The sequence below is a fragment of the Caballeronia sp. GAWG1-5s-s genome (assembly GCF_023631445.1).
Lineage (GTDB): Bacteria > Pseudomonadota > Gammaproteobacteria > Burkholderiales > Burkholderiaceae > Caballeronia.
In genome coordinates this window covers 230,687-285,239 of the sequence record NZ_JALQDC010000022.1, presented here as the reverse complement: position 1 = coordinate 285,239, position 54,553 = coordinate 230,687, and the positions used below count along the sequence as shown (strand labels likewise).

Sequence of the window (54,553 nt, the reverse complement as noted above, 5' to 3'; positions counted from 1 at the left end):
CACCCACGCGCAATGCCAGATGGCGAGCCGCGTGACGTGCAGGTCCATCTCGTTGTCCGCCAGCATGAAGCCGACGCCTTCGTGCTCGCCTAGCGCCTTGCCGAACGCCTGACGTTGGCGCGCATAATCGCTCGCGACGTCATGCGCGCGGCGGGCCGCGCCGAGCCAGCGCATGCAGTGCGTGAGACGCGCGGGCGACAAACGCACCTGCGCATAACGGAAGCCTTCGCCCGGTTCGCCCAGCACGTTCGACGCCGGCACGCGCAGGCCGTCGAAACGCACGACGCCGTGGCCGCCGGGAAAGCACGTGTCGAGCGAATCCATCGCCCGTTCGATGACGATGCCGGGACTCGACATGTCCGCGAGAAACATCGTGGCCGGGCCGTCCGCGAACTTCGCCATGATGATCGCGACTGCCGCGCCCTCGGCGCCCGTGATGAACCACTTGCGGCCGTGAATCACGTACTCGTCGCCGTCGCGCGTGGCGGTGGTCTGGAGCATGGCCGGGTCCGCGCCCGCGCCGGGCGACGGCTCGGTCATGCAGAAGCACGAGCGGATCTCGCCCGCCGCGAGCGGACGCAGCCAGCGTTCCTTCTGCTCGGGCGTCGCGATGGCTTCGAGCAGATGCATGTTCCCCTCGTCGGGCGCGGCGATATTCAGCGCTACAGGGCCGAGCGGCGAATACCCCGCCTCCTCGAACAGAATCGCCTTCGCGACATGACCGAGCCCGAGCCCGCCGAACTCCGGCGAGATATGGCTCGACAGCAAGCCCGCCTTGCGGCCCTTCGCGATCAGTTCGGCGCGTAACGCTTCGTTCGGGCCGTGCGGCGTGCAGCGCGGATCGCGCTCCATCGGCACGATTTCATCGGCGATGAACGCGCGCACCCGCGCCTGTAATTCGGTCAACTCCGGCGAAAGCGAAAAATCCATCGGCATCCTCGGTCGTTAGTGGATCATGCGAGCTTAATCGTGTGCGCCACTCTCGTCATTCATCGTATTCGCTGTATTTGCGCGCGTCGCCGCGCACCTTGTGCGCCGGATACTTCGCGCGATTCAGCGCCATCTTCTCCAGCAACGCCTGATGCAGATCCACATCGAGCGCGTCGGCCAGCATCACGAGATAAGCGAGCACGTCAGCCATCTCATGACGAATGGCGCAAAGCTTCGCGTCGTCGAGCTCGGCCTTGTCGCCCGTCTGAAGCCACGTGAACGGCTCCAGCAACTCGCTCGCCTCCACGCTCAGCGCCGCCGCGAGATTCTTCGGCGCATGGAATCGGCGCCAGTCGCGCTCGCGCACGAACTCGCGCAGCATGTCGCGCATCGCGACGAGTTCGCTCGGTGATTCTTTCATCAGGTCCTCGACTCGCTACTCATTACTCATTACTCATCGCTCATTGCGGCGGATAAAGGCCCAGCGTGCGCGCATGCAGACGCGCGAGGCCGAGCAGCGCGTCGGTGAATGGCGTCGGCACGCCGGTCATCGCGCCGAGTTCGCGCACCGACGCGACGAGCGCATCCAGTTCGACGGCCTTGCCCGCTTCGACGTCCTGCAGCATCGACGTCTTCATCGCGCCCAGTTTTGCCGTGACGGCATGCCGGTCCGCTGGCTCCTGTTCGATGGGAATGCCGAAGCGCGCGCCGATTTCCTTCGCCTCCAGCATGATGCGCGTGACGAAGCCGCGCACGAGGTCGTCGCCGAGGATGCGGTCCGTGGTCGCGCCGGTGATGGCGCTGATCGGGTTCATCGTCATGTTGCCCCACAGCTTGAACCACACGTCGCGCTGAATCTGCGGCGAAGCGGAAGCGTCGAAGCCCGCCTGCGCAAAGAGCGATACGAGCGAATCGACGCGCGCGCTCGGCTTGCCGGTCGCCTCGCCCAGAATCAGCCCGTTTCCCTGATGATGCCGGATCACGCCCGGCGCTTCCACGAAACAACTCGCGTGAACGACGCAGCCGACGGTCTGCGCGCTCGGTATCGCGGCGGCGATCGTGCCGTGCGGATCGACCGAGGCGAGTCGCTTGCCGGCGAACGCATCGCCTAAGCCGTCGCAGAACCACCACGGCACGCCGTTCATCGCAGTGAGCACCGTGGTCCGCTCGCTGAGCAGCGGCGCGATGTGCGCGGCCACGGATGCCATTGCCGGCGCTTTGACGGCGACCACCACGAGGTCTTGTTGCCCCAGTGCGTCGGGCGCGGCGCTCGCGCGAACCTGCGCCGTATGCGTCGCGTCCTTCTCCACGAGCTGCAGGCCGCGCGTGGTGAGCGCATCCAGCGTCGCGCCGCGCGCGACCACGCTGACATCGCAGCCTGCCTGCGCGAGCCGCACGCCCATCCATCCGCCGATTGCGCCCGCGCCGTAAATGCACACGTTCATCTTGTCGTCCCCGCCACTGGTTGGATCGCCCATTGTAAGAGCGGATTGAATTCGTTAGCGGCTAACGCTCAAACGGTCCAATCTATGAGTCGCAAAACGCATTTCAAGAGTCGCCGAACGAATAAAAAATGCGCTGGAAAATGCATTCCGGCTTATTGAAATGGGAGTCTCCGCACCTATTTTTCGATCCGAGGGCAGTGAGCTCGAACGCGCTGCCCACAAGGATCAACGCACTGTGCCGGCCTTCATGCGGCCGCATTTTCGGAGACTGGATCATGAGTGACTTCTACTTTGGCGGCGACGTGTTCGCGGAGCTGGATCGCATGCAGCGGCAAATGTCGACGCTGTTCGGCAACCTGCCATCGAGCATCCGGACCAGCCGCGCGGATGTCTTTCCGCAATTGAATATCGGCAGCACGGACGAGGCGGTCGAGATCGTCGCGTTCGCGCCGGGCGTGGATCCCGCATCGCTCGATGTGACCGTGGACAAAGGCACGCTCACGATTAGCGGCGAGCGCAAGGCCGAAACGCTGACCGAAGGCGCGCGCACTTATGCCAAAGAGCGCTTCACCGGCAGCTTCCGCCGCGTGATCGAACTGCCGCAGAACGCGGACATCGACAAGGTGCAGGCGCGCTATGAAAACGGCACGCTGTCCATCACCGTCGGCAAGCGCGAAGCGTCCAAGCCCCGCGCCATCACCATTCAGTAATTCAGCATTCGGGAGCTCACGATGAACGACACCACTCAACTGGCGCAGCGCAACGAAGGCGACGTGACGCGCAAGAATGAAGACAACGCGCGCCGCGCGAGCATCACGCCCGCGGTCGATATCGTCGAAGACAGCCACGGCATCACGCTGTGGGCCGACCTGCCCGGCGTGCCGCGCGAAAAGCTGGACGTGAAAGTGCATGACGCGCGGCTCTATATCGAAGCCGAAGCGGTGGTCACCGCGCAAGCCGGCTTGCGCGTGCATCACGCCGAAGTGCGCGCGCCGCGCTTCGCCCGCGCCTTCACCGTCAGCGACGACTTCGACACCACGAAGATCGACGCGAACCTGACGAACGGCGTGCTCAAGCTCACGATTCCGCGCCGTGAAGAAGCGCGTCCGCGTCGCATCGAAGTACGCGCGAGCTAAGAGAACCGCTGGCAGCACCACAATGCTTCAACCGAATGGCCGCGAATTTCGCGGCCATTTTTTTAGCGCATGCTTAACGCCTCTATAATCTTCCGCGGCAGTCCGAGAACTATTCCAACTTATCGCTAGGAAGAGACGAACGTGAAGACGCTGTTGACGGTGTTGTTGAGTTCCATGCTGGCCGTGTCTATCGGCGCGCATGCGAAAGATTGGTCCACGATCCGGTTCGGCGTCGATGCCAGTTATCCGCCCTTCGAATCGAAAGCACCGGACGGCCAGCTCGTCGGCTTCGATATCGATGTCGGCAACGAACTGTGCCGCCGTCTCGACGCAAAGTGCGTATGGGTCGAAAACGCCTTCGACGGCATGATTCCCGGCCTGAAGGCGCGCAAATTCGACGGCGTGCTCTCCACCATGTCGATGACGCCGGCGCGCGTCAAGCAGATCGCGTTCTCCAGCAAGCTCTTTCATGTGCCCACGCGGCTCGTCGCGAAGCGCGACTCGAAGATCCAGCCGACGGCGGAATCGCTCGCGGGCAAATCGGTCGGCGTCGAACAAGGGTCGATGCAGGAGAGCTATGCGAAGGCGCATTGGGGCGCCAAAGGCGTGACGGTCGTATCGTATGCGGATCAGGATCAGGTCTATGCCGACCTGCTCGCCGGACGACTCGACGCATCGCTGCAAAACGCGGTGCAGGCCGAACGCGGCTTTCTCGACACGCCGCGCGGCAAGCCGTTCGCTTTCGCCGGCCCGGCTCTCGAAGACAGCGCGATCTTCGGCCCCGGCACCGCGATCGGTCTTCGCAAGGAAGACACCGACCTGAAAGAGAAGCTCGACGGCGCAATCGCCGCGATGATCAAGGACGGCACGTACAAGCGCATCGAGCAGAAGTACTTCGACTTTGATATCTACGGCGAATAAGCATAAGAAAGCAGACGGCGCGAGCGCGCTGTAGGGCTCGCGCCAACACATGCGTTGGCGCGCCGATGGCTTTTTTTCACGCACGTCATGCTGAAAATTACACGTCGCCGCGCTGGCCGGCGGGAAAGCTCCGTAATCGATGCATCGGCATAGTGTTTGCATGCCCGGCAATGCACAGAGAGACTGTTTTCGGGGGCATCATGCATCATTCGATCGAACCTCACGAGCTCGGCAAGGTTGATCTCGAGCACTTTCAGATCGTGCAAGTGTCGGACGGCACGCATACCGTCGTGCTCTGGGAAGCGCCGGAGCCCGACACGCTCGTGCCGCTGCACGCACGAGCCGCCACGCTCACCATTCGTCTGTGCGATCCGCTCAATCCGGTGCGCAGAAAAGACGTGTGCGAGCGCTTGCAGGCGCACCTCGCGGCATCGCGTGGTCGCAAGAGCGCAGCGCGGCCGCGCACGCATCTGCATCGCCTGAGCGCGAGTCCGCGCGCCGCTGCCTAGCGGTCAAAGCGACTTGCCGAGAAAAGTCCACAGCGCGTCGTCGAGCGAATACGGCACGTTGAAGCGAAAGCACGCGCTCGGCGCATCGCCCGGCCGGAAATACGAGCCCGGCGCGAGCCAGATGCCGTGTTCGAGCGCGCGCGTCGCGACATCGCTCGCATGCAACGGATCGATCGGCAACTCCGCCCATACGAAAAGACCCGCGCGCGGACGGCGGAACAGTGTCGCGCCGAGCGCATCCATGCGCTGCTCGACGACCGCATGCGCGTCCTTCAGCTTGTCGATCACGAATTCGACGTGCCGCGCATAGCGCCCTTCCGTCAGCACCTTCTCGACGATGCGCTCCGTCGCCTCCGACGACGTGAGTCCCACCGCCATCTTCGTGCGCGCCAGTTCGCGCAGCACGTCGCGCTCGGCGACGACATAGCCGCAGCGCAGCGACGGCGTGATGGTCTTGGCGAAGCCGCCGACATACACGACGCGGCTCAGCCCTTCCAGCGCCGCGAGCAACGGCGCGCCGGGCGGCGCGAGCTCGCGGTTCACATCGTCTTCCACGACCCACAGGCCATGCCGCTCGGCGATCTGCATCAGGCGGAACGCCGACGCCATGCTGAACGTCGCGCCGGTCGGATTCTGCAGCGTCGTGTTGAGAAAGACGGCTTTCGGACGATGCTCCGTCACGATGCGCTCGAACACGTCCGTGTCGATGCCCGCGACCGTGCGCGGCACGCCATGCACGTTCAAGCCGGCAAGCCTGAGAATCTGCAGCAGATTGCAGTAGCCGGGATCTTCGACGACCACGGCATCGCCCGGACGCAGCAAGGTGCGCACGATCAGGTCGAGCGCCTGCGTCGCGCCGCTCGTCAAGAGCACGTTGGAAGCGGCATCGACCGGCAAGCCGTGACGGTCCAGTTGCTCGGCGATGCGCTCGCGCAGCGGAGCGAAGCCGTACGGATGCCCGTAATCCGCGATGCGCGCGGCCGGCACGCGGCTCACCGCGCGCAACGCGTGGTGGAGCCCGCTTTCGTTGACCCATTCGTTCGGCAGCCAGCCGCAGCCGGATTTGATCGGCACCGAATGGTCCGCGAAGACATCGGAAAGCAGCCATGTCGCCGTGAGGCTCGGCGGCTGCCATTCGACCGAGCGCGTCGGCGCGCGCCGCCCGCGCACGGCCACGCGATACCCCGAGCCGCGCCGCGCGGTGACGAGGCCCATCGACACGAGCCTGCCGTACGCTTCCGTCACGGTGAACGTGCTCAGGCGCTCGCTTTCGGCCAGACGCCGCACTGAAGGCAACAGCGCGCCCGCACGCAACGTGTCCGACTCGATGGCGGACGAAAACGCGCGCACGAGTTGCTCGACGAGCGTCGGCGCCTGCCGCGAGCCGCGTTCCAGGTTGAGTTCGATCATCGGTTCAATCGGCCAAGGTTTGCCAGCACAGTTCGCCCCATTTTGCCAGCACAGTTGGCAGCGCGGTGAAGCAACTGTCTATGCCGCGCAAAATTGCGTCGACATACAGTGACCGTTCTTTAGAGGAGAGACCAAGCCATGAACGCCCGCCCCGTCATCGACGACCTGTCGTCTTTCTGGATGCCCTTCACCGCGAATCGCCAGTTCAAGGCCGCGCCGCGGCTGCTGGAAAGCGCCAAAGGCATGTACTACCGGTCGACGGATGGCCGCGAAGTGCTCGACGCCTGCGCGGGGCTGTGGTGCGTGAACGCGGGTCATTGCCGCGAGGAAATCGTCGAGGCGGTGCAGAAGGCGCTCGGCACGCTGGATTTCGCGCCGACGTTCCAGATGGCGCACCCGCTCGCGTTCGAAGCCGCGACGAAAGTGGCCGAACTGATGCCCGACGGCCTCGACCGGATCTTCTTCACGAACTCGGGCTCGGAGTCGGTCGACACGGCGCTCAAGATCGCCATCGCCTACCATCGCGCGCGCGGCGAAGGCCAGCGCACGCGGCTGATCGGCCGCGAGCGCGGCTATCACGGCGTGGGCTTCGGCGGCATTTCGGTCGGCGGCATCGCGCCGAACCGCAAGACGTTCTCGGGCGCGCTGCTGCCCTCGGTCGATCATCTTCCGCATACGCACGATCTCGCCCACAACGCGTTCTCGAAGGGCCAGCCGGCGTGGGGCGCGCATCTCGCGGACGAACTGGAGCGCATCGTCGCGCTGCACGATGCATCGACGATCGCGGCCGTCATCGTCGAACCGGTAGCGGGCTCAACGGGCGTGCTGATTCCGCCGCAGGGCTACTTGCAGAAGTTGCGCGAAATCTGCACGAAACACGGCATTCTGCTGATTTTCGATGAGGTCATCACCGGCTTCGGACGTCTCGGCAAGGCGACCGCCAGCGAGTTCTTCGGCGTGACGCCGGACCTCATCACCATGGCCAAGGCGATCAACAACGCGTCCATTCCGATGGGCGCGGTCGCGGCGCAGCGCAAGGTGCATGACACGATCATCGATGCGGGCGCGGCGAACGCCATCGAACTTTTTCACGGCTACACGTACTCGGCGCATCCGGCCGCGACTGCCGCGGCCATCGCGACGCTCGACCTCTATGTGCGCGACAAGCTGTTCGACCGCGCGGCATCCAAGTCTCCGGCGTTCGAAAGCGCGGCGCATGCGCTGCGCGACGCGCCGCACGTCAAGGACATTCGCAATCTCGGGCTCGTCGCGGGCATCGAGCTCGAACCGCGCGACGGCGCGCCCGGCGCGCGCGCCTACGAAGCGTTCGTCAAGTGCTTCGAGGCGGGCGTGCTCGTGCGCTATACCGGCGACACGCTCGCGTTCTCGCCGCCGCTCATCATCGAAGACGATCAGATCGAGCGCATCTTCAAGACGGTAAGAGAAGTGCTCGGGACGGTGCAATAGAAGATGAGACGATCGCGCGTTTCGTTGAGACGCGCGCGCATTCACAGCCGCCCTGCTCCGGCCTACAGTTGACTCACGCCATTCAGATGGCTCACCAACGAACCGGAGCACACCATGTCACGTCTTTCCCAAGTCAACGTCAACGAAGCCACCGGCAAGACCGCGGAACTCTTCAGCGCCATCAAGAAGGCCGCTGGCCGCGTGCCGAACGCGTATGCGACCATCGGCACGCATAGCCCGGCGGCGCTCGGCGCGGCGCTATCCAACGATGCCGTGCTCGCGAAGAGCAGTCTCGACAAGGCCGATGCCGAAGCCATCAAGCTCGCCGTCAGCGAACTGGCGGGCTGCGATTACTGTGCCGCTGCGCATACGGTCGTCGGCAAGATGGCCGGACTCACGCAAGACGAAACGCAGCAGATTCGCGCAGGCGACGCGACCGGCAATGCGAAGCGCGATGCGCTTGTGCGCTTCGTGCGGCACGTGGCGGATTCGCGCGGCACGGTGGACGCCCGCGTGCTCGCGGATGTGCGCGAAGCCGGCTATAGCGAGGCGCAAGTCATCGACGCGCTGTTCGCGATGAGCGTCATCAACTTCACGAACCTCGTGAACCGTGTGAACGATACGACGCTCGACTTTCCCGCGCTCGTCTAAGGGTTCGAGGACTTCGTGAACCGGTCGATCACCGCGCTGACCAGATCGACCGGGACCGGAAACACGATCGTCGAGTTCTTGTCGCCGGCGATCGTCGTCAGCGTTTGCAGATAGCGCAGTTGCATCGCCTGCGGCGCCTGGGCGAGCATCTGCGCGGCCTGCAGCAGCTTCTCCGATGCCTGCAATTCGCCTTCCGCATGAATGATCTTCGCGCGACGCTCGCGCTCGGCTTCGGCCTGGCGGGCGATCGCGCGAATCATCGTCTCGTTGATATCGACGTCCTTGATCTCGACGTTCGACACCTTGATGCCCCACACGTCCGTCTGCGCGTCGAGCACGCGCTGGATGTCGCTGTTCAGGCGCTCCCGCTCGGACAGCAGTTCGTCGAGTTCGTGCTTGCCGAGAATCGCGCGCAGCGTCGTCTGCGAGAGCTGGCTGGTCGCGTCGAAATAGCGCGCGACCTGAATCACGGCTTTCTCCGGATCGACCACGCGAAAGTAGACGACCGCGTTCACCTTCACCGAGACGTTGTCGCGCGTGATGACGTCCTGCGGCGGCACGTCGAAGACGACGGTGCGCAGGTCCATGCGCACGACCTGCTGCACGACCGGAATGATGAGCACGAGCCCCGGCCCTTTCACCTTCCAGAAGCGCCCGAGCAGGAACACGACGCCGCGCTCGTACTCGCGAAAAATGCGCACCGCCGACGCGAGCAAAAAAATGACGAGCGCGAGGACGATGCCGCCGAAACCGAAAGTCAGCCCCATGTTTTTAGCCTCGTTCAAGCTGCATTGTGATGTGATTCGTCGAACGGCTCGACGGTCAGCGTGAGTCCGTCGCGCGCGGTCACGCGCACCCGCGCGCCCTGCCCCGGCAACGCAGCGGGCGATGCCGGCCGCACGCGCCAGCGTTCGCCCTGCACGCGCGCCCAGCCGACGCCCTCGCCGCCCTCCAGCATCACGCCGATGCTGCCGAGCATGGCCTCGCCGCCGCTGACGACGGGCCGCCTGCGCGCTTTCAATGAGAGCCCCGACACCGCGAACACGAAGACCGCCGAGAACAGCGCGAGCGTGGCGACGAGTCCGGGCGGAACGCCGAAGCCGGGCACGTCGGTATCCACGAGCATCAGCGCGCCGATGGCGAACGCGACGATGCCGCCGATGCCGAGCGTGCCGAACGTCGGCAAGAACGCCTCGGCCACGAGACAGCCGATGCCCAGCATCAGCAAGCCGAGGCCCACGTAGCTCACCGGCAGCAATTGCAGCGCGAACAGGCCGACGAGCAGGCAAATCGCGCCCGCGACGCCCGGCAACGCATAGCCGGGATTCGCGAACTCGAAGAAGAGGCCGTACATGCCGATCATCATCAGTATGAGCGCGACGCTCGGGTCCGTGATCGCCGCGAGAAAGCGGTTGCGCCAGTCGGGCTGGAACGCGACGACGCTCGCCTCGCGCGTCGTCAGCACGCGCTCGCCCTGCGCCGTGCGCACGCGGCGGCCGTCGAGTCTGGCGAGCAGATCGGGAATGTCGGTCGCGGTGAGGTCGATCACCTTCTGCGCGAGCGCCTCGTTGGCCGAGAGCGCGACGGCCTCGCGCACCGCGCGTTCGGCCCACTGCGCGTTGCGCCCGCGCAATTGCGCGAGGCCGCGGATATACGCGGCGGCGTCGTGAACCTGCTTGCGCGTTTCGGTCGATGCCCCCTCCGCCGCGCCCGACGCCGCGCGCTCCGCTCCCCCGCCGCCGAGCTGGATCGGCGTGGCCGCGCCGAGATTCGTGCCGGGCGCCATCGCGGCGATATGGGCGGCATACACGATGTACGTGCCCGCGCTCGCCGCCCGCGCGCCGCTCGGCGCGATGTACGCCGCGACCGGCACCGGCGAAGCGAGGATCGCCTGAATGATGGCGCGCATGGAAAGATTGAGGCCGCCGGGCGTGTCGATCCGGAGGACGGCGAGTTGCGCGCGTTCGTCCGCGGCGCGGGCGAGCGATCGCACGACGAAATCCGCGCTCGCCGGGCCGACCGCGCCGGTCAGCGGAATCACGACGACGGGCGCGGCAGCTGCCGCGCGAAGCGGGAACACGGCGAACGCCAGCAGCAGCAAGAGGCGTCGGACGAACGGCAGGAGCCGGTCAGCGGGCATCGTTCTCATCATCGGCAATCGCCGGCCGAGGCCGGCGTCGCGCAGGGTCTCGCTTTCAGCTTAGGCGATAGAACCGTCGTGCGGTCGATGATCTTCTCGACGTCCGCCGTCTCGCTCAAGCCCGCCACGAAACGCGCGCGGTCGAAGTCCGGCGACACGCAGCCGTCCACGTAGACGAAGCGGCGCTGCAGCGTGAGCCATAGACTCGTCTTGTCGCGCCACTGAAGCGATGCGTTCAGCGCATTCAGACGGCGCGTGACGCTTTCGGCGATCTCGCGGTCGTAGTCGTAGCTGTTCGGCAGACGGCAGCGGCCCGCGATCCAGCAACTGTTGCCGCGCTCGATCCGATAGTGCGCTTCGTCGAGCCATTCTGCCTCCGTCTCGAACGGGCCGCGCGGCGCGGGGCAATCCGCGATGGCGTTCGACACGTGCAGGAACGGGTCGTTGCCGCGATTGGCGAGCGTGCCGTCGGCGTGGACGGCTAGCGCGTGCAATGCCAGCAGTACTCCGAGCAGCGCGGTGGTCTTCGGTTTGCGCATGATCGTCCGATCGTGTGAACGGCACGCGCCAAGCATAGACCATCATCGCGCGAGCCAGCCGTTACACTGAACAGGCACTTTCCCTCGGATCGAAAACGACATGAAACAGGCACTCCACCATCTGACGCTCGCAACCGGCTCGCGCGGCCTGCACGAAGTCACGCGCGACATCGACCGCTGGATCGACTTGCAGGATATCCGCACGGGCCTGCTGACGGTGTTTTGCCGTCATACGTCGGCGTCGCTGCTGATTCAGGAAAACGCCGACCCGGACGTGCGCGCGGACCTCGAACGGTATTTCGAATCGGTCGCACCGGAAGCGCCCGGCCGCTACATCCACGACGCCGAAGGCCCCGACGACATGCCCGCGCACCTGCGCACCGCGCTTACCACCGTCCAGCTTTCGATTCCGGTCGAAGCCGGCCGCATGGTGCTCGGCACGTGGCAGGGCATCTATGTGTTCGAGCACCGGGCGGCGCCGCATCACCGCGAACTCGTGTTGCATCTGATAGGCGAATGACCTGCTCTGACGCACGACGGCCGTCCGGCGCGACGACATCGCCACCGAGATGAACCCCGATTCGCGGCTCGTCATCTTCCGTCAGACGGACAACGCAGCCGCGCGCATGGCACTGTCTGGCGTCGAGCCTCACGTGCGGCATTCGATGCGCGACGCGACGCACAACGCGCTGGCGTTCTCCGGCCCGGACGACGCGTTGTTGCAGCGCTTCGATTGCTGATCCGGCGCCCTCAAGGTTTGACGATGGCGCGTCCGGCCAGCGCGCAGGTGTGATCCTGCAATTCTTCCGACGACGCGAGATTGCCCGGACCGACGTGATCGTTGAGCAGGAAGAACGCGGGCGCGCCGTCGCTGCGCTCGGCGCCCACGAGCAGCAACGTCTGATCGCCCATGGAACCGCCTTCCTGCGCGACGGTGGCGGCCAGCAGCCTGAACGGATCGGTACGCGACAAGTCCGCGTCGTCGATGCGCAACGCGCGATAACTGTGTCCGCGAAGGCGCACGGGCAGCGGCGTCCATTGCGTGCCGATGCCCGGCCCCGCGTCGCGCAGCGCCTCCGCCACGTCATCCGCGAGGCAGTCGAGATGGATATGCAACTGGTTCTGCGTGCGCCCGCTCGCCGAATTGACCGCGAGCGACATCTCGTCACGCGGCAAGCGGCGGCGCAGCGCGTCGTCGACGTAATGGCGCGCGTTCCATGCATCGCGCCAGTAGTTCGGCGTGTCCGGTTCGAGGAGCGCAGGACTTTCGATGCCGCTCACGCGCGCGGTCGGAATCAACAGATATTGCGCGACGCCGACGATGTCCTTGAGCACCGCATAGTCGCCTGCGACGTTCACCTCGGCGCAAGGCTGCTCGATGTGCGCGCCGTCGGCTGCCGGTACGCAGCGGTCGTGGACGATTTGCCAGAGCGCATCGGGATTGCCCGCGCGCGCGGGCGAATACGCTAGGCCGAGCGCGACGGCGGCGCTGGCGAGGAGATACTTCGTGAGGATGTGCATCGGCAATGATCCGGGACGAAGACCTTAGCGTGCTGGATTATGCTTTCAGGCGCATGAAACTTCGCTGCGGCGGCCTCGCGCGTGCCGACTGCACAGCAAAAAGCGCCGGCTGCGATCACGCGGCCGGCGCTTTCTTCACTACGTTTGCCCTGCTCCTGCTACCCGCCGCGCGCTATCCGCTGCGGGATCACAGACTCCGGCTTAGTGGCCGAAGTAGACCGAATTGCGATCCGACATCGTGACGGCTGCACGCGCGCCCGACTGGGCGTTGCCAGCGGTCGACGCGCCATACGACGTCGTTGCAGCCGCGCCTTGCTCCGCGTTCACGCGAGCCTGGGCGGCTTGCAAGTTTTGCGGATAGTTCACGCGGTCTTGCGACGGGTTGTAGCCAGCCTTTTCCAACTGAGCGAGTTCTGCGCGAACTTCAGCGCGCGTCACGGGCGCATTGTTTTGCGCGAAGGCAAAAGTCGGAGCGGCCAGAGCCGAAGCGATGACGAGTGCCGGAACGAATGACTTGATCATGATGACCTCCAATATCTTGTTGTGAGATCGATTGGAAACCGGGGAGCTTTTTAAGCGTTTTCTGATTTCCTTTCGCTTGGAGAGAAGTTTAGGAGGTCATCGACCTAGGGAAAACCCCGATTCTCATGAAAGATATTTGTTCAACGAGCAATAATCCAGGCATTGATCGGGGCGGATGACGAACGCCGCAGTCAGCGCGTCGCCACGTGTTCGAGCGCCACGGTCATCAATTGGCGCAGCAGCGGCTGAACGGCGCCGGCGCGGATGTCGTCGTAGGCATAGGGCGACGTTTCCTGCATGTAGGTCACCTGCGTCAGTTCCAGTTGCACGGCGTGGATGCCGCGCGCCGGCTCCCCGTAGCGCCGCGTGATGTAGCCGCCCTTGAAACGCCCATTGGCGACGCTCGTATATCGCCCGTCACGCGATACGACCTCCGCCAGCCGCTCCGCGAGTCCCGGCGCCGCCGACGCGCCGTCTGCCGTGCCGAAGTTGAAGTCGGGCAAGCGGCCCTCGAAGAAACGCGGCACGACCGAACGGATGGAATGCGCTTCCCACAGCAGCACGCGCCCGTGCGCTTCGCGCAGCGCGGCGAGCTCGCCGGCGAGCGCGTCGTGATACGGCTGCCAGTACAGCGCGCGACGCGCCTCGATCTGCTCGCGCGACGGCCCGTGTCCCGGGCGGTAAAGCGGCTCTTTGTCGAACGTATCGACCGGACAGAGACCCGTCGTGTCGCGGCCGGGATACAGATTCGCGTCGTCGGGCGGGCGGTTCAGGTCGATCACGTAACGCGCATATTCCGGCAGCAGAATCGACGCGCCCAACTCGCGCGCGAACGCATACAGCCGCCCCAGATGCCAGTCGCAATCGTCGACGCGCAGCGCCACCGGCGTCATCTCTTCGACGAGCGCCTCCGGAATGCGCGTGCCCCGGTGCGGGATCGAGATCAAAAGCGGCGCGGTGCCGCGTTCCAGCGTGTAGATGGAGCAATCGTGAACGGTATCCATGTCTGCGGCTCCGGAAGTTGAACGTTACGCGAGCAGTCCGCCGAGCGCCGCGCGATAACGCGTGAGTGCCCGCTCTTCGTCGACGTGACGGCGGTCGGTGACGACCTTGCGGCCGCCGACGAACACGTCGCGCACCGGCGTCTGCCCATGCTCGCAGAAGACTGCGCTGGACAGCCACGCGTCGCAGGGAAGGCCGCCGATGCCGGGATGCGCTTCATCGAGCACGATCCAGTCCGCGCGCATGCCCGCCGCGAGCGCACCGACGCGCCGCCCGGTCGCGCTCGCGCCGCCGTCGAGGGCGGCGTCAAAAAGACGGTCGGCCGGCCGCGTGTCGCCAGCCGATGCCAGCACGTTGCGCTCGCGACGCAGCAGACGCTGGCCATATTCGAGCAGCCGCAACTCCGAGCGCCAGTCGACGCCCACGTGACTATCCGAGCCGATGCCGAAGCGCCCGCCCGCATCCAGATAGTCGCGCGCCGCGAAGAAGCCGTCGCCGAGATTCGCCTCCGTCGTCAGGCACAGGCCGGCGACCGCGCGGCTCGCGGCAAGCCGATTGCATTCGCTCGCGTCCATATGCGTGGCGTGGACGAGGCACCAGCGCGCATCGACGTCGAAGCGATCCAGCAGCCACTGCACCGGCCGCTGGCCCGTCGCGGCGACGCACGCATCGACTTCGGCAAGCTGCTCGGCGATATGAATGTGCACCGGAGCGCGCTCGAAGCGGGCGTCGAAGCCTTCGAGCAGCGCCGCAAGCGATTCGCCCGAGACCGCGCGCAACGAATGCGGCGCGACGCCGTAACGCCGCGTGCCGTTCTCCGGCCGGGCGCGGGCGAGCGCATCGAGCATGTCGAGCAGGCTCTCGGGCGTATGCAGGAAGCGGCGCTGATCATCGCGCGGCGCGGCCTGGCCGAAGCCGCTGTACTGATAGAGCACCGGCAGCATGGTGATGCCGATGCCCGCGCGTTCTGCCGCATCCACCACGCGCTCGGCGAGTTCCGCGCGGTTCGCATACGGCGAGCCGTCCTGCGCGTGATGCACATAGTGAAATTCGCAGACCGACGTGTAGCCCGCCTTCAGCATTTCGATGTAGAGCCAATGCGCGATGTCCGCGAGCGCGTCCGGCCCGATCTTCGCGGCGAAGCGGTACATCAGGTCGCGCCAGCTCCAGAAGGTATCGGCGGCGCTCGCGCGATATTCGGTGAGCCCGGCCATCGCGCGCTGGAACGCGTGCGAATGCAGATTCGGCATGCCCGGCAACACCGGGCCTTTCGCCCGCTCGACGCCAGCGGGAGCCGCGCTGTCCGGCTCGACGCGCGTGAGCGCGCCGTCGTCGCTCCACTCGATCAGCACGTTGCGCCGCCAGCCGTCGGGCAAGCGCGCGTGGTCCGCGAAATAGAGGTTCAAGCTCGTCTCTCCTCGATGCCGATGCAAAGCCACGCGGCATCGCCCGCGGCTTCGACGATGCACGTCCGCTCGATGCGCGCGGTATCGCCCGGATAGAGCATTGCGCGCGTTCCGTCGGCAGACGCGATAGTCAGGCTGCCGCTCGCGCAGTAGACGAACGTCACGTCGTGCGCCTGCGCCAGTTCATGATGCCCGGCGCGCCGGACGCACACCGACATGCGCGCCCGGTCGCGCCGCGCCATCACGTTGAAGTCGCGCGTCGGGCCGTCGATGAGACTCGCGTGGATCGGCGTTTCGCCCGCGAAGCGCGCCATCGCGAGCGGTTCCTTGAGCCGATGCTCGCGCCCGCCCGCTTCGGCGAGCAGCATGCCCGCGCCGTCGAGCAGCACGAGCGCGCGATCCACGCCGGGAAACGCCGAAAACGCGCCATCCGACGACACGTCCGCGACCGACAGCCGCCACGCGAACGCATCGAGCGACGCGCCCGGCGGACCCGCCGCGATCTCGCGCGTGATGCCGCCGCCGTTCTTCCACGGCACGGCGACGAGCGAAGCCGCAGGAATGATCGTCACGTCAGAAGTGCCCGGTGAATTGATAACGGTCGCCGGGATGCCAGAGATTCGCGACCGACGCGACGGCATCGCGCGACCACGTGCGCCGATGCAGCAACAGACACGGCTCGTGCTCGCCCATATCGAGCGCCGCGCGGATTTCGGGCGACGGCACCGAGGCCTCGATCCGGTACTCCACACGCTGCAGCGGCGCGGCGATCATCAGGTACTGGTTCGGCGTGATCGTCGTGAAATCCTGCCGCGCGTATTCCGGCGCGAGCGCCGGGTTCACGTAACGTTCTTCGAGCTGCACCGGCTCGTCGTTTTCGAAGTGCAGCACGCGCGAATGAAACACCGGGCTGCCGAGCGCAAGCTGCATCTCGCCGGCGAGCGCCTCGTCGACGATGGATGCGCCCAGATGCAGCACCTGCGCGCGATACGCATGACCGCGCGCAGCGATTTCGTCCGAGATGCTGCGAATCTCGACGAGCGTCGACGCGTACTTTGGCTGCGCGACGAAGGTGCCCGCCCCCTGCACGCGCGTCAGCACCTGTTCGGCGGTCAGTTCGCGCAGCGCGCGGTTAACGGTCATGCGCGCGACCTTGAACTCGCGCGCCAGTTCGTTCTCCGACGGCACCTGATCGCCCTCGCGCCACTCGCCGATGTGAATGCGCTGCAGGATGTAGTCCTTGATCTCCTGATACGCGGGCGTGTTCATGCGCTCGCTTCCGCCTTTTCCGCGGTTTCCGAAGCGAACGCGAACGGGCTATGCCGCGCGATCGCGCCCTGCTCGACCAGTTTGGCGATGGCCGCGATATCCGGCGCGAAGTAGCGGTCGAGGTCGTAATGCGGCACGTGCGCGCGCAGCGTGTTCATCACCTCGATGAGCGGCGCGCTCGTCTTGTGCGGCGCGCGCAGATCGACGCCCTGCGCCGCCGCCAGCAGTTCGATGGCGAGAATGTTGGCCGTGTTGCTCGCGATATCGCCGAGCTTGCGGGCCGCGAACGTGGCCATGGAAACGTGATCTTCCTGATTCGCCGACGTGGGCAACGAATCGACCGAAGCGGGATGCGCCAGCGTCTTGTTCTCGGAGGCGAGCGCCGCCGCCGTCACGTGCGCGATCATGAAGCCGGAGTTCACGCCGCCGTCGCGCACGAGGAACGGCGGCAGGCCGGAAAGCGTGGCGTCGATGAGAAGCGCGATGCGCCGCTCGGCCAGCGCGCCGATTTCGGCGGCGGCGAGCGCGAGATTGTCGGCGGCGAAAGCGACCGGTTCAGCGTGGAAATTGCCGCCAGACAGCACTTCGCCGGTATCGGGAAAGATCAGCGGGTTATCGGAGACCGCGTTCGCTTCGATCAGCAGCACGTCGGCGGCGTGGCGCATCTGGTCGAGGCACGCGCCCATCACTTGCGGCTGGCAACGCAGGCTGTACGGGTCCTGCACCTTCTCGCAATCCGCGTGCGACAGATTGATGCCCGAGCCCGCGAGCAGGGCGCGATAAGCCGCCGCGGCGTCGATCTGCCCGCGATGCCCGCGCAACTCATGGATGCGCGCATCGAACGGCACGACCGAGCCCGCGGCCGCATCCACCGACAGCGCGCCTGCCACGAGTCCGGTGCGGAACAGGTCCTCGATGGCGAACAGGTGATACAGCGCGAGCGCCGCCGATGCCTGCGTGCCGTTCAGCAGCGCGAGCCCTTCCTTGGCCTGGAGCGTCAGCGGCTTCAGGCCGGCGACCGCAAGACCGTCGAGCGCGCTCGCGCGTTCGCCGCGAATGGTGACTTCGCCGATGCCGAGCAGCACCGTCGACATGTGCGCGAGCGGCGAGAGATCGCCGGATGCGCCGACCGACCCCTTGACCGGGATGATCGGCAGCACGTCCGCGTTGAACAGCGTGACGAGCGCCTCGATCACTTCGCGGCGGATGCCCGAATGGCCGCGCCCGAGGCTCGACAACTTGAGCGCCATGAGCAGCCGCACGACGGGGCGCGACATCGGCTCGCCCACGCCGACCGCGTGCGACAGCACGAGATTGCGCTGCAACAGTTCGAGCTGGTCAGCGGGAATATGCGTGTTCGCGAGCCGCCCGAAGCCCGTGTTGATGCCGTACGCCGGATCGCCCTTCGCGGCGATGGCCGCGACCGCGCGCGCGCTGGCGTCGATGGCGTCGAAGCTCGCGGGATCGAGCCGCAGAGAATCGGAGCCGCGCGCGATTCGGCGCAGTTGCGGCAGCGTGAGTTTTCCGGGCGTCAGCGTAATCATGTTTCATCCTGTCTATACAAGTCAGACGCCAGTCTAAACGGGCATAAACGGCGAAACAAGAGGCTTTCCGGGATTCCCCTTAGCCCGAATAGCGGATATAGGCGACGCTTGTCTATACAGAACGCGCGATGCTCACAGCACTTTCTCCATCACGAACTGCACGAACCGCTGTCCGCGCACGACGACCGCTCGTGCCAGCAGCATCGTGAAACCGCAATATTCGAAGAACGGCCGGCCTGTCGCGCTCGCGTAGGTGTGCAGCACCTGCATGCCCGCCTCGTCCGCCTCGGCTTCGATGCGCGCGAGCAGCGCGGTCGCCACGCCTTTGCGCTGATGCTCCGGGTGGACGAACATCATGTCGATCAGGCCGTTTCGCTCCAGATCGGCGAATCCGGCAAGCTGGCCGCCGCTGAACGCGACCCACGTCGGGCGGCTCGCGCGGGCGAGCGCCCATTCGTCGGGATCGGCCTGCGCCCAGACGTCGATCTGCTTCTGGTTGTAATCCGCCGATGCAGTCTCGCGCACCGCGCGGAGAAACAGGTCGATCACGCCGTCGAGATCACTCGCCCGGTACGGTCTGATTTCGATAAGCGGGAACTCGGGCATGTCTTCACCTTCTGTGTTGCAATAAAAATCGAGCCGCTGAAAGCGCGGCGAAGTGTCGGGCGTCTGAACGCGGGAAGGATTGTAGGAAACGGGCGCGGGATAAAAGCCAAAAGGTGTCGCGAACGTGTCGCCGATCAACTTGCGACGGCCACCGTTGCGATGCCGAGCGCGGTCATCACGAGCGACGCCCCGACGTGGATGGCGATCTCCGCCAGCGCCCAGCCGAGCCGCCCCTGCTGAAGATGCGCGACGACTTCTGCCGAGAACGTCGAAAACGTGGACAGGCCGCCCATCAAACCGGTGATGACGAAAAGCCGCCACTCGACGGAGAGATCCGGAACGCGCGCAAAGAACGCAACCGCCACGCCGATGATGTAGCCCGCGATGACATTGGCCGCGAAGGTGCCGAGCGGCAGGTTCGGAAAGACGGCGTTCAGGCGCAGGCCGAGCGTCCAGCGCAGCAGCGAGCCGAGGCCGCCGCCGAGTCCCACCGCGATGATCGACAGGTACATGTAGTTCTTCAGTTATCTTGATGAAAGAGCCGGCGTGCCGACGTAACGCTCCGCGAGCCAGCCGTTCGATCAGCGCGGCGCGGCTCGGCTCGACGATCCATCCCTGCGCGTGCCGCAGATGCGCCGTCCAGGTGCCGTCGCGCCGGGCTTCCCAGCATCCGGCTTCGTGACCGTCGATGAACAGCGATCCGCGCATGACGAGCATGGGATCGGCCGGATCCAGCGCGGTGTCGTCGTTGTGTGCGAGCCTGACGTCATGCATGACACTTCGCCTGCCGGGCATTGGATGGAGCGTGCCTGCTCAAGGGCTCCATTCTAACGATACTTCCGGCCCTCACCGCAACATGAACGACATTGCCGAAAGGCAATTGAGCGTGCGAACGACATGCTCGGCGCTGGGCGCATCGAAGGCGAGCGTCACGGCGTCGATGCGTTCGAGCGACGGCCACTGGCAGAAGAGATCGGCGAGCGCGCTCGTCTGGACGCGCAGTTCGCAGTGCCGCGTCGAAGAGCCGTGGCGCGTGCCGAAGCGCCCGTGTGCAGCGCCTTCGAGGACCTCTTGCGCCGTGCGCCGAATCGCTTCGCATGCCGCAGCGGGCGTCTGCGTGACGCCGCTTGAATAGCCGTGCGCCGATTTCACGCAGACGAAGCGCGCCCCTTCGAACAAGGGCAACGTCTCGGCGCCGAAGACGTCATCGCCTGTCAGCAGCGCCACGCGCGCGCCGCGTTCTTCCGCAAGCCGGCCGTAGAGCGCCGCCTCGCCGGCCTCTTCGCCGCCGATCATCACGCGCGCGAACGCCGTGCTGTTGATGGTATGCGCGAGAATGCCGCGGCTTTGCGCGCGCGCGTGATAGCCGACCATGAACACCAGATCAGGCGATGCTTCCAGACCGGCCATCATGCCTAGCGTGCGTGGCTTGCCGAGCACGAGCCGCACGCGCGAATCGAACGCATCGGGCAAGAGATTGCGAAAGCCGCCGTGCGAATCGTTCACCCATACTTCGGACGCGCCGCCTTCGAATGCGCCTTCGGCCGCCGCGTTCGCCTCATGCGTCATCCAGCGTCGCGCCTGCTCGTATTCCGCGTTGCCGGGCCGCGTTTGCTCGGGATGAAACACACCCGCGATACCTTCGATGTCCGTCGAGATCAGCACTTTCATGGCGTCGGTTTCAATGCGTCCGTGAGAGATAGCCGCCGATGTCCGTTGCGGCCGGTCACGGTCTCCGCGCTGAAGAGCGCATCGAGAATCGCTTGTTCGATGCTGTCGGCAGCCGCCTGAAACAGCGGATCGAGCCGCGCGTCGGGAAGCAAAGGCGGCAGCGTGACGTATGCGGCGTCGTGCGGCACGGTGTACGCCGTCGAGAACGCGAGCGCAATGTCGCCGCTTCCGTGGCCGTAGACCGAGCCCGTGCGCGCCAGGCCGGCGGCCGCGCGCATCGCCATGCGTCGCAATTGCCGCGAGTCCAAAGGCGCATCGGTCGCGAGCAGCATGATGATGCTGCCTTGCTCCGTCGTCATCTGGCTTTGCGCGGCCGCGTGCAACGCGAGGCCGACGGGCTCGCCCGCTATCGTGAGCTGGGGCAAGCGCCCGAAGTTGGCGAGCACGAGTGCGCCGACAACATAAGCGTTCCCGCCGATATCGACGATCCGCGACGCTGACCCGATGCCGCCTTTGAGTTCGAAGCACGACATGCCGCGCCCCGCGCCGACCGCACCGCACGCGAAGTCCTTCGCGCATCCGGCGAGCGCTTGGCGGTAATGCGCCTCGTCGACGGCGAACGCCTGCAAGTCGTTCAGATAGCCGTCGTTGCACTCGAAGACGAGCGGATTGACGCTCGGCCACTCACGCCCTATGTCCCGATGTGCTTCGCATGCTGAACGAATCTGCGCCGCTGCAACGGCACCGACGCCGAACGTATTCGTCAATGCAATCGGCGTTTCGAGCACGCCGAGTTCATCCACTTGCACGAGGCCGACGCTCTTGCCGAAGCCATTGATCACGCACGCGGCGGCAGGCACTTTCTCGCGATACAGATCGCCGCTGTGCGGAAGCACGATGGTCACGCCGGTCTGGACGTCGCCGGCATCGAGCGTGCAGTGCCCCACCGTGACGCCCGCGACATCCGCTATCGTCGCGCGTGCGCCCGCTCGCAATATGCCGATATGCGGTGCTTTTCTCACGGCCGGTCCAGCTTCGGATCGAGCGCGTCGCGCAAACCGTCGCCGAGCAGATTGAACGCGAGCACCGTGAGGAAGATCGCGAGGCTCGGGAAGATGGCGACGTGCGGCGCCATCGCCATGTCGGCGCGCGCTTCGTTGAGCATCGCGCCCCACTCCGGCGTCGGCGGCTGCGCGCCGAGTCCGAGAAACGAGAGGCTCGCCGCCGTGATGATCGACGTGCCGATGCGCATCGTGAAGTACACGACCACCGACGAAATCGTGCCCGGCAGAATATGTCGCACGATGATCGTCCAGTCCGACGCGCCGATGCTGCGCGCCGCCTCGATATACGTCAGATGCTTGAGCGCGAGCGTATTGCCGCGCACGAGTCGCGCGAACGCCGGGATGCTGAAGATGGCGACCGCGCAGACCACGTTCACCATGCCGTTGCCGAGAATCGCGACCACGCCGATCGCGAGCAAAATGCCGGGAAAGGCGAACAGCACGTCGGAAATGCGCATCACGATGCGGTCCCACCATCCTTCGTAGTAGCCCGCGAGGAGGCCGAAGAACGTGCCGATTACCGCGCCGATCACGACCGACAGCAAACCGGCCGTCAGCGAAATGCGGCTGCCGACGAGTATGCGGCTGAGGATATCGCGCCCAAGCGAATCGACGCCGAACCAGTGCGCAGCCGAAGGACCCGCGTTGAGCGCGTCGTAATCGAAATAATTCTCCGGGTCATAAGGCGCGATATACGGCGCGATGATCGCGATGACGATCAGCAGCAGCACGAACACCGCCGCGATCATCGCGACATGCTGCTGCCTGAACTTGCGCCAGAACTCGGTCCACGGCGTGCGGACGTTCTGCTGCGTGTCGTGTGCGGCTTGCACGGTTACGCTCATGCCGTCCTCACTTGAAGCGGATAGTCGGGTTGATGACCGCGTACAGCACGTCCACCACCAGATTGATGACGATGAATTCCAGCGAGAACAACAGCACTTCCGCCTGAATCACCGGATAGTCGCGCATCTCGACGGCATCGACGAGCAGGCGCCCGAGGCCCGGCCAGTTGAACACCTTCTCGACCACGATGGAACCGCCGAGCAGGAAGCCGAACTGCAGACCCATCATGGTGACGACGGGAATCATTGCGTTGCGCAGGCAATGCTTCACGATGACGATCGGCTCATGCACGCCTTTCGCGCGCGCCGTGCGCACGAAGTCTTCGCCGAGCACTTCGACGAAGGAAGCGCGCGTGAAGCGCGCCATCACCGCTGCCACCGCCGCGCCGAGCGTGAGCGATGGCAGCACGTAGCTCTGCCAGGTGCCGTCGCCGACGATAGGCAGCCAGCCGAGCTTCACCGAGAAAATCTCCATGAGCAGCATGCCGAGCGCGAACGCAGGAAACGAGATGCCCGACACGGCGAGCGTCATGCCGAGCCGATCGGGCCACCGGTTGCGCCATACCGCCGACACGATGCCGATGGTCATGCCGAACACCACGGCCCACGCCATGCTGGCGAGCGTGAGCCACAGCGTCGGCATGAAACGCTCCGAGATTTCGGTGCTCACGGGGCGCTTGCTGCGCGTCGATTTGCCGAAGTCGAAATGCGCGACCTTGCCGAAGAAGCTCGCGAGTTGCTGCGGCAGCGGCTTGTCGAGGCCGAGGTCCGCGCGAACGAGCGCAACCGTCGCTTCGTCCGCTTCGGCCCCGGCTGCGAGCCGTGCGGGATCGCCCGGCAACAGATGCACGAACATGAACACCAGCACCGCGACGATGAAAAGCGTCGGCAGCAGCCCGAGCAGGCGTTTGGCAAGGAAGTTAAGCATCGCGGGTCTTTACTTGATGGCGATCTCGTCGAAATTGAACGAGCCATCCGGCATCACATACGCGCCGGAAAGACGCTTGCTGCGCGCGTACACGACCTTCTCCGTCACGAGAAAAATCCACGGCGCGTCGGCCCAGATGCGCTTTTGCGCATCCGCATAGAGCGCGGCTTTTTCGTTGCGGTCGGTGGTGGCGAGCGCCTTTTGCAGGTCGGCATCGACGTTTTCGTTCTTGTAGTACGCGGTATTCGCGAGCTTCGGCGGAAACGATGCGCTCGAAAGCAGCGGCGAGATGGCCCAGTCCGCTTCGCCTGTCGACGAAGACCAGCCGATGTAGTACATGCGCACCGGAGCCGTCGCGGGATCGGGCGCGCTGTCGACGCGCTGCACGCGCTGCCCCGCTTCGAGCGCCTCCACCGACGCTTTGACGCCCACCTGCGCGAGCTGCTGCTGCACGAACTGGATGATCTTCTGCGCGGTCGTGTGGTTATAGCCGGACCACAGCGTCGTTTCGAAACCGTTCGGATAGCCCGCTTCCTTCAACAGCTCACGCGCCTTCGCCGGATCGTATTTCCACGGGCCGGTCTTCGTCGCGTAGTCGACGCCGGGCGGCACGACGCCTTCAGCAGGCACCGCATAGCCCGCGAACGCGACCTTAACGAGCGCTTCCTTGTTGATCGCGTAGTTCAGCGCCTCGCGGACCTTCGGATTGTCGAAGGGCTTCTGCTGCATGTTCATGCTGATGTAACGCTGGATGATTGAAGGCGAAGCGATCAAGTCCACCTTCGGGCTCGACTTCAGCGTGGCGGCCTGCTCGAACGGCACCTGAAACGCGAAGTCCGCTTCGCCCGTTTGCATGAGCGCGGCGCGCGTGTTGTTATCGACGACCGGCTTCCAGTCGATCATGTCGATCTTCGGATAGCCCTTCTTCCAGTAGCCCGCGAACTTCTTCACCTTCAGGTCGTCGGTCTGTTTCCACTCGACGAACTCGAAGGGTCCCGTGCCCACCGGATGAAACGCGATCTCCTTGCCATACTTCTTAAGCGCGGTCGGCGAGATCATAACCGCCGACGGATGCGCGAGCACGTTGATGAACGCCGAGAACGGAAACTTGAGCGTGACCTTCACCGTGTACGGATCGACCACTTCGGTCTTGTCGATCTTGTTGAACAAGTTATAGCGCTTGAGCTTGTTCGCGGGATCGGTCACGCGGTCGAAGACGGCCTTCACGGCTTCTGCATTGAAGTCGGTGCCGTCGTGGAACTTCACGCCCTGGCGCAGATGAATGGTGTACACCTTCGCGTCGGGACTCGCCTCGTAGCTCGTCGCGAGCACGGGCTGAATCTTCATGTCCTTGTCGAAGCCGAAGAGCCCCTGATAAAACGACTTCGCGACCGCCTGCGAGAGCGTGTCGTTCGCATCGTACGGATCGAGCGTCGTGAAGGTCGAAGCGACCGCCATGACAGCAGTGCTTTGCGCGTACGCGGACACAGGACCGAGCGCCGCGAACGCAGCGAATCCGGCGAACGCGCCGGCGGATATGAGCGCGCGCAACGGTGAAGGACGAGAGGACGGCATCGTGAGGCTCCTTGGCTTGACGTTATGGTTCACAACGATGTGGTGCGGTATCGACTCATCGCTCAATAAGCGCCGCCGACATGATGCTCGGCGACGTAATGGCCAGGCCCGACCGCGACGAGCTTCGCGACCACCGGCTCGTCGCCGAGCTTGCGAATGGGACTCGGGATTTCGTCGGCGGCCAGCATGCGTTTTGCGTGACGGCGCGCGGGATCAGCCACGGGCACCGCGCTCATCAACTTCCTCGTGTACGGATGACGCGGCGCTTCGAAAACCGCGGCGCGCGGCCCGATCTCGACGATCTGCCCGAGATACATCACCGCGACGCGATGGCTCACGCGCTCCACCACGGCCATGTCGTGCGAAATGAACAGGTAGGCGACGCCGAGTTCGCGCTGCAAATCGAGCATCAGATTCACGATCTGCGCGCGCACGGAGACGTCGAGCGCGGAGACGGATTCATCGGCGATCACGACCTTCGGGTTCAGCGCAAGCGCGCGAGCAATGGCGATGCGCTGGCGCTGGCCGCCTGAAAACTCGTGCGGATAACGCTGCGCCGCTTCGGGCGGCAAGCCCACTCTGTCGAGCAGCCAGTCGACGCGCGCCTGCGCTTCCTTGCCGCTCGCGACGCCATGCACGAGCAGCGGCTCCATCACCGAAAAGCCGACCGTGAGACGCGGGTTCAGCGATGCGAACGGGTCCTGAAAAATGAACTGGATGTTACGCCGCAACGCTTGCAGTTCGGGGCCTTGAAGCGCGCTGATGTCGCGTCCGTCGAATTCGATCGAACCGCTCTGGCTCTCCACCAATCGCAACAGCGAACGCCCGGTCGTCGATTTTCCGCAGCCCGATTCGCCGACGAGCGCGAGCGTTTCGCCTCGACGCAGATCGAAGCTCACCCGTTCGACGGCATGCACCGCCGCCGTCATGCGCCCGAAGATGCCGCTTCTCACAGGAAAGCGCGTGACGAGATCGCGCACGCGCAGAATTGGCTGACTGCTTTCATCGACGGCGGGCTGCACTTCGTGCTCCACTGCCGCCGATGGCCGCAGCGCGCTCGCGTCGTCGGGGGCCACGTCTGCCGGAGCGACTTCGAGAATCGGGAACTTTGCGGGACGGTCGGTGCCGCGCATTGCGCCGAGCGTCGGCACCGCAGCGAGCAATGCCTTCGTGTATGCATGCTTCGGGCTACGAAACAGTTCGTCGGATCGGCCCTCTTCCACTTTCTCGCCGCGATACATCACCAGCACGCGGTCCGCCACTTCCGCCACCACGCCCATGTCGTGCGTGATGAAGATCACCGCCATGTTCATCTCGTCCTGCAAGCCGCGCACGAGTTGCAGGATCTGCGCCTGAATGGTCACGTCGAGCGCGGTGGTCGGTTCGTCCGCGATCAAGAGCGCGGGCTTGCAGGAAAGCGCCATGGCGATCATCACGCGCTGGCGCATGCCGCCCGACAACTGATGCGGATAACGCGCGAATACGCGGCGCGCTTCGGGAATGCGCACGAGATCGAGCAGCCGCAGCGCTTCGGCGCGCGCCTCCGCGCGGCTCTTGCTCTGATGCAGCGCGATGGCCTCGGCAATCTGGTCGCCCACCGTGAACACCGGATTGAGCGATGTCATCGGCTCCTGAAAGATCATCGCGATATCCGCGCCGCGCACGCCGCGCATCGTGGCGGACGACGCGCGCGCGAGGTCGAGCACCTGTCCGTTGCGCCGCCGAAACGCGATGCTGCCCGATGCAATGGAGCCGCCGCCATGCTCGACGAGCCGCATCAATGCGAGCGACGTCACGGATTTGCCCGATCCCGATTCACCGACGATCGCGAGCGTCTCGCCGCGATCCACGTTGAACGTGATGTTGCGCACCGCTTCCACGGTCCGCGAGCGCGAGCGGAATGTGACGGACAGATCGCGCACGTCGATGACGCGCGAGTCCGGTAGGGTCGGCGTCGCGCTCATGAGCGGTAGATGGCCGTGACCGCCTGTTCGCCGACTCGCGCGAACCCGCGATACATGCCTTCGGTGTTGAACGGCAGCGTGACGTTGCCGCGCGCATCGACGGCGATGAGACCGCCGCGTCCGTCGATACGCGGCAGCTTTGTCATCACGACGTCCTCCGCGGCGGCCTCGAGCGTCAGCCCGCGATATTCCATCTGCGCGGAGACGTCGTAGGCCGCGAGCATGCGGATGAACATCTCGCCGGCGCCGGTGGTCGATACCGCGCAAGTCGCGTCGTTCGCGTAGCAGCCCGCGCCGATCAACGGCGCATCGCCGACGCGGCCCGCCTGCTTGTTGGTCATGCCGCCCGTGGACGTAGCCGCCGCGAGATGGCCGCGTGCATCGAGCGCCACTGCGCCGACCGTGCCGAACTTCTTCTTCGGATCGATGGGGTCGTCCTCGCCGCTTTGCTGTGCGGCTCGTGTGGCGGCATCGTGATCCAGTAGCGTGCCGGACTTGCCGCGCGCGTCGAGCCATTGCTGATAGCGCGCATCGGTATGAAAGTACGATGGATCGACGAACTGCAGCCCTTGCGCTTGCGCGAACGCCTCGGCGCCTGCGCCCGTGAACATGACGTGTTCGCTCACGTCGAGCACGCGGCGCGCGGCGAGCACGGGGTTTTTCACGCGCGTCACGCAACTTATCGCGCCGGCGTCGAGCGTCGCGCCGTCCATGATCGACGCGTCCAGTTCGTGGGTGCCCGCTGCGGTGAACACCGCGCCGTGGCCCGCGTTGAAGAGCGGACAGTCTTCGAGCAGGCGCACGGCTTCGGTCACGGCATCGAGCGCGCTGCCGCCGTCGGCGAGCACGCGCTGGCCCGCGCGCAGAATGTCGCCGAGCGCCGCGTGGTAGCGCGCTTCGGCGTCGGTGCTCATGGCCGAGCGCAGGATCGTGCCCGCGCCGCCGTGAATGGCGATGACTGGAATGGCGCTCATGTTTCGCGCGGCTCCGTGTGAGTGGGTCGTTTGGCGGATGCGCGACGCGGCGCGCGCGCAGACGTAGCCGATTGCGTGACTGACGGCACGGTCGCAACTCCGTTCAACATCGGCGGCGCGACGAGCCACGGCAGCACGAATTCGGTGAGGCCCGATGCCGCTTCCACCGAGCGTTTCGCGCGATGCGCGACTGCGTCGCACAGTGCTTCGATAACGGCGAGCACCGCCGTATCGCAATTGGCGGCCAGGCGGCGCTCGGCGCGGATGGTCAGTACGAGATCCGCGATGCACGCGAGCGGCGATGCGCCGCTGTCCGTGAGCGCCACGACGCGCACGCCCCGCTGCCGCGCTTGCCGCGCGAGCGCGATGGTGTCGTCGACATAGCGCGGAAATGCGATGGCCACGAGCACGTCGTCGCGCGATGCGGTGAAGAGCCGCCGCGCCGCATGCGACGGCCCGCCGTGCAGCGCGAGCGACTGCACGTCCGCGCAGTACGGCGTGAGGCCGTGTTCCATGAGACCCGCGAGAAACGCGCTCGCGCCGTAGCCGAGCACGAACACGCGTTGCGCGCTCAGGACGGCTTCGACGAGCGCTTCGGCCTTCGCGGCATCGACCGAAGTCTGCGCGAGACGCACGTTGGCTGCTGCCTGCGCGAGCGACGATTCGAAGACTTCCGCACCGCTCGCCGGCGATTCGAGCGATGAGCGGAGACGTTCGACCGGCGCGATGGTCGCCTCGAAGCCGCGCACGAGCGCCTCGCGGAACGCGGGATAGCCCGAGAAGCCGAGCGCCCGCGCGAAGCGGTTCGCCGTCGCGATTGACGCGCCGACGGCGTCCGCCAGTTCGTCGATGCGCATGGTCGCCGAGCGGAACAGGTTCGCCAGCACGAACGCGCCCATGCGCTGATGAATCGGCGTGAGCCTCGGCATGGCGGCGGCGATGCGCGTCGAAATCAGCTCATCGGCACTCGCGGGCGAAACGACCGGTGGGCGGCGGGACATACGAGGGCGGCAGGCTGCTCGGAAGTCGTGGTGAAAGTATGTTTACCCAAAACCGCCGCCAAAAAAAATTCATTTTCATCGGCCTGGGGTTTTCGATAAGCCGCACGCGCCCGTCCAACGGACCTTGCATGTTCATGCACAATACGGGACGCATCACTTCTTTGGCCATGATCCACGCATGAATCTCGACTGGCTTCCAGACACGCTTTCACGGCATCTTCCGACGCAGCCCTGGGCGCAACTGCTCCTCGGACTCGCCGCCCTCTTCGTCATCGCCGAGTTCGCGCAATGGGTCATCGCGCGCGTGCTGCTTCGGATCGCGCACCGGCTGCTCGTGCTGGCCGGTCATTCGGCGTGGGATCAGGCGTTCATCCGGCATCGCGCGTATCACCGGCTCTGGTATGCGGCGCCGTTCGCGGTCGTCGCGCTCGGCATCGGCGAAGTCCCGCATATCGGACACTGGGCGACGGCCGTGGCGCGCGTCGCGCACGGCGCGGCATGGGTGTGCGTGTTCCTCGCGACGGGCAGCGCGCTGTCGGCGTGGCAGGACGTCTACGCCGCGAGCAAGGAAGCGCAGACGCGCTCGATCAAGGGCTACATTCAGATCGGCAAGCTCGCGCTCGCGTTGATCTGCTTCGTGCTGGTGCTGTCCATTCTCATCGACCGTTCGCCGCTCTGGATGCTCTCCGGGCTCGGCGCGCTCTCTGCCGTGCTGCTGCTCGTCTTCAAGGACACGCTGCTATCGCTGGTCGCGAGCACGCAGCTCACGTCGAACGACATGCTGCGCATCGGCGACTGGATCGAAATGCCGCAAGCGCTGGCCGACGGCGCGGTGAAGGACATCGCGCTGCATACGGTGAAGGTGCAGAACTGGGACAACACCATCACGACGGTGCCCACGTACAAGCTCTTTTCGGAGAGCTATCGCAACTATCGGCACATGTTCGAATCGGGCGCGCGGCGCATCAAGCGGTCCATGCGGATCGACGCGCAATGCGTGCGCTTTCTCACCGATGAGGAGACGCAACGCATGATGCGCTTTCGCCTGCTGCACGATTATCTGCTGCAAAAACAGACGGAAGTCGAACAGGCAAACCGCAATCTCGGCGAACTCGCGGCGGAGCCTGCGAACCGGCGGCGGCTCACGAACATCGGCACGTTTCGCGAGTACGGGCTCGCGTACCTGAAGCATCATCCGGAGATACGGCAGGACCTGGCGATCATGGTTCGTATGATGGAGCCGGAATCGCAGGGCATTCCGGTCGAGGTCTACTGTTTCACCGCGACGACCGCGTGGATGCAATACGAGCGCATTCAGGGCGACGTGTTCGATCATCTGCTCGCGATCCTGCCCGAGATGGGCCTGCGGCTCTATCAGGCGCCTTCGGGCACCGACTTCGCCGGCGTCGCCGGACGTCTTCGCGGCGAAATGCCGACGCTCTGAGGCCTCGAGTTTTCTGCTGGAAGAATCAGGCAAGAATCGTCCAGTTTTGTGTATTCACGCATCGCGCGCCGGTCCTTACGATGTGACCATTCGCCGATGCGCCGTCCGGCTTGCCGCGCGCATCGCCATCCATCGCGAACAAGGAAAACTCACCGTGATCGATCGCGTCCATGCCATGCGTGTCTTTACGCGTGTCGTCGATACGAACAGCTTCACGCGCGCCGCCGAATCGCTCGGCATGCCGCGTGCAAGCGTCTCGACGACCGTGCAACAACTCGAAGCGCTCGTCGGCGTGCAATTGCTCGCACGCACGACGCGGCGCCTGAACCTGACCGTCGACGGCGCCGCCTACTACGAACGCTGCGCGCAGATTCTCGCCGACATCGACGAACTCGAATCCGGCTTCGGCGCGGGTGAGGAACGGCTGCGCGGGCGGCTGCGCGTCGAGATGCCGGATACGGTCGCGACGTCGATCGTCGTGCCCGCGCTGCCTGAGTTTCACGCGCGCTATCCGCAGATCGAACTGTCGATCGGCATCGGCATGCGCAATGTGGATCTCGTCGGCGAAGGCGTCGATTGCAGCATTCAGCTCGGCGAATTGCCCGATTCGGGATTGATCGCGCGGCGGCTCGGCATGCTCGAACAGGTGACGTGCGCGAGCCCCGCCTATCTGGAAAAGCACGGCACGCCCGCGACCCTCGACGAACTCGCGCAGCACGTCGCGGTGAACTGCGTGCCGGAAAAAAGCGGCCGCCCTGCGGACTTCGAATTCGACGTGGATGGCAAGCCGTTCACCGTGAGCATGCGCGGCTTCGTGCAGGTCGCCGACGAGCACGCGTACCTCGCGTGCGGGCTCGAAGGGCTCGGCCTGATCCAGCCGCTTTCCATCGCCGCGCAGCCGTATCTGCGCTCCGGCCAACTGCGCGAAGTGCTGCCGCAATGGAAATCGCCGCCGCTCAAGGTGTCGGTCGCGTTCCTGAAGAGCAGGCAGGCGACGCCGCGCGTCTCCGTGTTCGTCGACTGGCTCGCGGAGTTGTTCGAGCGCTCGCAACAAATGGACGACACGCTCGCGAGCCTGTATCGCGCGGCACGGCGTCGGCCCGAGGAAACGGCGGACGCCTGAGCCCGCCGTCTCCGGTCTAGCGAACGGGCGTGGCCGCGTCCTCGCCCACCACCGTGTTCCATTTGCGCACTTCCCAACGCTCGACCAGTTTGTTCGTCACATACGGATCGTTGCGGGCGAACGCTTCGGCGGCGTCGGGCGAGTCGCCTTGAAACAGCAGCATCGCGCGATCCGCCGGCGCATCCAGCGCGCCCGCCAGCACGATCTCCCCGCGCTCGACGGCTTCCCACGCCAGTTTCAGATGCGCATCGCGAAATTGCGCGCGGCGCTCCAGATAGTCCGCGCACAGGTGATAAACCAGCAAATAGTGCATGAGCCTGTCTCCTCGCTCGAAGTCGTGTCATAGCCCGAACGGCTATCCGATGGATTTTTGCCCCGTTTGCGGGCAGTTTTGAGATTCAATCAGAACCGTCTGATCGTCAATCGTTACAAGATGGCACATCATGCGCGGGTACTCGAATCAGGACCCTCCCATGTATCGCGATCAACCTCCCTGCAACACCTGCGCGAAGCACGATTGCCGCTCTTGCGCGTGGACCTCGCCGCTCGACGCATCGTATCGCAGATTCATCCACGCCCATTCCGTCTTGTCGCTGCTCGCCGTCGCCGCGCGCAATCTCGAAACGCCCGCCGCGAAGCCGTCATGGTTCGAGGGCGTGAAGGCGCGCATCGCGCGCATTTTTTCGGATTCGTCCGCGCGTTCGCGCTGAAAAACAGCTGTCAAGCGTTACAAGCGCCTTCTTCAATGAAGTGGCGTGCGCGCGGCACATGTGTAAAGAAATATCCCGTCAACTTTTCAGGATACCTGCACATATAGAATGCGCACGTCATTGCGCCCGCGCTCGGCGTCATAGTAAAAGGATAGGCAGTCGATGAGTATCAATCTGGTTCAGGCGGTCAACACCGCGATCTCCAGCGAGATCGCGGAACAGTTATCGCAGAAGTTCGGCATTCCTGCGCAGATCGTGCAGCAACTGGCCGCGCGCACCGCGCCGGGGCTGGTCGCCTCGGTGATGGACCGGTCGGCGCTCGCCGACGGCGCGCGTGCCGTGTATTCCGTCATCATGTCGCCCGAAGCGAACGCCTTCGTGGCCGAGCAGTTGCGAAACGTCATCACGACGACCGCCGGTCTGAAGCATCTGGAGGCGTCCGGTCATCTGCTCGCTTCGCGCGCCACGGGCCAGCGCATCGACGCCCTGACCGACGCGGTATCGGCCGAAACGGGCGTGCCCGTGCAGGCCACGTCCGCGCTCGCGGGCATGTTGTCGGCCATCATGTTCGGCATCCTCAAGCATCACTTCCTGCTCTCGCAGGCGAATTTGTCGCAGTTGCCGGGCTTGCTGCGCGACCAGATCGGCGAGATGCGCGCATCGCTCACGCATAACGCGGCGAGCGCAATCGGCGTGGGCAACGTGGATGGCTTCGTGAGCAGTATCGGCGCGCGGCTCGACGCGGTGGGATCGACGCTGGATATCGCCGACGAGCCCCCGGTGCCGACAGCGGGCTCGGCGAGCTACGGTTCGCCTGCGCCCGCGCGAAACACGCCGCCGGTCGTGGCGCCGCCGCCTCCGCCCGCGCCCCCCGTGGCGCCGGCGCCGACGATGTCCGCGCCGCTGCGCGCTCCCGTGCGCAAGCCGGCGCCGAAGCGGTCCAACAAGGCGGTGTGGCTGCTTTTCGCGGTGCTCGCTGCGATCCTCGCGCTCGTGTATTACCGCGGTTTCACCCACAATCCGAACGTCGATCTGAGCTCGAACGCGGCAACGACGCCCGTTGCGACGGTCGCGCAGCCCGCTTCGCAGGCCACGGCTCCGATGGACACGGCATCGACCGCCATCCCCGCTTCCGCTTCGGAACCCGCCGCCCATTTCGGCGCGGCGAGCGAAGCAGCAGCCAGCACGCCGGTTTCGGCAGCGAAGGACGCGCAGATGGTGTTTTCCGTCAGCGAAGCGGGCGTGCCCTCCGTTCAGGCGACGGTCGGCACGGATGCCGAAAAGCAGCAACTCGTTGCGGCACTAGCGCATCGTTTCGGACAAGGCTACAGCGCGGACGTGACGGTGGCGCCGGGTACGCCTGCCGCCCCGTGGCTCGGCCGGCTCAAGGACTTGACGCCGTTGATGGCGGTGCCGGGCGCGGAGGCGAAGGTCGTCGGCTCCAAAGTTGAGTTGAGCGGCGCCGCGGCGGACGCCAAGCTCGGCTGGACTGATCGCCTGAAGAACTCGCTCGGCGGCATGTTCCAGGTCAGCTCGTTCGACGTGGAAAGCGCGGTGGCGCACGCCACGCAGTCGTTCCGCAGCGCGATGAAGACGCTGCTGGCCACCGACGACGCCTGCTCCGGACCGAAACTCACGGCTGTGCTCGATCTGCAGGTGGTCAACTTCGGCCGTTCGAGCGCCACGGTGCCCGAAGGCGCGGCCGCGACGCTTGGCGAAACGGCGCAGCTGCTCAAGAACTGCGCGGCGAAGGGTTCGATGGTCAACCTCGACATCGCGGGCTATTCGGACGGCGTCGGCGCGCCGCCCGCGAAGCTGGAAATGTCGAAAGAACGCGCGCAGGCTGTCCGTGCGTTTCTCGTGAAGAACGGCGTGCCGCCGCAGTCGCTCACGGCAACGGGCTACGGCGACGCCAACCCTGTGGCCGACAACGCGACCGCCAGCGGACGTTTCGCGAACCGTCGCATCGAGTTCGTCGTCAAGTAAGCGTTGCCTGCTCTTGGCACAGAAAAATGCCGTCACGTTCGCGTGACGGCATTTTTGTTTTTCGCGGCAAGCGCGAGCCGCTTAATTCGGCTTGGCGAAGTCGTTCTCGGCCCACCGCTCAGCGCTCGCCTTGTTCAGCTTGAACGCCGGCGAGACGCGTACGTGCGCCAGTTGCGCGCCGAACGCATCGATGGCCTTCAGGTCGGCGTACGGGTCGTCGTCATCGGGAACGATATCGAGCGTGACCGTGATCTCCTCGCCGCGCACGTCGATGGTGACGTTCTTGTGCAGCATCGCGTGACGCTGTTGCTCATGGCGGCGCAACACCTCGGAGGCCGTCTTGACTAGCGTGCGAAACGCGGCGGCGTCCAGCGGCTTCGGGTTCTTCTTGTCGCGGCCCATCGTCCACGGACCGACGAGCGCCGGTTCCGCCTCGCCCGCCTGAATCATCTCGACGGCCCAGCCGTCGTCATCTTCGTTCTTGATTACGCGGGCGGTCCAGCCGTCGTCGCGCCAGAGGCGGTCTTCGTGGAGCGGCTCGTCAGTGGAAGGGAGTGCGGAGTCGGTCATCGTGCAGTGCGGTGTCTGTGCGTGAAGCAATGCAACGAATTCTACCTGCTAGATTGCGTGGCATCCCGCGTGCTACCCGCATTAGCCGAACGGTCTATGCCGTCCACGGCCGGCGCGGCCATACTCAAACGCGACCGGCCGTGCTACGTTGAAGCACCGGGCGACGCCCGGACCCTATCTGCTAACACGCAGCAATCACGTGAAGGAGCAACCGCATGCTTGCATTCATTGGTACCTTGATCGTTGGACTGATCGTCGGTCTGATCGCCCGCGCCATCAAGCCGGGCGACGACAGCATGGGCTGGATCATGACCATCGTGCTCGGCATTGCCGGATCGCTGATCGCGGGATACGTAGGCCGGGCGCTCGGCTGGTATCAGCCGGGACAGCCTGCGGGGTGGATCGCCTCGGTCATCGGCGCGATCATTCTGCTCGTCATCTATGGAATGGCGCGCGGACGCCGCGCTTAACCACCCTGCACGTAAGACCACGCCCCGCCGGAATCGTCGGGGCGTCGTCTTATCCGGCGCGTGTATCGAAGGCGATTTCCTCGCCATTGCGCACCACCCGATTCGACAGCGCGCCGCCGAGCCAGTACACGAGTTCGGCGGGCCGGTTGATGCGCCAAGCCACGAAATCGGCCGCCTTTCCCGCCTCCAGCGAGCCGTGCGTTTCCTTCAGGCCGATTGCCTGCGCAGCGTGGATCGTGACGCCCGCGAGCGCCTCCTCCGGCGTCAGACGAAAGAGCGTGCAGCCCATGTTCAGCATCATGCGCAGCGACAGCGCGGGCGACGTGCCCGGATTCAAATCACTCGCCAGCGCGATCGGCACGCCGTGCCGGCGTAGTGCGTCGACGGGCGGGACTTGCGTTTCGCGCAGCATGTAGAACGCGCCGGGCAGCAGCACGGCGACGGTCCCGGCGTGCGCCATCGCGATGGCGTCGTCCTCCGTCATGTATTCCAGATGGTCCGCCGATAGCGCCTCGTAGCGCGCCGCCAGCGTCGCGCCACGCAGCGACGACAACTGCTCCGCGTGCAGCTTGACCGGCACGCCGAGGTCGCGCGCCGTCCGGAACACGCGCTCGACTTGCTGCGGCGAAAACGCGAGATGCTCGCAGAAGGCATCGACGGCATCGACGAGTTCTTCGTGAACGAGCGCCGGCAGCATCGCTTCACACACGTAGGCGATGTAGTCGTCCGGGCGGCCCGTGTACTCGGGCGGCAGCGCATGCGCCGCGAGGCACGTCGCGCGCACCGTGAGCGGCAGCGCGCCGGCGAGACGCCGCGCGACGCGCAGCATCTTGCGTTCGTTCGCGAGGTCGAGGCCGTAGCCGGATTTCACTTCGATGGTCGTCACGCCGTCGCGCATCAGAGCCAGCGCGCGAGAGCGGGCCGCGTCGAACAGCGCGTCTTCGCTCGCGTCGCGCGTCGCGCGCACCGTGCTCGCGATGCCGCCGCCGCGCGCCGCGATTTCCGCGTAAGTCGCGCCTTCGAGACGCGCCTCGAACTCGCCGCTTCGCTCGCCGCCGAAGACGAGGTGCGTATGGCAATCGATCAGCCCGGGCGTCACCCACGCGCCGCCGAGGTCGACTCGCTCGCAGCCGCTATCGCGCGGCGCATCGGCAAGCGGCCCGATCCACTCGATGCGCCCGCTGTCCGTCAAGATCGCAGCGTCCTCGATGGTCGAATACTTGCCGCCTGTCATCGTTGCCGCGTGACAGTGATGCCAGAGCGTGCTCATCGCGAAATCATCGGCAGATCGAGGTTCTGCTCGCGCGCGCATTCGATCGCGATGTCATAGCCCGCGTCTGCGTGGCGCATGACGCCGGTCGCCGGATCGTTGTGCAGCACCCGCGCAATGCGCTCGTCGGCTTCGCGGCTGCCGTCGCACACGATCACCACGCCCGCGTGCTGCGAAAACCCCATGCCGACGCCGCCGCCGTGGTGAATCGACACCCATGTCGCGCCGCTAGCCGTGTTCAGCAGCGCATTGAGCAGCGGCCAGTCGGAGACGGCGTCGGAGCCGTCCTTCATCGCTTCGGTTTCGCGATTCGGACTCGCGACCGATCCCGAATCCAGATGATCCCGCCCGATCACCACCGGCGCCGACAGTTCGCCGTTACGCACCATTTCGTTGAACGCGAGGCCGAGCTTGGCGCGCTGGCCGAGCCCGACCCAGCAAATGCGCGCCGGCAAGCCCTGAAAGCGGATGCGCTCGCGCGCCATGTCGAGCCAGCGGTGCAGATGCGCGTCGTCGGCGATCAGCTCTTTCACCTTGGCGTCCGTCTTGTAGATGTCCTCGGGATCCCCCGAGAGCGCGGCCCAGCGGAACGGCCCGACGCCGCGGCAAAACAGCGGCCGGATATACGCGGGCACGAAGCCGGGAAAGTCGAATGCGTTCGCGACGCCTTCTTCCTTCGCCATCTGGCGGATGTTGTTGCCGTAGTCGAACGTCGGCACGCCCTGTTCACGGAACGCGAGCATCGCGCGCACGTGCTCGGCCATCGACTGCTTCGCGGCCTTCACGGTCGCCGCCGGATCGCTCTGCGCGCGGTCGCGGTATTGCGTCCACGTCCAGCCTCGCGGCAGATAGCCGTTCAGCGGATCGTGCGCGCTCGTCTGATCCGTGACGAGGTCCGGCCGCACGCCGCGCCGGACCAGTTCGGGCAGCACGTCGGCGGCATTCGCGCACAACGCGACCGACACCGCGCGGCCCTCCGACGTATAGCGGCCGATCCGCGCGAGGGCATCGTCGAGATCGCTGGCTTGCTCATCGACATAGCGCGTTTTCAGACGAAAGTCGATGCGGCTCTGCTGGCATTCGATATTCAGCGAGCACGCGCCCGCAAGCGTCGCGGCGAGCGGCTGCGCGCCGCCCATGCCGCCCAGCCCCGCCGTGAGCACCCAGCGACCTTTGAGCTTGCCGCCGTAATGCTGCCGTCCCGCCTCGACGAACGTCTCGTACGTGCCCTGCACGATGCCTTGGCTGCCGATATAGATCCAGCTTCCCGCCGTCATCTGGCCGTACATGGCGAGACCTTTCGCGTCGAGCGCGTTGAAGTGCTCCCAGTTGGCCCAGTGCGGCACGAGATTCGAATTAGCGATGAGCACGCGCGGCGCGTTCTCATGCGTGCGAAAGACGCCGACCGGCTTGCCCGACTGGATCAAAAGCGTTTCATTGGATTCGAGGCGCTTGAGCGTCTCGACGATTTTGTCGTAGCAGGCCCAGTCGCGCGCCGCCCGTCCGATGCCGCCATAGACCACGAGTTCGTTCGGATTCTCGGCAACGTCCGGGTCCAGATTGTTCATCAGCATGCGCAGCGGCGCTTCGGTCAGCCAGCTTTTGGCGTTGAGCTGGCTACCGCGCGGGGCGCGGATCTGGGTATCGCGGAAACGGGAGGATGACGTCACGGTGGCTCCTGCGCACGGGCATTGAGTGGTTCACCGCATGTTCTTGTATATACAACTCGCGTTGTACTAGGGATTTCCCGGGCATGAAGCAGTGTTCCCCCCGCTGTCTTGTCTAGACAGGAACCGCCCGCTACGCGCACGCCGGAGAGCCGCGCCGACTATTTCGTCCGCGTATTTTGGCCGGTTATGTTGAATGCCTTTCTTGAATGCCCAATCCATACAAACGCGACATGAGCACACTCGAAGCATTTCACGCAGTTATCACCGACGATAATGCGCCGCAAATCATCCGCGATCACGTTGTCGATGCGCTCCAATATGCGCTTCGAAATCACGCCGGCTATTTCACGCGAAAAGAACTGCAATGGCTCGCGCAATGGGACGACACGCGCATTCCCATTGCGGCGGAAAAGATTCTGAGTGAGATGAAAGCGGCCTGAGCACGGCCGCCGAAAACGCGCGGATTATCAGTATCAATGCGTGCTCGCGGCGCGCGTGCGCCGCTCGAAGTCGATGGCAATGGCCTGCGCCGGTTCCGACAGACACTGCACGAAGCTGACGACCTCCGGGTCCTTGACGAAGCTCGCCGCCGAGCGGGCCGCGAGAATGGCCGAACTGTCCTGCGGCCGCGCGACCAGAAAGCCCTGCACGTAATCGACGCCGATTTCCTGCAACGCGCGCAGCGTATCGATATCCTCGACCCACTCCGCCACGCTTCGCATGCCGAGATTGCGCGCCAGCGCGACGATCGCCTCGACGATCGCGATATCTGCCGGATGCTCGCACATCGAGCGCACGAATTCGCCGTCGATCTTGAGCGCATCCGCCGAAAGCGACTTCAGGTATTTGAACGACGTATAACCCGCGCCGAAATCGTCGAGCGCGATTTTGCCGCCCATTTCGTGAACGCGCGCAATGAAACGCTGCGTGTTTTCGAGGTCGTGCAGCGCGACGCTCTCGGTAATTTCGAGGCACAGATACTGGACGACCGACTGGTGCCGCGCGAACAGCGCGAAGATGTCCTCCATGAACTGCTCGTCGTTGAGCGAGCCGCCGGACAAGTTCACGCAGATGAACTGCGTGTTCGTCAATTCGTGGCGGTGCGTCTCGATCCATTCGAGCAGCGTGGAAATCACCCAGCGGTCGATGGCCGCGATATTGCCCGATTCCTCCGCCGCGACAATGACCTTGCCCGCCGGCAGCGTGGTCCCGTCGGGCGCGCGCATGCGCAGCAGCACTTCGAAGTTCAGCGACTCGTTCGGCGCGCGCAGCGACATGATCGGCTGCATCACGAGAAAGAGGCCGGGCGGCAGGCGATTGCGCCCCAGCGTTTCGACAAGCTTCAGTTCTTCCGCGCGCTCCTCGAACGCCGCCGCGCCCTTGCGATACGTGACCAAGTGCGTGTGCGCGACCTTCTTGGCTTCGCGGCACGCGCGGTCGGCGTGCGAGAGCGCGTCCTGCACGCGCACGCCCTGCGAACATTCCACGAGACCGATCGACGCCTTCACCTGAAACGCGCGATTGCCGACCTGATACGGCGCGTCGCTCAGAATGGAGATGAGCTCGCGGCATTGCGCGATGGCGTCTTCGATCGACGTGTCGTTCATCACGCAAACGAACTCGTCGCCGCCGATGCGACCGACCGGATAGCTGCGCGCAAAATGCGCCCGGGTGCGCGCGGCGACTTGCCGCAAGACTTCGTCGCCGCTTCGGTGTCCGAAGAGGTCGTTGACGAGCTTGAAGCGGTCGAGATCGACATACGCGAGCGCCCACGGCAGCGATTCCTCGTTCTGCGCAGCGATCGCTTTCTCGACGCCGCGGCGGTTCAGCGAGCCGGTAAGCGGATCGTGCTCGGCGAGAAAGCGCAGGCGCTCGACCGCTTTCGAACGTTCGGTCGTGTCCTGCAGTGAACCTTCTATCCAGCCGTTCGAGCGTATGGCCTTCAGCAAGTAGCGCCGCTCGCCGGTGCCGCGTTCCACCGAACCGCTCATTTCCAGTTCGCCGTCGCTGCCCTTCGACGCAAGCGCCTGCAACGCGCCCCACGCGCCCGGTTCGAAATAGTCGTGCCAGTGACGCTGCTTGTACTCGCCCTTTTGCAAGTCGAGCATGGCGCGCAACGCGGGATTCGTGCGGACGAAGTGACCTTTCTCGTCGAGCGTGAAGAGCCCGATGGGCGTGACTTCATAGGTATTGCGCAATTCCATCTGCGCCTGCCGGCGGACGTCGCGCTCGGCGCGCATCTGCTCGGCAATGGCGAACGCGGCCATCATGCTTGACGACAGCGCGGCCATGACCGTGTTGACGCCGCTCAGGAGCAGCTTCACGCCGAATGCAGCGCCGAGCACTTCCGAGAAGGTGGCGAACAGCACGATGGCAAGCGACGCCACGTACCACAGCACGGTCCGCGAACGCGCCATCCACACGAGGCGCACGAGGAAGAACACCAGCACGCAGATGCCGAATCCCGCGATGACCCACAGCGTCGGGATGAACAGCGAATAAGGCAACGCGAGCGCCGCGACGAGCAGCACGATGCCCACGTACTGAATGACCCGCAGCAGCCACCGATAACCGACCACGCGTAGCTCGCGACGGAACAACTGCGCAAAGAGCGCGGCGGTGAGCAGATAGTAGGCGGCGAAGGTGATCTGCCGCAGCGGCATCATGAATTCCGACGGCAGCACGCGGCCGAGCCACTGCATGTCCCAGCCCATCGCGTTCGCGCAGAGCCGGAGATTGCCGACGAGCCATACCGCGAAGATCACGTACGTCCACTCGCGGTTGATGAGAGCCGTGACGAAAACGAAGACGGCGAGCGTCAGGAGGCCGCCCGCGATGAGACCGGAGCTTTCCTGAAAGTCGAGCGCGGAACTGCGCAGGCCCTGCCAGTTCCACGCAAGCGCGTTGATCTGGGCCGGACCGGAGTACGTGCCGCGGCAAAGGATCGCCTCGGGTTGCGTGAGGCGCCCCGCCTGAATGAAGAAGCCGGCCTTCACCGGATGCATCGACCCGCTCGCCGAATCGCGGTCGGCGCGGCCGAGCGGAAGCAAGGTCGCTGCGTCCCAGCAGGCAAGCGTTTGCGCGTGACGCGAAGGCAATTCCACCGTGGTCGTCAACTCGCCGCCCATCGGGGGCGCAGTGAACGTGAACCAGACGGGCTTTTCGGAAAGATGGGTGCTGTAACGCTGAACGGGCGCCGCGCCGCTGAGCGCAGCGAGCGCCTCGGCGGGTCGCAACTGCTCGCCTTCGTCCGCCACGACGCGCAGCGGCAGCGCAATGGCGCCGCGCGATTCGTACTGGCGCGGCAGGAAATAAAGCGTGGCGATGGTGCCGATCGCGATGAGAAACGGCACCGCGTAGACGGCGACCGCGTACAGCGCGTCGTCGATCCACGAGCCGCTTCGTTTGAATCTCGATAAGGAAGCTGGAATAACCGACGCCATACCTGGACAACCCCCGTTCACGCCGCCAGCGCCCCGTCGCGCCGGCATTGGCGAACAGCGGGACGGCACGCCGTCACCGCTGCCTTTTTGGCCAACCGGACCGCGCCGGGGTCCGGTTAATTACTTTTTACCTTCGTTGGTGCATCCCTGAAAAACGGCGGTGCCATTAACGGCCATAAGCCATCAACGGCGCCTCCGGGCATCCTACCGTTTCCCAATCAAAAGATAAATCGACAGATTGCAGATCGATGTCCGGATGATGCGTGTTCACCATATAGTTGAACAATGGATGACGCGCTTCTTCCCAACGCTGCCGCGCGACAGCCACTTCTTTCGCCAACACTCGGTGCGGTAACCCACCGACATGCGACATCGGCAGATATTCATTCGCACCGAAAACATCTCTGAACAACATTGCCTCGTATTCACGGTCGAGCGGCGCGCGCGCGGTAATCACCATCCAGTCGATGTCGTGCAATTCGCAGAACATCCACAACGCCTTGCACAGCGCCACTTTCACGACACGGCCGACCATGCCGCCCGCGACGCCCAGCCGCGTGGCTTCGGCGAGGCGGCTCGTCGCGAGATGCTCCGGCAACGTGATCGACTGCTCGACAGCGAGCGGCCCATATGCATTGGTCTGAATGCGCATGGTGCCGAGCGGCGCGCCGTCGAGTTTCGACTCCGCGAGCAGCACAGCCGTGCCGGGATCGCGGTCTGAACGCTCGACCGACATTTTCTCGGCGAACTCCGGCAAATGCCGCCCATACGCAGAACGTCGGATGCTTACGGCTTTTTGCAGCCCGTCATCGTCGCGGACGATACGAATAGTAAACGGCATGCGCTCGGTTTTCTGAAGCGAGGGCACGACCGTAAGCGTCGGGCGAAGCGCGCTGTCGAATTGATTTGCTTGGTTGACGGCGGCGTGATTGGCAAGATCCAGACGTTCCATTTGTTAAACCCCATTTTTTCTCGGCGATTAGGATGTGCCGCGTCATGAGGGCTGATGGTAGGTAGGACCCTCAATGCGGCGTGTCGAGCCTCTCACGAAGTCAAATAACGGGGTGCGCGCTTGCCGCTGTTCAGGAGCAATGTCGGTGGAGGAAAACTTCTAAAACGAATTATCAACCGGTAGGCTTCGACGATCGAATAAGCATCTGCCGTACGGGAATAATCGTGCACGAAAATGGTGAACCGAAACGAGGGCAAGCCAGAGACAAAACCCCGCGCGAGAGGCAATTCGAAGAATAGCTGTCAATGCCGAAATAAGACATGACTCTTAAGCGCTTGCGAAATAGAAAACCACTGACGGAAACGTTTGCGTGTCGTATTTGCCGCTGGCACGCGCCGTCAAAAGAAAAACGCGGATGCAGCCGCAGCCGCTATCCGCGTTCGTCGTGCCGGCAGAGCCCGCTTTACTCTTCCTCGTCGAGCCAGGGAATATCGACGTCCGTAATGAAAGCGACCATCGCGAGCGGCCGGCCTTCCTGTCGCCCGAGGTTGCCATCTGCCCGCTGCCATTCGCACCGGAACACCGTGCCCGGCGTGTCGGCGAGCAGCGTGACGGTGCGGATCTCGTCCGGATCGTTCTCTTCGACGGGGCCGTCGAGCGAGACGAGCAATTGCTGCGGCCAGACGCCGTCGGCGGGATCGTAGATCTTGTCGCCATCGTGGATGACGACGTGCGCCTCGACGCCGATGGTCGCCGATGCCTCGACGATCATCTTGCCGAGCGCGCGCAGCACCGCGGTGGCGCGGCCCGAGTTGGCCTGACGGATCGCAAGATCGCCGCGCGTCAGCGCCTGCTCGAGTTTCGGATTGGTTTTCTGTTGCGCCATCGATGTCTCTCTTGAAGTTCGAATGCAGCGTTCGACGAGCCGCGCGCCAGGTAGTTGCAGCGCGATCGTATCACCGCATCATCAAAGATAGGTCGCGGGACGTGCACCGGCAAATCCGGCGGCGCGCTCAAGTTCGTGTGGGGCACGCCGATAACGTGGGCATCCCATTCGAAGTTTCGTATCGCCGCCGTGCTGCCGTTCTCCGATCTGTCCGCCGACCCGTGCGCGCCCTCGTCTGCTCTGCCTGACGACCGCTGGCCGGCGCGCGCCTGCCGCGCCCCGCGCGAACGGGTGGAAGATTGATGCGGCGCGCCGAAGTCGTCGACGGCATCACGCTCTCGACGCACGTCCAGCCCATCTTCAGCCTTTCGCATCAACGCGAAATCGGCTATGAGGCGCTGCTGCGTGGCAAGAAAGACGCGAGCGATGACGAACCGCTGATCGGTCCGTTCGATCTCTTCGGCCGCGCGATCGTGTCGGGCAAGGTCGTCGAGCTGGACCGCCTGAGCCATCTCACGCATCTGCGCAGCGCCGCCGGCTTCTTGCCCAGCGCCCAGTGGCTCTTCGTCAACATGAATCCGGCGACCTTCACCGATGCGGGCTATGCCCGCGAATTCGCGCAGCGCACGCGCGATGCCGGGCTCGCGCCCGAGCAGCTCGTGATCGAAGTGCTGGAGTCGGGCGGCATCGACGTCGAACACATTGCCGGCGCGACGCGGGCGTTTCGCGCGGAGGGCTTTCTCGTCGCGGTCGATGACTTCGGCGCGGGCCACTCCAACGTCGACCGGCTGCTGACGATGCGCCCGGACATCGTCAAGCTCGATCGCAGTCTCATTCGCGTGCAAAACGCGCAGAAGCGCGCGCACCTGAGCGACTGGGTGCTGCCGAAGCTCGTCGATCTGCTGCATCAGTCGGGCATGTTCGTGGTGGCGGAAGGCATCGAGACGCGCGAGGATCTGCTGCTCGCCGCGCGTGCCAACGTCGATTTCGTGCAGGGCTATCTCCTCGGCAAGCCGAGCGAAGGGCTGATGCCGGGCGGCGCGGCCACCGCGTTGATCGAAGAGGCATTCGACACGCTCGCGCAGACGCGCCGCACCGAGCGCCTGACGCGCGACCTCTTGCTGATGCCGTATCGCGCCGGGCTCGCGCAGGCGGCGCGACGCCTCGCGGGCGGCGCGAGCGGCGAGTCCGCGTGCGCCGAGATTCTGGCGCTGCCGAGCACCGTGAACTGTTTCTTTCTCGACGAAGCCGGCCGCGAGTTCATGCCCGCGCTGCCCGGCGTCTGCGCGAAGCGGCGCAGCGAGCGTTTCGCGCCGATTGCGGACCCGTCGCGCGGCCGCTGGGACAACCGCTCGTATTTCGTCGATGCCTGCGCGCAGCCGCAGCAGGTCATCACGTCGGCGCCGTATCTCTCCGTGACGGGCACGTCGCTGTGCGTGACGCTCGCTATCGCGACGCGGCGCGGCGAGCGGACCATCGTCGCGGGCGTCGATCTGGACTGGCGACGTCTCGCGGAAGCGGCGCGCACGCCGTTGCCTTGATGGCCCGTCCGGGCTCGCTATCGTCGTAAGCGCGACCCTCGGCTGGCGGGCGCTCGCCGAAACCGCGCGCACGCCGCTAGCCGATCGCTCGTCCGCACCCGCCGGCAGACAGGTGGCGAGCCTCTCCCGCCATCGTCAGAAGCGTCACCCTCGACTGACTAGCGCTGGCGAAGCCGCGCGGACGCCGCCGCGTCGATTGCTCGTCCAGCCACGCTTGCGGGCGGATGACGGGCCACGCACGCCCTCGTCGCGAGCGCAACTCTCGACTGGCGACCACTCGCCGAAACCGCGCGCACGTCGCTGCTTCGATCACTCGCCTGCGCTGATTACACGCCCGCGTCGACATTTGCGGCGAGCGGGACTTCGCCACAAGAGTACCCTCGGACGGCGGGTGCACGCCGCTGCTTCGCTTGCTCGCCTGCGCGCGTTCACGGGCCGGTGACGACAGCCGCGCGATCGTCGCAGACGCCCGCCCCCTCACACCCCCTGAACGGCCTCCGCAAGCGCCGCCGCGCCCACCCGCAGCGCCGCCACGTTGCCCGGCTCGAACGTCCAGTGCCCCGCGCCGCTCACGACGGCCAGTTCCGCGCCCGGCCAGTGCGCCGCGAGCGCGACCGCCTGATCCGCCGGACACACCATGTCGAAGCGCCCGTGGACGATTCGGCACGGCAGATGCGCGATGCGCGCGACGCGCGGCAATAGCGGCGTCGGCGGCAATTCCTCCGCCATGTAATGACGCTCGAGCAGCGCCATGGAAACCGCCGCGGCGTTGGCCTCGGCGCTCGGCCGCTTGTCCTCGTCGGCGGGTTCCGTGGCCGGCTTGTTGACGACCGATAGCGTCGTCTCATACAGCGTCCACGCTCGCGCGAGCCGGGCGCCCGCCTCGTCGAAGCGCGCGAGCGGCGCCTCGGTCAGCGTCAGAATCTCCTGCGCGTTCGCCGGGCGCTGGCCGCAGGCGGCTTCGATCGCGTCGAGAAACGCGCGGTGCGCGTCCGGAAACACGCGACGCACGTCCCACAGGAACCAGTCGATATCCTCCTGGCGCGCGAGGAACACGCCGCGCAGCAGGAAGCCCGTGCAGCGTTCCGGATGCGCGACGCCGTACGCGAGGCCGAGCGTCGTGCCCCACGAACCGCCGAAAATCGCCCATCGCTCGATGCCGAGCGCGACGCGCAGCTTTTCCATGTCGCCGACGAGCGCGTCGAGGCCGTTGCGTTCGAGCTTGCCGAAAGGCGTCGACTTGCCACAGCCGCGCTGGTCGAAGAACACCACGCGCCACGCTTCCGCGCCGAGCACTTCCGCCCACTTCACGTTCATCGCGCCGCCGGGGCCGCCGTGCACGACGACCAGCGCGGGCGCATCGCGCGGGCCCTGCGCGCGCCAGTAGATCGAATGTCCGTCGCCGACGTCGAGCATGCCCTCGTCGAAATTCACCGGCACTGCATCCATCGCGTCTTTCCCGAAAGTGTTGAACGGCGACCATTGTTGCATTCGGACGCGAGCCGCGCATGAAAGCTCCCGAAAGAGCGATACGCTATGCTTCTGCCCTTATCGCCTTCCCTTAATCCGACAGCTTCCACGCCCGATGCGCCGCACTCTCGTCAAGTGGCTATTCGCTACCTATCTGCTCGGCAGCGGCACGCTCTGGTCGATCCTGATCCTGCCGCTCTTTCCGTTCGTCGGCCGGAACGGGCGCTACTGGCTCGCGAAGCTCTGGTGCCGCGCGATGGTCGCGATGATGCGCGTCATCGCCGGCGTGACCTGCTCGGTCGAAGGGCTGGAGCATCTGCCGCACGGACCGTTCATCATCCTGAGCCGGCACGAATCGACGTGGGAGACGCTCGCATTCATGGCGCTCTTTCCGCGCCGCATCAGCTTCGTCTTCAAGCGCGAACTGATGAAGATTCCGTTTTTCGGCTGGGTTCTGCGCGGACTCGACATGGTGAGCCTCGATCGCGGCTCGATCCGGCAGGCGCATCAGGCGGTCACGCGGGAATGCGCGGCGCGGCTCAAAAAGGGCGATGCCGTCGTCATTTTTCCGGAAGGCACCCGCGTTGCCCATGATGCGCCGCTCAAGCTCGCCTCGGGCGGCGTGCGGCTCGCCTGCGCGACGAAAGTGCCCGTGGTGCCGGTCGTGCACGACGCCGGGAAGGTGTGGCCCGCCAAAGGCTGGCCGGACCGCGGCGGGCACATTCGCGTGATCGTCACGCCGCCGCTGCCGCTGGATTGCGAGATTCCGCAGGAGTTGAACCGGCTCGCGCAGCACCAGATGGACGAGGCGCTCGCCGAACTGCGTTAGTAAAGCGGGCGTTTCTTCGCGGCGCACAGCCGGTTAACCGCCGAGAGCAGCGTTTCGGTGTCCACCGGCTTGCGCAGATAGCCGTCGTAGCTAACGAACGCCGGCGGGTTCGGATGCCCCGAAATCATCAGAAACGGAATGTGCGCGAGCGACGCGTCGTTTTTCATCGTCTGGCAAAGCAGCGCGCCGCCCAGGCCTGGCATCATCCAGTCGGACACGACGATGTCCACCGCCTGCTCTCCGAGGATCGATAACGCCCGGTTGCCGTCGAAAGCGCTGAGGACGGTGCAATCCTCGCCCTGCATGCAGAGAGTCCAGGCTTCGATGGTGCTGGGGTCGTCGTCGACGAGAAGTACGGTCTTCATGGTGCGAACGGTGCGGGCACGGGTTGAATGCGGGAACGAGGGCCGGGCGGCAGCGAGTGGTTGACCGTGAACGTTTGCTTTCGATGCCGCGAGCACGCCATGTCCGCCCTTTCGTCATAGTATTTTGTTCCCGCGAAATTTGCGCGGTAAATGCTGCCTGAGCAAACAGCGGGCCGCGCGCGCGCGTCGGTCATTTGCTCGCCGCGCGCGAGCGTCCCGCCTCGCGGATGGCATCCACGAGCGATTCCTCCACCGCCGTGCGCGCGGCGTCGTTGCGGCGGATGAGCCCGATGGGCTCGTCGGTGCCGGCGAACGGCATCGGCAGCGCGACCAGCAGCCCAAGCGCGATGTCGTGCTCGACCGCGCCGGCAGGCACGAACCAGACGGCGTCGTTATGAAGCGCGAGCGAGCGTCCGAGCGAGACCGACAGCGTTTCGACGAGCGCGGTCAGCGCGTGCGCGCCGAACGCGGTCAGCATGCTTTCGGCGGACTGCCGGATGAGCGTGCCGAACGGCGGCACGACAATGGCGAAGCGCGTGAGCAGCGCCGGCGTGAGCGGCGTTTCGAACACCAGCGGATGATCGCGCCGCACCGCCACCGCGAGCGGCTCGCGATAGATCTGCTCGAACGACAGCCCGTGCATGGCCTCCGGTTCCGACAGCCGCCCGACCACCAGATCGACTTCGCCGGCCTTCAGACGGTCCAGCAGCGGCGCGTTCGAGTCGGTCTGCACGCTCAGCGAGACCGCCGGCCATTGCTGCCGGAAGACGGCGAACGCGGGCGGCAGCAACGCGTTCGCGACCGTCGGCAACACGCCGATCGAAACGGTGCCCGGCACGTCCCCGCGCTCCCGCAGCAGCATGTCGACGCCCTCGCGCAGCGACGCCACGCACGCGCTCGCGTGCGGCGCGAAAAGCCGCCCCTCGCGCGTCGGCACCGCGCCGCGCCGTCCGCGCTCGAAGAGCCGCACGCCTAGAATGGATTCGAGTTCGCCGATCGTTTTCGACACGGCCGGTTGCGTGATCGACAAGCTATCGGCCGCGCGCTGCACGCTGCCGAGTTGCGTCACGGCCAGGAAGCACTGCAAGTGTCGGAACTTGACGCGCGTGTTGGTGAAGTCCGTATCCATGAAGAGCCGTTATGGTTCGCCGCATAAAACGTCATTTTCCATAACTCGGCGCGTTCGTTAAAGTAGTCGCCAGAAATATCCTATTCACGTCACATCATCAGGAGACAGTGACATGACGTCCCCCATTCTCACGCCGCGCGACTGGGAATCGCATCCGCCGTACCTGTCGCCGGGCTACCGGTCGTCGGTGTCGCGCAGTCCTTCGCTGCCGCTCATCCCGCTCAAGGAAAACCTGCGCAACCGCCGCGTGCCCGTGTACGGCGCGGACGATCTCGGCATGTACGACAACGACCTCACGCGCAATGCCGCGAAGAACGGCGCGCCGCTCGGCGAGCGCATCATCGTGACGGGCCGCGTACTCGACGAAGGCGGTCGCCCCGTGCGCAACACGCTCGTCGAAGTGTGGCAGGCGAATGCCGCCGGGCGTTACGTGCACAAGGCGGATCAGCACGACGCCCCGCTCGACCCGAACTTTCTCGGCGCGGGCCGCTGCCTGACCGACGATCAGGGCCGCTACCGCTTCATGACCATCAAGCCGGGCGCGTATCCGTGGGGCAACCATCCGAACGCATGGCGGCCGAACCACATTCACTTCTCGCTCTTCGGCGAATACTTCGGCTCGCGCCTCGTCACGCAGATGTACTTCCCCGGCGACCCGCTGCTCGAACTCGATCCGATCTTCCAGGGCATTCCGGAGCATGCGCGGCATCGGCTGGTTTCGCGCTTCTCCATCGATACGACGCAGGAAAATTACGCGCTCGGCTACGGATTCGACATCGTGCTGCGCGGCCCGGACGAGACCCCGACGGAGTGATCATGACGACCCTCAAGCAAACACCCTCGCAGACCGTCGGACCGTATTTCGCGTACGGCCTCGTTCCGGAGCAGTACAACTTCGACCTCAAGAGCCTGTTCACCGCTTCAGCGGCGGACCGTGAAGTGCCGGGCGAGCACATCGCCGTGGTCGGCAACGTGTTCGACGCGGAAGGCAAGCCGATTGGCGACGCGCTGATCGAAGTTGCCCAGGCCGACGCGAACGGCCGCTACGTGCAGAGCGTGGAAGAAGCGCGCGCGTCGGGCTTTCGCGGCTTCGCGCGCGTCGGCACGGGCACGGACCCGAAGCTGCGCTTTATCGTCGATACGGTGAAGCCCGGCGCGACCGACGACGATTCCGCGCCGCACCTCGACGTGATCCTGTTGATGCGCGGCATGCTGCTGCATTCGTACACGCGCATCTACTTCGACGACGAAGCCGAAGCGAACGCCAAGGACACCGTGCTGCAAAGCGTGCCGGCCGAGCGCCGCCACACGCTGATCGCGAAGCGCGAGCCGGGCACGTCCTCGACCATTTACCGCTTCGACATTCATCTGCGCGGACCGGACGAGACCGTGTTCTTCGACCTGTAATTCGCCGTAGGCTGTAAAGAAGGCGTCCGGCACTGCGCTATAGTGTCGGACGCCTTTCGTTTTTATCGCATTCCCGCCATGACCGACGCCGCCAATCCCAGCCCGCTTTATGTGAAGCTCCTCGCCGAAACCGCGCAGATCGGCTGGTCGGAACTCGAACGCTTTTTTGCCAAGGGCGTGCTGATCTGGGTGAAGCGCGATCTCGATCTCGTCAGCGTGGCCGAAGCCGTCGCCAGCGACGACACCCAGCAAGTCACGCAATGGCTTTCGGCGGGGCTCGTCGAGCGCGTGCAGTCCGAAACAGCCGCCGATCTTGCGGCGCGCGATCCCGAGTTGTGGGCCGTGGTCGTGTCGCCGTGGGTGTGCGTGCAGGAACGCGGCGACTGACCGAACGCACGCGTCAGGCGCGAACCCAATCGGTCCACAGCACGACGAGAATCGTCATCAGCGCCGGACCGATGAAGAGCCCGAGCAGCCCGAACGTCTCCGCGCCGCCCAGAATGCCGAACAGCACGAGCAGAAACGGCAGGCGCGTCGAACCGCCGATCAGCACCGGCCGCACGAAGTGCTCCGAGACGAACACCACGACGAGCCCGAAGATCGCCACGCCCGCCGCCGCGATCATCGAGCCTTGCGCCAGCAGCCACAGCGCCGAGCCGAGAAAGACGATCGGCGCGCAGAACGGCAGCATCGCGGCGACCGCCGTCAGCATGCCGAGCAGCGTCGCGTGCGGCACGCCCGTCACGGCGTAGGCGATGCCGAGCAACGCGCCCTCGCCCAATCCCACGACGACCAAGCCGACGACCGTGCTGCGCACCGAATCGGCCATGCGCTGCAACAGCGCCGCGCCGTCCGCGCCCAGCGCGCGCCGCGAGCCCGCGATGAGTTGCCTGCCGAGCTTCGCGCCCGCCTGAAAGATAAAGAAGAGCGTCATCAGCATGAAGCCGAAGATCACGAGGCCATGCACGACGCGGCTACCGAAATGCCGCGTCATCGCCACGAACGTCGCGCTATGCAGGTTCTTGACCGCCGGCGACGATTCGAGCGGCGTCGCGAGATTGGCCTGCCACCAGTGCGCGATCTGCTGCCCGCCTGTCGGCAGCCGCTCTATGAATGCGGGCATCGGAATGCCGGTGCGCAGAATCTCATGGAACCATTGCAGCATGTCGTGCGCTTCGTCCGCGGTCTGCGCCGCGACGACGGCGAACGGCACCACGAAGAGCAAGCCGACGGCGAGCGTCAGCAGCACTGCGAGCAGCGTTTGACGCTGCCGGAAGATCGGACGCCGCTCGAGCCAGCCGAACGCCGGCCACAACGCAATGGCGATCACGACGGCCCAGACGACTGCGGGAATGAAGGTGCGCGCGGTATAAGCCGCAACCAGAACGAGAACGGTATAGAGCACCGCCGACGCCGCGCGCTGCATCCTGCGCGTGCGCTCGGCCGCTTCCGCCGCGTTGGGCGTGGTCTCGGTGCGCGAAGAAATCGCCATGAAAGGGAGCCTCTGAGGGAATCGACAACAAGCGAAAGCGATAGAGCCGGGTGCATTGTAATCGCACGATTCGTTCCACTTCGCAGCAACGATTGATGCAACGTTCTTTACAAAACTGCGCTCAGTCGTCCCTATAATCGCGGCTCGGGCATTAACGCAGGAAACTCGGAATGGTCGGCAAAGGCTTACTGGCGGTTGCAGCATGTGCGTCGCTCGCGCTGTTGACGGGCTGCGGGACCAAGCTGGACCGCTCGACGGAAGAGCGTCTGAATGCGCAATACGGCATCTCGATGCAGCAGGTGAACGGCGGCGTGGAGATGCGGCTTCCCGAAGTCGCGCTTTTCGATACCGACGAAGCGGAGATTCGCCGCGGCAGCCTTCCGGCGCTGGACCGCGCCGCAACGGTGCTCAAGCGCAGCATGCGGCCCGTGCTGATCGAAGGCCACACCGATAACGACGGCACGCTCGCCTATAACAAGACGCTTTCACAGGCGCGCGCAGAAGCGGTCGCGCGCGCGTTGATCGCGCGGGGCGTGCCGGCCGAGCGTCTCACGACCAAGGGCATGGCGTATCTGCGGCCCATCGCCAGCAACGACACGCCGCAAGGCCGCGCGATGAACCGGCGCGTCGAGATACTCGTGCGGGCGGAGAGCGAAGAAACGCTGCTCGGCCGCCCGCCGAAGAAGAAACGCTAGGCCTGCTGCGCTTCGAGCACGAGCAGTTGCGAGCCGTCGGCGACCTGATCGCCGACATCGAAGAGAATCTCGCCGATCTTGCCCGCTGTCGGCGCGACGATGGTGTGCTCCATCTTCATCGCTTCCATGACGATCAGCGGCGCGCCCTTCTCCACCGACGCGCCCGCTTCCACCAACACGGCAATCACCTTGCCCGGCATCGGCGCGGTGAGACGCCCTTCGTGCTCGGCGTCGCCTGCGTGCGCCATCAGGTTCTGCCATTCGAACGCGAACGCCGCGCCTTCGTAAAAGACGTGGAACGTGTCGCCGTCCGTGAAGACGTGACCTTTGATGAGCGCATCGTCGAGCTGGACCGTGAACGACGTCTCTCCGCGATGCGACCAGTCAAAGCGCGCGGTTTTCTCGTCCCATTGCAGGCGCTTCTCACGATCCTTCGTGAAGACAACCTTCAGCGCCTCGTCCGTGTCGACCGCGCGCCAGTTCAGGTCCTGACTGTAGCCGCCGGCCATGCGCCAGTGCGAAAGTGCGTCCCACGGCGAATGGCCGTGCGCTTCGCCACCCTCGCGCGTGAGCAGCGCGGCGCACGCAAGCGCGAGCGCCTTGCCGCGCGATACCGGCGACGGCGCGAACAGCGCATCGCGATGACGCTCGATGAGACCCGTATCCAGTTCGCCTTGGGAGAACGGCTCGCTCTTCACGATGCGTTGCAGGAACTCGACGTTCGTCTGCAAGCCGACGATCTCGCACTGCGCGAGCGCGCGCGCCATGCGAGCGAGCGCATCGCGACGGTCGCGGCCATGCACGATCAGCTTCGCGATCATCGGATCGTAGAACGGCGTGATGGCGTCGCCTTCGCGCACGCCGCTGTCGATGCGCACCTTGCCGTCGAGCGTGAATTCGACCGCTTCCGGTAGCGCCAGATGCTTGAGCGTGCCCGTCGACGGCAAGAAGCCGCGCGACGGATTCTCGGCATAGATGCGCGCTTCGATCGCGTGGCCGTTCACGCGTAGCTCGTCCTGCTTCAGCGGCAGCGGCTCGCCCGCCGCCACGCGCAACTGCCATTCGACGAGATCGAGTCCCGTCACCATCTCCGTCACCGGATGCTCGACTTGCAGCCGCGTGTTCATCTCCATGAAATAGAACTGGCCGTCCTGCGTCAGGATGAACTCGACCGTGCCCGCGCCGACGTAATTCACGGCGCGCGCAGCGGCAACGGCGGCTTCGCCCATCGCGCGACGCGTTTCATCGGAGAGGCCGGGCGCGGGCGCTTCTTCCAGCACCTTTTGATGACGCCGCTGCACTGAGCAATCGCGATCGAACAGATACACCGCGTTGCCGTGCGTGTCCGCGAAGACTTGCACTTCGACGTGTCGCGGGCGCAGCAGATACTTTTCGATCAACACGCGATCGTTGCCGAAGCTCGACGCCGCCTCGCGCTTGCACGACGCCAGCGCCTGCATGAAGTCTTCGCTGCGCTCGACCACGCGCATGCCTTTGCCACCGCCGCCCGCGCTTGCCTTCAGCAGCACCGGATAACCGATGCGGTCCGCCTCGCGTTGCAGCAGCGCCGCGTCCTGATCGTCGCCGTGATAGCCGGGCACGAGCGGCACGGATGCGGACTGCATCAGTGCCTTCGCCGCGGCTTTCGAACCCATCGCGCGAATCGCTTCCACCGGTGGTCCGATGAACACGATGCCCGCCTGTTCGCAGGCGTTGGCGAATTCTTCGTTCTCCGAAAGAAAGCCGTAGCCGGGATGAACGGCCTGCGCGCCGGTCGCTTTCGCGGCTTCGACAATGCGTTCGATGCGCAAATAGCTCTCCGACGCAGCCGATCCGCCGACGCGCACCGCTTCGTCGCAGACATCGACGTGCTTGGCTTTCGCGTCCGCATCCGAATACACGGCGACGCTCGCCACGTTCAGGCGCCTGGCCGTCGCCGCCACGCGGCATGCAATCTCGCCGCGGTTCGCAATCAGTATCTTGTTGAACATGGGCATCACATCCGGTTACATGCGGAACACGCCGAAGCGCGTGTCTTCGATAGGCGCGTTCATCGTCGCC

General features: G+C 65.3%; 58 protein-coding genes (2 of these 58 cut by a window edge). 20 read left to right on the top strand and 38 right to left on the bottom strand.

Annotated elements, in window-relative coordinates; all coding sequences use genetic code 11:
- The 3 genes in view from NCR34_RS15600 to NCR34_RS15590 are tightly spaced (at most 55 nt apart) and all read right to left on the bottom strand, a layout consistent with a single transcriptional unit that may run on beyond the window.
- Nucleotides 1–930, bottom strand: partial view of an acyl-CoA dehydrogenase family protein gene (locus tag NCR34_RS15600; RefSeq protein ID WP_175941238.1) — the 5' portion only. 243 nt of this gene lie to the left of the window's left edge; only the first 930 of its 1,173 coding nucleotides appear in the window; its start codon is at nt 928–930; its stop codon lies beyond the left edge, outside the window.
- A 55-nt stretch (nt 931–985) separates the two neighbouring features.
- The gene (locus NCR34_RS15595) at nt 986–1,351 is read right to left on the bottom strand and encodes a nucleotide pyrophosphohydrolase (RefSeq protein ID WP_250500384.1); all 366 of its coding nucleotides are present in this window, start codon (nt 1,349–1,351) and stop codon (nt 986–988) included.
- Between the two features lie 40 nt (nt 1,352–1,391).
- Nucleotides 1,392–2,375 (bottom strand): 2-dehydropantoate 2-reductase, encoded by a 984-nt coding sequence (locus tag NCR34_RS15590; protein ID WP_250500383.1) that lies wholly within the window; start codon nt 2,373–2,375, stop codon nt 1,392–1,394.
- 275 nt (nt 2,376–2,650) lie between these two features.
- Between NCR34_RS15590 and NCR34_RS15585 the strand changes: the two genes are divergently transcribed.
- The 4 genes from NCR34_RS15585 to NCR34_RS15570 all read left to right on the top strand — a co-directional run bounded on the left by NCR34_RS15585 (nt 2,651) and on the right by NCR34_RS15570 (nt 4,941).
- Entirely contained in the window at nt 2,651–3,085 is a 435-nt protein-coding gene (locus tag NCR34_RS15585; RefSeq protein WP_175941236.1) for an Hsp20/alpha crystallin family protein, read from the top strand.
- 21 nt (nt 3,086–3,106) lie between these two features.
- Nucleotides 3,107–3,511: an Hsp20/alpha crystallin family protein gene (locus NCR34_RS15580; protein ID WP_206469368.1), complete on the top strand. Its 405-nt coding sequence runs from the start codon at nt 3,107–3,109 to the stop codon at nt 3,509–3,511.
- A gap of 141 nt (nt 3,512–3,652) precedes the next feature.
- The gene (locus NCR34_RS15575) at nt 3,653–4,432 is read left to right on the top strand and encodes an ABC transporter substrate-binding protein (protein WP_175941232.1); all 780 of its coding nucleotides are present in this window, start codon (nt 3,653–3,655) and stop codon (nt 4,430–4,432) included.
- 200 nt (nt 4,433–4,632) lie between these two features.
- The gene (locus NCR34_RS15570; RefSeq protein ID WP_248322563.1) at nt 4,633–4,941 is read left to right on the top strand and encodes a hypothetical protein; all 309 of its coding nucleotides are present in this window, start codon (nt 4,633–4,635) and stop codon (nt 4,939–4,941) included.
- Nucleotides 4,942–4,944: 3 nt separating this feature from the next.
- Here NCR34_RS15570 and NCR34_RS15565 read toward each other — a convergent pair whose 3' ends face one another.
- On the bottom strand, nt 4,945–6,351 hold the full coding sequence (locus tag NCR34_RS15565; RefSeq protein WP_250500382.1) for an aminotransferase-like domain-containing protein: 1,407 nt from the start codon (nt 6,349–6,351) through the stop codon (nt 4,945–4,947).
- Between the two features lie 138 nt (nt 6,352–6,489).
- Between NCR34_RS15565 and aptA the strand changes: the two genes are divergently transcribed.
- Both aptA and NCR34_RS15555 read left to right on the top strand, forming a co-directional pair.
- Nucleotides 6,490–7,818, top strand: coding sequence for an omega-aminotransferase AptA (aptA, locus tag NCR34_RS15560; protein ID WP_250500381.1), 1,329 nt, complete (start codon nt 6,490–6,492; stop codon nt 7,816–7,818).
- Nucleotides 7,819–7,932: 114 nt separating this feature from the next.
- Nucleotides 7,933–8,469: a carboxymuconolactone decarboxylase family protein gene (locus NCR34_RS15555; protein WP_250500380.1), complete on the top strand. Its 537-nt coding sequence runs from the start codon at nt 7,933–7,935 to the stop codon at nt 8,467–8,469.
- Here the strand turns inward: NCR34_RS15555 and NCR34_RS15550 are convergent.
- The 3 genes from NCR34_RS15550 to NCR34_RS15540 are packed head-to-tail and all read right to left on the bottom strand — an operon-like array spanning nt 8,466 to nt 11,148.
- The gene (locus NCR34_RS15550) at nt 8,466–9,236 is read right to left on the bottom strand and encodes a slipin family protein (RefSeq protein ID WP_250500379.1); all 771 of its coding nucleotides are present in this window, start codon (nt 9,234–9,236) and stop codon (nt 8,466–8,468) included. The two genes, NCR34_RS15555 and NCR34_RS15550, sit on opposite strands and share 4 nt — an antisense overlap.
- A 14-nt stretch (nt 9,237–9,250) precedes the next feature.
- Nucleotides 9,251–10,621 (bottom strand): NfeD family protein, encoded by a 1,371-nt coding sequence (locus NCR34_RS15545; protein ID WP_250500378.1) that lies wholly within the window; start codon nt 10,619–10,621, stop codon nt 9,251–9,253.
- Nucleotides 10,618–11,148, bottom strand: coding sequence for a BON domain-containing protein (locus NCR34_RS15540; RefSeq protein ID WP_250500377.1), 531 nt, complete (start codon nt 11,146–11,148; stop codon nt 10,618–10,620). Before NCR34_RS15540 ends, NCR34_RS15545 begins: the two co-directional genes overlap by 4 nt.
- A gap of 100 nt (nt 11,149–11,248) precedes the next feature.
- Between NCR34_RS15540 and NCR34_RS15535 the strand changes: the two genes are divergently transcribed.
- Together NCR34_RS15535 and NCR34_RS15530 are read left to right on the top strand one after the other, a co-directional pair.
- Nucleotides 11,249–11,668 (top strand): secondary thiamine-phosphate synthase enzyme YjbQ, encoded by a 420-nt coding sequence (locus NCR34_RS15535; protein ID WP_175941218.1) that lies wholly within the window; start codon nt 11,249–11,251, stop codon nt 11,666–11,668.
- Between the two features lie 49 nt (nt 11,669–11,717).
- Entirely contained in the window at nt 11,718–11,888 is a 171-nt protein-coding gene (locus NCR34_RS15530; protein WP_250500376.1) for a hypothetical protein, read from the top strand.
- Between the two features lie 10 nt (nt 11,889–11,898).
- Here the strand turns inward: NCR34_RS15530 and NCR34_RS15525 are convergent, their stop codons facing one another.
- The 17 genes from NCR34_RS15525 to NCR34_RS15445 all read right to left on the bottom strand — a co-directional run bounded on the left by NCR34_RS15525 (nt 11,899) and on the right by NCR34_RS15445 (nt 29,040).
- A complete protein-coding gene (locus NCR34_RS15525) occupies nt 11,899–12,669 on the bottom strand; it encodes a CDP-diacylglycerol diphosphatase (protein ID WP_250500375.1) in 771 nt (256 codons plus the stop codon).
- Between the two features lie 201 nt (nt 12,670–12,870).
- Nucleotides 12,871–13,188, bottom strand: a complete 318-nt coding sequence (locus NCR34_RS15520) for a DUF4148 domain-containing protein (protein WP_250500520.1) — start codon at nt 13,186–13,188, stop codon at nt 12,871–12,873.
- Nucleotides 13,189–13,382: 194 nt separating this feature from the next.
- On the bottom strand, nt 13,383–14,195 hold the full coding sequence (gene hutG, locus NCR34_RS15515; protein ID WP_250500374.1) for an N-formylglutamate deformylase: 813 nt from the start codon (nt 14,193–14,195) through the stop codon (nt 13,383–13,385).
- 24 nt (nt 14,196–14,219) lie between these two features.
- Nucleotides 14,220–15,599 (bottom strand): formimidoylglutamate deiminase, encoded by a 1,380-nt coding sequence (locus NCR34_RS15510; protein WP_250500373.1) that lies wholly within the window; start codon nt 15,597–15,599, stop codon nt 14,220–14,222.
- Entirely contained in the window at nt 15,596–16,171 is a 576-nt protein-coding gene (locus tag NCR34_RS15505; protein WP_250500372.1) for a HutD/Ves family protein, read from the bottom strand. Before NCR34_RS15505 ends, NCR34_RS15510 begins: the two co-directional genes overlap by 4 nt.
- A 1-nt stretch (nt 16,172) precedes the next feature.
- Nucleotides 16,173–16,868 carry a histidine utilization transcriptional repressor HutC gene (hutC, locus tag NCR34_RS15500; RefSeq protein ID WP_250500371.1) on the bottom strand — a complete coding sequence of 232 codons (696 nt, stop codon included), beginning with the start codon at nt 16,866–16,868 and terminating at the stop codon, nt 16,173–16,175.
- Nucleotides 16,865–18,412, bottom strand: coding sequence for a histidine ammonia-lyase (gene hutH, locus NCR34_RS15495; protein WP_250500370.1), 1,548 nt, complete (start codon nt 18,410–18,412; stop codon nt 16,865–16,867). The genes hutC and hutH overlap by 4 nt, the downstream gene beginning before the upstream one ends.
- Nucleotides 18,413–18,544: 132 nt before the next feature.
- Nucleotides 18,545–19,018, bottom strand: a complete 474-nt coding sequence (locus NCR34_RS15490) for a GNAT family N-acetyltransferase (protein ID WP_175941206.1) — start codon at nt 19,016–19,018, stop codon at nt 18,545–18,547.
- Between the two features lie 134 nt (nt 19,019–19,152).
- Nucleotides 19,153–19,530: a fluoride efflux transporter CrcB gene (crcB, locus tag NCR34_RS15485; protein WP_250500369.1), complete on the bottom strand. Its 378-nt coding sequence runs from the start codon at nt 19,528–19,530 to the stop codon at nt 19,153–19,155.
- Nucleotides 19,531–19,864: 334 nt separating this feature from the next.
- Nucleotides 19,865–20,689, bottom strand: coding sequence for a M55 family metallopeptidase (locus NCR34_RS15480; protein ID WP_250500368.1), 825 nt, complete (start codon nt 20,687–20,689; stop codon nt 19,865–19,867).
- Nucleotides 20,686–21,711 carry a DmpA family aminopeptidase gene (locus tag NCR34_RS15475; RefSeq protein WP_250500367.1) on the bottom strand — a complete coding sequence of 342 codons (1,026 nt, stop codon included), beginning with the start codon at nt 21,709–21,711 and terminating at the stop codon, nt 20,686–20,688. Before NCR34_RS15475 ends, NCR34_RS15480 begins: the two co-directional genes overlap by 4 nt.
- Nucleotides 21,708–22,598, bottom strand: a complete 891-nt coding sequence (gsiD, locus tag NCR34_RS15470) for a glutathione ABC transporter permease GsiD (protein WP_250500366.1) — start codon at nt 22,596–22,598, stop codon at nt 21,708–21,710. The genes NCR34_RS15475 and gsiD overlap by 4 nt, the downstream gene beginning before the upstream one ends.
- Nucleotides 22,599–22,605: 7 nt before the next feature.
- Nucleotides 22,606–23,526, bottom strand: coding sequence for a glutathione ABC transporter permease GsiC (gene gsiC, locus NCR34_RS15465; protein ID WP_250500365.1), 921 nt, complete (start codon nt 23,524–23,526; stop codon nt 22,606–22,608).
- A 9-nt stretch (nt 23,527–23,535) separates the two neighbouring features.
- Entirely contained in the window at nt 23,536–25,101 is a 1,566-nt protein-coding gene (gene gsiB, locus NCR34_RS15460) for a glutathione ABC transporter substrate-binding protein GsiB (RefSeq protein ID WP_250500364.1), read from the bottom strand.
- A gap of 62 nt (nt 25,102–25,163) precedes the next feature.
- Entirely contained in the window at nt 25,164–27,065 is a 1,902-nt protein-coding gene (locus NCR34_RS15455; RefSeq protein ID WP_250500363.1) for a dipeptide ABC transporter ATP-binding protein, read from the bottom strand.
- Nucleotides 27,062–28,039, bottom strand: coding sequence for an isoaspartyl peptidase/L-asparaginase family protein (locus NCR34_RS15450; protein ID WP_250500362.1), 978 nt, complete (start codon nt 28,037–28,039; stop codon nt 27,062–27,064). The genes NCR34_RS15455 and NCR34_RS15450 overlap by 4 nt, the downstream gene beginning before the upstream one ends.
- Nucleotides 28,036–29,040 carry a MurR/RpiR family transcriptional regulator gene (locus NCR34_RS15445; protein ID WP_250500361.1) on the bottom strand — a complete coding sequence of 335 codons (1,005 nt, stop codon included), beginning with the start codon at nt 29,038–29,040 and terminating at the stop codon, nt 28,036–28,038. Before NCR34_RS15445 ends, NCR34_RS15450 begins: the two co-directional genes overlap by 4 nt.
- 178 nt (nt 29,041–29,218) lie before the next feature.
- On the opposite strand from NCR34_RS15445, the gene NCR34_RS15440 reads away from it, so the two are divergent.
- The gene (locus NCR34_RS15440; protein ID WP_250500360.1) at nt 29,219–30,484 is read left to right on the top strand and encodes a mechanosensitive ion channel family protein; all 1,266 of its coding nucleotides are present in this window, start codon (nt 29,219–29,221) and stop codon (nt 30,482–30,484) included.
- Nucleotides 30,485–30,509: 25 nt separating this feature from the next.
- Here NCR34_RS15440 and NCR34_RS15435 read toward each other — a convergent pair whose 3' ends face one another.
- Nucleotides 30,510–30,656: a hypothetical protein gene (locus NCR34_RS15435; RefSeq protein WP_250500359.1), complete on the bottom strand. Its 147-nt coding sequence runs from the start codon at nt 30,654–30,656 to the stop codon at nt 30,510–30,512.
- Between NCR34_RS15435 and NCR34_RS15430 the strand changes: the two genes are divergently transcribed.
- Nucleotides 30,639–31,607, top strand: coding sequence for a LysR family transcriptional regulator (locus tag NCR34_RS15430; protein WP_250500358.1), 969 nt, complete (start codon nt 30,639–30,641; stop codon nt 31,605–31,607). The genes NCR34_RS15435 and NCR34_RS15430 overlap by 18 nt on opposite strands.
- Before the next feature lie 16 nt (nt 31,608–31,623).
- Here the strand turns inward: NCR34_RS15430 and NCR34_RS15425 are convergent, their stop codons facing one another.
- A complete protein-coding gene (locus tag NCR34_RS15425; protein ID WP_206469343.1) occupies nt 31,624–31,920 on the bottom strand; it encodes a YciI-like protein in 297 nt (98 codons plus the stop codon).
- Between the two features lie 160 nt (nt 31,921–32,080).
- Between NCR34_RS15425 and NCR34_RS15420 the strand changes: the two genes are divergently transcribed.
- Nucleotides 32,081–32,317, top strand: coding sequence for a hypothetical protein (locus tag NCR34_RS15420; protein WP_248322586.1), 237 nt, complete (start codon nt 32,081–32,083; stop codon nt 32,315–32,317).
- Nucleotides 32,318–32,479: 162 nt separating this feature from the next.
- Nucleotides 32,480–34,303, top strand: a complete 1,824-nt coding sequence (locus NCR34_RS15415) for an OmpA family protein (protein ID WP_250500357.1) — start codon at nt 32,480–32,482, stop codon at nt 34,301–34,303.
- A gap of 81 nt (nt 34,304–34,384) precedes the next feature.
- On the opposite strand, the gene NCR34_RS15410 is transcribed toward NCR34_RS15415, so the two are convergent.
- The gene (locus tag NCR34_RS15410; RefSeq protein ID WP_175941174.1) at nt 34,385–34,873 is read right to left on the bottom strand and encodes a hypothetical protein; all 489 of its coding nucleotides are present in this window, start codon (nt 34,871–34,873) and stop codon (nt 34,385–34,387) included.
- Between the two features lie 215 nt (nt 34,874–35,088).
- Here NCR34_RS15410 and NCR34_RS15405 point away from each other — a divergent pair, with 215 nt between their 5' ends.
- Nucleotides 35,089–35,343, top strand: a complete 255-nt coding sequence (locus NCR34_RS15405; RefSeq protein WP_250500356.1) for a GlsB/YeaQ/YmgE family stress response membrane protein — start codon at nt 35,089–35,091, stop codon at nt 35,341–35,343.
- Nucleotides 35,344–35,392: 49 nt separating this feature from the next.
- On the opposite strand, the gene hutI is transcribed toward NCR34_RS15405, so the two are convergent.
- Entirely contained in the window at nt 35,393–36,613 is a 1,221-nt protein-coding gene (gene hutI / locus NCR34_RS15400; RefSeq protein WP_250500355.1) for an imidazolonepropionase, read from the bottom strand.
- Entirely contained in the window at nt 36,610–38,283 is a 1,674-nt protein-coding gene (hutU, locus tag NCR34_RS15395) for a urocanate hydratase (protein ID WP_250500354.1), read from the bottom strand. The genes hutI and hutU overlap by 4 nt, the downstream gene beginning before the upstream one ends.
- 230 nt (nt 38,284–38,513) lie before the next feature.
- On the opposite strand from hutU, the gene NCR34_RS15390 reads away from it, so the two are divergent.
- A complete protein-coding gene (locus NCR34_RS15390; protein ID WP_250500353.1) occupies nt 38,514–38,723 on the top strand; it encodes a hypothetical protein in 210 nt (69 codons plus the stop codon).
- 33 nt (nt 38,724–38,756) lie between these two features.
- On the opposite strand, the gene NCR34_RS15385 is transcribed toward NCR34_RS15390, so the two are convergent.
- From NCR34_RS15385 to NCR34_RS15375, 3 genes are all read right to left on the bottom strand, one after another.
- Nucleotides 38,757–41,726 (bottom strand): putative bifunctional diguanylate cyclase/phosphodiesterase, encoded by a 2,970-nt coding sequence (locus tag NCR34_RS15385; RefSeq protein WP_250500352.1) that lies wholly within the window; start codon nt 41,724–41,726, stop codon nt 38,757–38,759.
- Between the two features lie 166 nt (nt 41,727–41,892).
- Nucleotides 41,893–42,567, bottom strand: coding sequence for an N-acyl amino acid synthase FeeM domain-containing protein (locus NCR34_RS15380; RefSeq protein WP_250500351.1), 675 nt, complete (start codon nt 42,565–42,567; stop codon nt 41,893–41,895).
- Nucleotides 42,568–43,141: 574 nt separating this feature from the next.
- The gene (locus NCR34_RS15375) at nt 43,142–43,564 is read right to left on the bottom strand and encodes a hypothetical protein (protein WP_250500350.1); all 423 of its coding nucleotides are present in this window, start codon (nt 43,562–43,564) and stop codon (nt 43,142–43,144) included.
- Between the two features lie 302 nt (nt 43,565–43,866).
- Between NCR34_RS15375 and NCR34_RS15370 the strand changes: the two genes are divergently transcribed.
- Nucleotides 43,867–45,105 carry an EAL domain-containing protein gene (locus tag NCR34_RS15370; RefSeq protein ID WP_250500349.1) on the top strand — a complete coding sequence of 413 codons (1,239 nt, stop codon included), beginning with the start codon at nt 43,867–43,869 and terminating at the stop codon, nt 45,103–45,105.
- A gap of 477 nt (nt 45,106–45,582) precedes the next feature.
- Here NCR34_RS15370 and pip read toward each other — a convergent pair whose 3' ends face one another.
- Nucleotides 45,583–46,554: a prolyl aminopeptidase gene (gene pip, locus NCR34_RS15365; RefSeq protein ID WP_250500348.1), complete on the bottom strand. Its 972-nt coding sequence runs from the start codon at nt 46,552–46,554 to the stop codon at nt 45,583–45,585.
- A gap of 136 nt (nt 46,555–46,690) precedes the next feature.
- Here pip and NCR34_RS15360 point away from each other — a divergent pair, with 136 nt between their 5' ends.
- On the top strand, nt 46,691–47,404 hold the full coding sequence (locus NCR34_RS15360; protein WP_250500347.1) for a lysophospholipid acyltransferase family protein: 714 nt from the start codon (nt 46,691–46,693) through the stop codon (nt 47,402–47,404).
- Here the strand turns inward: NCR34_RS15360 and NCR34_RS15355 are convergent.
- Together NCR34_RS15355 and pcaQ are read right to left on the bottom strand one after the other, a co-directional pair.
- Nucleotides 47,401–47,865, bottom strand: coding sequence for a response regulator (locus NCR34_RS15355; protein WP_250500346.1), 465 nt, complete (start codon nt 47,863–47,865; stop codon nt 47,401–47,403). The genes NCR34_RS15360 and NCR34_RS15355 overlap by 4 nt on opposite strands.
- 94 nt (nt 47,866–47,959) lie before the next feature.
- Nucleotides 47,960–48,898, bottom strand: a complete 939-nt coding sequence (gene pcaQ / locus NCR34_RS15350) for a pca operon transcription factor PcaQ (RefSeq protein ID WP_250500345.1) — start codon at nt 48,896–48,898, stop codon at nt 47,960–47,962.
- A 112-nt stretch (nt 48,899–49,010) separates the two neighbouring features.
- On the opposite strand from pcaQ, the gene pcaH reads away from it, so the two are divergent.
- From pcaH to NCR34_RS15335, 3 genes are all read left to right on the top strand, one after another.
- The gene (gene pcaH, locus NCR34_RS15345; protein ID WP_250500344.1) at nt 49,011–49,712 is read left to right on the top strand and encodes a protocatechuate 3,4-dioxygenase subunit beta; all 702 of its coding nucleotides are present in this window, start codon (nt 49,011–49,013) and stop codon (nt 49,710–49,712) included.
- Between the two features lie 2 nt (nt 49,713–49,714).
- Nucleotides 49,715–50,305, top strand: a complete 591-nt coding sequence (pcaG, locus tag NCR34_RS15340; protein WP_250500343.1) for a protocatechuate 3,4-dioxygenase subunit alpha — start codon at nt 49,715–49,717, stop codon at nt 50,303–50,305.
- Nucleotides 50,306–50,383: 78 nt separating this feature from the next.
- The gene (locus NCR34_RS15335) at nt 50,384–50,692 is read left to right on the top strand and encodes a DUF2288 domain-containing protein (RefSeq protein ID WP_206469326.1); all 309 of its coding nucleotides are present in this window, start codon (nt 50,384–50,386) and stop codon (nt 50,690–50,692) included.
- Nucleotides 50,693–50,705: 13 nt separating this feature from the next.
- Here NCR34_RS15335 and NCR34_RS15330 read toward each other — a convergent pair whose 3' ends face one another.
- Nucleotides 50,706–51,797: an AI-2E family transporter gene (locus tag NCR34_RS15330; RefSeq protein WP_175941144.1), complete on the bottom strand. Its 1,092-nt coding sequence runs from the start codon at nt 51,795–51,797 to the stop codon at nt 50,706–50,708.
- A gap of 170 nt (nt 51,798–51,967) precedes the next feature.
- Here NCR34_RS15330 and NCR34_RS15325 point away from each other — a divergent pair, with 170 nt between their 5' ends.
- Entirely contained in the window at nt 51,968–52,492 is a 525-nt protein-coding gene (locus NCR34_RS15325) for an OmpA family protein (RefSeq protein ID WP_175941142.1), read from the top strand.
- Here NCR34_RS15325 and NCR34_RS15320 read toward each other — a convergent pair.
- Together NCR34_RS15320 and NCR34_RS15315 are read right to left on the bottom strand one after the other, a co-directional pair.
- Nucleotides 52,489–54,483, bottom strand: a complete 1,995-nt coding sequence (locus tag NCR34_RS15320; RefSeq protein ID WP_250500342.1) for an acetyl/propionyl/methylcrotonyl-CoA carboxylase subunit alpha — start codon at nt 54,481–54,483, stop codon at nt 52,489–52,491. The genes NCR34_RS15325 and NCR34_RS15320 overlap by 4 nt on opposite strands.
- 15 nt (nt 54,484–54,498) lie before the next feature.
- A protein-coding gene (locus NCR34_RS15315) for a carboxyl transferase domain-containing protein (RefSeq protein WP_250500341.1) crosses the window boundary here: on the bottom strand, nt 54,499–54,553 show its 3' end. It continues 1,553 nt past the right edge of the window; only the last 55 of its 1,608 coding nucleotides appear in the window; its start codon lies beyond the right edge, outside the window; the stop codon is at nt 54,499–54,501.

Bases quoted from the DNA above. Each gene is read 5' to 3' on its own strand.
- crcB (WP_250500369.1), bottom strand. From the start codon at position 19,530: ATGTACCTGTCGATCATCGCGGTGGGACTCGGCGGCGGCCTCGGCTCG.
- NCR34_RS15545 (WP_250500378.1), bottom strand. From the start codon at position 10,621: ATGATGAGAACGATGCCCGCTGACCGGCTCCTGCCGTTCGTCCGACGC.
- NCR34_RS15580 (WP_206469368.1), top strand. From the start codon at position 3,107: ATGAACGACACCACTCAACTGGCGCAGCGCAACGAAGGCGACGTGACG.
- NCR34_RS15570 (WP_248322563.1), top strand. From the start codon at position 4,633: ATGCATCATTCGATCGAACCTCACGAGCTCGGCAAGGTTGATCTCGAG.
- pcaH (WP_250500344.1), top strand. From the start codon at position 49,011: ATGACGTCCCCCATTCTCACGCCGCGCGACTGGGAATCGCATCCGCCG.
- hutI (WP_250500355.1), bottom strand. From the start codon at position 36,613: ATGAGCACGCTCTGGCATCACTGTCACGCGGCAACGATGACAGGCGGC.
- NCR34_RS15445 (WP_250500361.1), bottom strand. From the start codon at position 29,040: ATGTCCCGCCGCCCACCGGTCGTTTCGCCCGCGAGTGCCGATGAGCTG.
- NCR34_RS15455 (WP_250500363.1), bottom strand. From the start codon at position 27,065: ATGAGCGCGACGCCGACCCTACCGGACTCGCGCGTCATCGACGTGCGC.
- NCR34_RS15435 (WP_250500359.1), bottom strand. From the start codon at position 30,656: ATGGACGCGATCGATCACGGTGAGTTTTCCTTGTTCGCGATGGATGGC.
- NCR34_RS15525 (WP_250500375.1), bottom strand. From the start codon at position 12,669: ATGCACATCCTCACGAAGTATCTCCTCGCCAGCGCCGCCGTCGCGCTC.
- NCR34_RS15550 (WP_250500379.1), bottom strand. From the start codon at position 9,236: ATGGGGCTGACTTTCGGTTTCGGCGGCATCGTCCTCGCGCTCGTCATT.
- NCR34_RS15360 (WP_250500347.1), top strand. From the start codon at position 46,691: ATGCGCCGCACTCTCGTCAAGTGGCTATTCGCTACCTATCTGCTCGGC.
- NCR34_RS15325 (WP_175941142.1), top strand. From the start codon at position 51,968: ATGGTCGGCAAAGGCTTACTGGCGGTTGCAGCATGTGCGTCGCTCGCG.
- NCR34_RS15440 (WP_250500360.1), top strand. From the start codon at position 29,219: ATGAATCTCGACTGGCTTCCAGACACGCTTTCACGGCATCTTCCGACG.
- NCR34_RS15425 (WP_206469343.1), bottom strand. From the start codon at position 31,920: ATGCACTATTTGCTGGTTTATCACCTGTGCGCGGACTATCTGGAGCGC.
- NCR34_RS15595 (WP_250500384.1), bottom strand. From the start codon at position 1,351: ATGAAAGAATCACCGAGCGAACTCGTCGCGATGCGCGACATGCTGCGC.
- NCR34_RS15590 (WP_250500383.1), bottom strand. From the start codon at position 2,375: ATGAACGTGTGCATTTACGGCGCGGGCGCAATCGGCGGATGGATGGGC.
- NCR34_RS15530 (WP_250500376.1), top strand. From the start codon at position 11,718: ATGAACCCCGATTCGCGGCTCGTCATCTTCCGTCAGACGGACAACGCA.
- NCR34_RS15540 (WP_250500377.1), bottom strand. From the start codon at position 11,148: ATGCGCAAACCGAAGACCACCGCGCTGCTCGGAGTACTGCTGGCATTG.
- gsiC (WP_250500365.1), bottom strand. From the start codon at position 23,526: ATGCTTAACTTCCTTGCCAAACGCCTGCTCGGGCTGCTGCCGACGCTT.
- gsiB (WP_250500364.1), bottom strand. From the start codon at position 25,101: ATGCCGTCCTCTCGTCCTTCACCGTTGCGCGCGCTCATATCCGCCGGC.
- NCR34_RS15385 (WP_250500352.1), bottom strand. From the start codon at position 41,726: ATGGCGTCGGTTATTCCAGCTTCCTTATCGAGATTCAAACGAAGCGGC.
- NCR34_RS15370 (WP_250500349.1), top strand. From the start codon at position 43,867: ATGCGGCGCGCCGAAGTCGTCGACGGCATCACGCTCTCGACGCACGTC.
- pcaG (WP_250500343.1), top strand. From the start codon at position 49,715: ATGACGACCCTCAAGCAAACACCCTCGCAGACCGTCGGACCGTATTTC.
- hutG (WP_250500374.1), bottom strand. From the start codon at position 14,195: ATGGATACCGTTCACGATTGCTCCATCTACACGCTGGAACGCGGCACC.
- pcaQ (WP_250500345.1), bottom strand. From the start codon at position 48,898: ATGGATACGGACTTCACCAACACGCGCGTCAAGTTCCGACACTTGCAG.
- gsiD (WP_250500366.1), bottom strand. From the start codon at position 22,598: ATGAGCGTAACCGTGCAAGCCGCACACGACACGCAGCAGAACGTCCGC.
- NCR34_RS15415 (WP_250500357.1), top strand. From the start codon at position 32,480: ATGAGTATCAATCTGGTTCAGGCGGTCAACACCGCGATCTCCAGCGAG.
- NCR34_RS15405 (WP_250500356.1), top strand. From the start codon at position 35,089: ATGCTTGCATTCATTGGTACCTTGATCGTTGGACTGATCGTCGGTCTG.
- hutH (WP_250500370.1), bottom strand. From the start codon at position 18,412: ATGATTACGCTGACGCCCGGAAAACTCACGCTGCCGCAACTGCGCCGA.
- NCR34_RS15535 (WP_175941218.1), top strand. From the start codon at position 11,249: ATGAAACAGGCACTCCACCATCTGACGCTCGCAACCGGCTCGCGCGGC.
- NCR34_RS15585 (WP_175941236.1), top strand. From the start codon at position 2,651: ATGAGTGACTTCTACTTTGGCGGCGACGTGTTCGCGGAGCTGGATCGC.
- hutC (WP_250500371.1), bottom strand. From the start codon at position 16,868: ATGAACACGCCCGCGTATCAGGAGATCAAGGACTACATCCTGCAGCGC.
- NCR34_RS15480 (WP_250500368.1), bottom strand. From the start codon at position 20,689: ATGAAAGTGCTGATCTCGACGGACATCGAAGGTATCGCGGGTGTGTTT.
- NCR34_RS15320 (WP_250500342.1), bottom strand. From the start codon at position 54,483: ATGTTCAACAAGATACTGATTGCGAACCGCGGCGAGATTGCATGCCGC.
- pip (WP_250500348.1), bottom strand. From the start codon at position 46,554: ATGGATGCAGTGCCGGTGAATTTCGACGAGGGCATGCTCGACGTCGGC.
- aptA (WP_250500381.1), top strand. From the start codon at position 6,490: ATGAACGCCCGCCCCGTCATCGACGACCTGTCGTCTTTCTGGATGCCC.
- NCR34_RS15420 (WP_248322586.1), top strand. From the start codon at position 32,081: ATGTATCGCGATCAACCTCCCTGCAACACCTGCGCGAAGCACGATTGC.
- NCR34_RS15330 (WP_175941144.1), bottom strand. From the start codon at position 51,797: ATGGCGATTTCTTCGCGCACCGAGACCACGCCCAACGCGGCGGAAGCG.
- NCR34_RS15565 (WP_250500382.1), bottom strand. From the start codon at position 6,351: ATGATCGAACTCAACCTGGAACGCGGCTCGCGGCAGGCGCCGACGCTC.
- NCR34_RS15380 (WP_250500351.1), bottom strand. From the start codon at position 42,567: ATGCCGTTTACTATTCGTATCGTCCGCGACGATGACGGGCTGCAAAAA.
- NCR34_RS15490 (WP_175941206.1), bottom strand. From the start codon at position 19,018: ATGCCCGAGTTCCCGCTTATCGAAATCAGACCGTACCGGGCGAGTGAT.
- NCR34_RS15375 (WP_250500350.1), bottom strand. From the start codon at position 43,564: ATGGCGCAACAGAAAACCAATCCGAAACTCGAGCAGGCGCTGACGCGC.
- NCR34_RS15335 (WP_206469326.1), top strand. From the start codon at position 50,384: ATGACCGACGCCGCCAATCCCAGCCCGCTTTATGTGAAGCTCCTCGCC.
- NCR34_RS15450 (WP_250500362.1), bottom strand. From the start codon at position 28,039: ATGAGCGCCATTCCAGTCATCGCCATTCACGGCGGCGCGGGCACGATC.
- NCR34_RS15390 (WP_250500353.1), top strand. From the start codon at position 38,514: ATGAGCACACTCGAAGCATTTCACGCAGTTATCACCGACGATAATGCG.
- NCR34_RS15410 (WP_175941174.1), bottom strand. From the start codon at position 34,873: ATGACCGACTCCGCACTCCCTTCCACTGACGAGCCGCTCCACGAAGAC.
- NCR34_RS15555 (WP_250500380.1), top strand. From the start codon at position 7,933: ATGTCACGTCTTTCCCAAGTCAACGTCAACGAAGCCACCGGCAAGACC.